We start from the raw sequence: 49,912 nt of genomic DNA, 5'->3' as shown, positions 1-49,912 counted from the left end.
CTGTCAGTAGGTTTCTGTCAGTAGGTTTCTGTCAGTAGGTTTCTGTCAGTAAAAAAATAATCATCAAAATGATGATTATTTTTTATTTTCTATGCGTCATAATCTAAGTTATCAGCATGACCAGAACCATTACCAACAAAGAAACCTGTTTTAGCATTGATTGATACTAAATACCGACCATCTGGTGCATAAAGATTGTAATAACCACTAACAATTCCGGCTGGGAAACCTTGGGAACCATTGGTTGTATGAATCGCTGTTGGAACTAAAATATAATTATCTCCTGTAATATAGCCGCGTTCACGGGCTTTATTCAGAACCATTTCTTTAATTCCAGCTCCCCATGTGAAAGCAGGATCATTCGTGTTGACTCCAGCTTGAGGTTGGACACGTGCTGCTGATACTTCTAAATTAACTCCGTTGCTACTCAAACCATTAGCATTACTACTTGTGCTGGCATTTGTACTTGAACCTGCTGAAGCTGCTGACGAAGGAGTCGTCGTAGAATTGCTTTGACTAGCTGTACTTGATGTAGAACTTTGGCTAGTAGCTCCTTGATTCGCTTTGGCTTCTGCTGCACTTGCAGACGCTTTAGCTGAACTTTCCTTAGCAACTTGGCTCTTAGCTAAATCAATGGCTTGTGTCAGTAATTTATTCAGGGTTTCATTGGTTGTTTTAGGAGTTTCTGGAACTTTTACATTTGCCACTACTTTAGCTGATGAATCAAGTTTTCCGTCAGTAATTGCTGCGCTAGTAAAGAGAGCATTCACTTTCTTAATCGCATTAATTTGGTCTTTTAGGCTTTCTGTATCAGAGACTGCATTTGACCATGCCATGGAATTTTTGTGAGCATCAACTAAAGTTTCAAGAGCTGATAACTTGCTAAATTGACTATTTCTCAAAATAGTATGTGATTTGTCAGTGAAAAAAGCATCGTATTGTTTCTGATATTTATCTAAATCACTCTGACTGCTTTGAGAAGTTTGAACCGTTTGCCCTTTTTGATGACTATTATATTGGGCAAATCCAATCGCTCCAGCTGCAATTAAAACAATTGCACATAGACCAATAATGATTGGTTTTTTACGATTTTTTGACTTTTCGTCAGTAATTTTTGCCGCATTTTCTTCTACTTTATCTGCTTTAAAGGATGTTGTTTCAGCTAGTAAGTGAGGTGAAACTGATTCAGCAGTAATAACTTTATCAGGAATATCACTTTTTGTCTCTTTTGGTGAATCTGTCACTTTTTCCTCAGCTCCCGATTCAAGGGCTTGATTATTTTCAGTAGAATCTTCTTTTGAATCAGATTTAATTTCTTCTGCTGGTTCTTCTGTTACTTTTGGTTCAACTTCTGATTTTTCGTCAATTATTGAATCAGTTTTAGTGTCAGTTTCAGAAATTTCTGGTTCACTTGGCTCGTCCATTGGAACTTCGTTTGCTGACATCATAACTGGTGCAGCAACTACCTTCTCATCTTGTGGACTTTCGGCTTCTTCTTCGTCGTCAGTTGGTTCAGTTTTCTTGACTTCTTCAACTTGCGGAGCTTCTTTTTGCTCTGGCAAAGTACTGACAGGAGCGTCGACCATCACAACTGGATCTAAAACTAAATCATTTTTTGATTTTTTAGTTTCTTCGCTTTCCTTGTCAGCAACTTCTAAGTCTTTATTTTCTGCTGACAAATCAGAATCAGAACTGTCAGTAACTTTTTCAGAATCTATTTTTGAAGCTGCTAATTCATCATTCTCGTCGATTTCCTCTTTGGAAACTTCTTGAAGTTTTTCTGACTTAGCTTCTTTTTCTTCTTCAACCGGAACTTCTATATTTGTACGTTCTGCCTGAATGAATTCGTCCAAATTTTTACTTTTAGCTTCTTCGATTTCTCCACGGTGCTGACGAATATATTTATCTAAAACAGACTCATTTTCTTCATTTTCTTTATCAACACGTTTTGATTCTTCAACAATTTGCCCTACGGTAAAATCTTGTAAATCTTGAAGTTTCAAAGTTTTTTCACCAATTTGTTGCTCATTTTTTGGTTTATTATTGTTATTATTTTTGTTATTATTTTTGTTATTATTTTTGTTTTTGTTTCTATTTTTTTTATTTTTGTTTGACATTTTTCCTCCGAATAAGATTCCCACAATTCCAATAAAATGGTGAATCAGACAACGAGAGTTGCTCAAACTCGTCTGAATTTTTACTGACAGCCGTCATCACTAAAATTTTTTTGTTTTAGTAATAGCTTTTGTTCTGTCAGTAAAATTTATTTCATACGTTTTCCGAAATACATATACAAATCTGTTCTAAGTGTTCCGTTATATAGTTTGCGTTTTTTAGTTGCTTTTGCCCCATAATGCTTTTCAAAAGCGACATCACTCGTCAAAATGTATTTACTCCAAGTTTCTAGTGGCGCAAAAGTTTTACCCATTTCACCATAAAGAGCTGCTACAGCTTCTTCATCTTCCAAACGCACCCCATAAGGCGGGTTAGAAACTAAGACACCGTCAAGCTTATCAGTTCTAAAATCTTGAAGTCGCATTTGCTTATATTTTATCACATCTGAAAGGCCCGCCGCAAGTGCATTATGTTTTGCAATATCAATCATTTTTCCATCAATGTCAAAACCTTGAATATCCAATTCTAAATCTGTACGAATTTGTTTTTTGGCCAAAGCTTTTTCTTGTTTCAAAATTTCTTCATCAAACCAAGGCCATGCAGTAAAAGCAAATGGACGATTCATTCCTGGTGCCATATTTAAAGCCAGCATTGCTGCTTCAATTGTAAATGTTCCAGAACCACAAGTAGGATCAACAAAAGCACGACGAGGATTTGCTAACCAATTGGTTAATAAAATAATCGAAGCTGCCATATTTTCTTTCAAAGGAGCTTCTCCTTTTTCTGAACGATAGCCTCGTTTAAATAAAGAATCGCCAGTCGTATCAATCAATACAGTTGCCATATCTTTATGTAAAGCAATCTCAATTGAAAATTTAGCTCCATTTTCAGGAATTGGAACACCTTCAGGACGATGATATGTCGTCTGTAATTTTTTGACAATCGCTTTTTTAGTGATACTTTGAATTGACGGCTCATTATGTAAAGTTGATTTCACCGCTTTAGCTTTGCTGACAGGAAATTGGCTTCCAAAAGGAATAAGCTCTGCCCAGGGAAGCGCATAAACATTTTCAAACAATTCATCAAATGTTCTAGCTTTAAATTCCCCAACTACAATTTTTACACGGTCAGCCGTTCTTAACCAAAGATTCGCCTTAGCAATTGTTGCCAAATTTCCCTCAAAGAAGACACGTGAACGGTCGTCAATCGAAACATTTTCAATTTCCAGATTACGAAGTTCGCGAGCAACTAAACTCTCTAAACCACTTGAAGAAGTTGCTAATAACTTGAATTTCTTTTGCATTTTTTAACTTTCCATTCTCTGCATAAAATGAGCAGAGATAATTCTATCTATTTCAATTAAACACTATTTATCAAAAAAAGCCGAGGCTAAAAGCCCCAGCCTGTGTCATACAGTTTTCTATAAGCCATGTTTTGTTCCAGTTCAATTCACATTCGTGAATCTCCCCTTCGATAATCATCTGTCTGCCAAAATTCTTAATTTCAGCCTCGACCACGCCTTCATTTTGGCTAGTCAAGTGCCCCGACCATAAGTTTGGGTTGCTCGCTTGAGGGGTTTACCACGTTCCATTCTTAGAGTTTCCTCTAAGACTCGTCTCTATGGCACTTTTACAGGCTACTCACGCATATCAAAAGACTTAGCGTTTTGGCCAGCCGTTAGGCATGACGCTCCTACCTAGGTTTATTGTTTGACCTAGCACAATCACTGCGTGCATCTCAGCAACGCGCGAGCATGGACTTTCCTCACGATTTACAAAAAAATCGCGCGATTATCCGAAAACTGTTTTTATCAAAAATTAAGCAGAACAATAAAGTTCATTTACCAAAATCTTTGCCTTCACATCTTGTGAAGTTTGCAAAAAGGTTCATTTCTAAACCTAATGCAGAACATAAAACATTTCAATTTTATATTTTCTTAGTTGTTTTCACTAGCAATGCCGTTAGGTCCAAATACAGCTTGTTCTAAACGATTAATTCGTTTGAGTAAATCAAAATTACTTGGATTACGCATTTCCACTTTTGGTTTACTTGAACGTGCTTGAAGAATTTGGTTAGGGTCAAAGCGTTGTGTATCATCAAGATTTGCTTGATTTGGTTTAGAAACTTGCATTTCTAATTCAGCAATCTTTTTCTTCAAAAACTCATTTTCCTCTTGAAGACGCAAGTTTTCAGTCTGATAAGTTTCATAATCAGCAATAACGTCATCAAGGAGTTCATCGACTTCTTCTTTATCGTAACCACGCATCTTTGTAGAGAAGTCTGCTTCATAGATATCTTTAGGCGTAAATTTAAATGTCGGCATTTTTACCTCTTCATCATCATTATAAAATGTCCATTATTTATGATAACAGATTTTCAGTTTTTTTTCAAGGTCAACCTGATTAAAGTGATATCAAAAAGATAGGATTTATCAGCTGCACTTGTTTTTATATCAAAATCAAGTTTAATTAAATCAGAAAGTCCATTTTTTAAGGATTTAACGTTTAATTTTCTAACCAATTGATTGGCCAATTTTACAGGATAAGGGTGCATTTTTAAAAAGGCAACTTGTTGATTTTCTTGCCAACCCTTGGCTTGGAAAAGTTTGACTTGTAAATACAAACGATAAGAATTTGTCAAAATAGCTAATATTTTAATTAAATCTTCCCCTTGCAAGGTCAAATCATGGACTAAATCACGCGCCTCATCAATTTTTCCTTTAAAAATTAAATCAGTTAAGGCAAAAATATTATCTTGTAGCGATTTTGGGACGACTTTTTCCACATCATCAAGTGTCACTTCTCGCCCTAGTGCATAAGTTTGAACGAGGTCAATATTTTGCTTCATTACTGAAAAATTATCATTTGATTTAGCGGCAATTAAACTCAAAACTGCCTTTGGTAAAGGGCTTATTCGACTAAAATATTGAATTAATTCTTGACTCTTTAATTCTTGTGCTTCAAGCAAAGCTGCTTTAGCTTTTAATTTTTTAACAACTTTAAGACGACTGTCCAATTTTCCATAAAGGATTAAAACAAGTTGCGTAGTTTCCGGCGGATCATCTAAAAAATTTTCAAAGCGCTTCAACTGTTTTTCATCTAAAACACTTTTTTTAGCCGTTGTTAAATTAACCAAGTTTTCTAGGATTACCAACCGAGAATCTGAGAAAAAAGGGAGAGATTCCAAATCTTCAAGGGCTAAATCACTATTACTAGGAGTTAAGTCATAATAAGCCTGACTCAAATCCGTTGGCTCGAAATTAACCTCTGTTAAGAGTTGATTTTTCAATTCTCCAACTAGTTCCCTTGACTCACCAAAAATTACTAAAATTTGAGGGAGTCCTTTTCTTTTGATTTCATTAAATTCATCAAATACTGTCATTTTTAACTACCTCGTTACCATTTTTAAAGCAAACCCCAAGAGAACAAGGAGCAGGATGAGCAAAGCAAAACCTAAACAACCAACTTGAAAGAGTTTAGCAAAACTTGATTTTGCATTTCTAACAATTTCATTATCAGGTACGGCTATTCTCTCTTCCATTGATTTATATTTTTCATTAGAGTCAAAAGTGACATAGCCCCCACCGATAAAGCCATCATCTTCCGTCATTTTATTTCCATACAAAGCATCATTCCATGTAATCGGTCGATACGCTTCAACTCCTGGAATAAATTTTTGTGAAGAAGTGATATTTTTATCTGCCTTTAATTCTTCATAAAGTGTTCTGACTGGGGCTTTCATGCCGCCTTTTAAAATCTCATCCTCAGCAGGCCGATTCCAAAATTCTAAGCGCATATAAAGCTGGCCTAATATTTGTAAAACTGGTTCTTTGCGTTCATTTAAAACCAAAGCATCAGCTAAAACATTTTTTTCCTTGATTGAAAGTTTTTTATTTTGCTCATCTTCTCGTAAGATTTCATAGATTTGTAGAAAATAGTGACGATAATATAGTTCTTCACTCACTCTTCTACTCCTCCAATAAATTCTCCATCTGGACTAACAAGGACTTTACGAGGAGTCGTTCCTTTAGCAGGACCAACAATTCCCTGCGCTTCCAACTCATTCATCAAGTCAGAGGCGCGATTGAATCCAACTTTTAAAGCTCGTTGTAATTGAGCCGTTGAAGCTTTTTGAGCCATAATAACCATATTTCGTGCTTCTTCAAATAAGGGGTCACCAGAGCCTGTATTTGAAGCGCCCGTACCAACTTGACTTTCATCTACCTCACCAGGGTCAAAGCTTTCGTCATATTGAGCTTCTGATTGGTCTTTAATAAAGGTCACAACAGATTCGACATCATCGTCAGATAAGAAAGCCCCTTGCAAACGAATCGGATGATTTTCATCAATAGGTTTAAAGAGCATATCCCCACGACCTAGTAATTTTTCAGCCCCATTAGTATCTAAAATTGTTCGTGAATCTGTTCCAGATGAAACAGCAAAGGCAATTCTTGAAGGAACATTTGCTTTAATTAGTCCAGAAATGACATCAACAGATGGACGTTGTGTCGCAAGAATCATATGAATCCCTGCTGCTCGAGCTTTTTGTCCCAAACGAATAATTGCATCTTCCACTTCTTTACTGGCAACCATCATTAAATCGGCTAATTCATCAACAATGACTACAATCAGAGGAAGTTCAAGCATTTTTTCATCTGATTCTGCATTATATCTTTGTACTTTTTCATTATATCCAGCAATGTTACGGACGCCATAACGACTAAAGAGTTCATAGCGTTCTTCCATTTGGTCAACAACTTTTTGAAGGGCACGTGAAGCTTTACGTGGATTTGTTACGACTGGAATCAATAGATGAGGAATATCATTGTAAACAGAAAGTTCGACCATTTTAGGGTCAACCATCAGAAACTTCACTTGACTAGGCAAAGCTTTCATCAAAATTGAAGTAATAATACCATTTACCGCCACTGATTTACCTGAACCAGTTGAACCTGCAACCAATAAGTGAGGCATTCTTGTTAAATCAAATGTGCGAATTCCACCATCTAATGATTTACCAAGAGGAATTTCTAACAATTTGCTTGGATTAGTTTTGCCAGCCTCCCACATTTCGCGGAAACCAACCATTGCAACTTCGGCATTAGGAATTTCGACGCCGACTAAAGATTTCCCAGGAATTGGTGCTTCAATTCGGATATCTTTAGCAGCTAAGGCTAATGCTAAATCATCTGATAAATTAACAACGCGTGAAACTTTTGTTCCAGTCGCTAATTTGATTTCATATTTTGTAATTGATGGACCGACGACTGCCGATTCAACATTGGCACCAATTCCAAAAGATTTGAAAGTTTCTTCTAAAATACCAATATTTTTACGAACATTCTCACGTTCGCCTGATTGATTTTTGACAGGAACTTCTGCCAGTAAATCAATGGTTGGTAATTTATAGTTACCATTATAGTTATTAGTATTTGAAAAATTGACAGGTTCATCATCAAGAGGAACTTCTGCTAAAACTGGACTTTCAGTTTCATTTTCATTTTCATTTTCTTCAAAAGGCGCTTCTGGAATATTTATTGGAATTTCAGTGGGTACTGAGGTAAATAATGAATTTTCTGCTGCCTCTGGAAACTCTTCTCTTTCTGCTACGGCTTGTTTTTTTTCTAGCTCAGCAAGTGCTTTCGCTGCTTTTTTAGCTTCTACTTTTTCGGCATGCTTTTCTTTCCATTTCGCTAAACGTTGATGTAAATCTTCACGCATTTTAGGGAAAAGTCCTGGAATCATGAGATAAATAGCAACTAACCAAAGTACCGCAGCAATAATATAGACACCAATGACTGAAAACAAGGCTTTAGCAGGCTCGGTGATTAATGCTCCAATGACACCTGAGCCGACAAAATGAATGACACGGCCAGCCATTAAATCAGACCAGATAAGATGAAAAGTTTCATTAAATCCTTGATGAAGTCGAATTTGAAAGACAAACATTAGGCCGATAAAAGTTAAAATAATGGCTGGAATAATTCTTTTATTTTCTTTTAAAACTTGCTTACGAAAGACGGAAATAATCATTAGTCCAGCAAGCAAGAGAAGAAAAACAATCGCAAGAGAACCAACAAACAAGCGGACAATGTTATAAAGTAAGACTCCGACAATTCCTAGGCGAGCAAGCGCAAATAAGATTAAAAGAAGCCCAACAAAAAAAGCAATCATTTTGCGTGTTGCGGCCTTTTTCTGTTGTTCTTTTTTAGTATTTCTTCTGGTTGTTTTTTTCTTTGCAGGCATTTTTTTACTTTCACTCATTTTTAATAATATTGACAGGTTTGTCAGTAAAATAATATTAATTATATTTATTTATTTTTATAGTTAACACAAACTGACAGTTCTGTCAGTCATTTAAATTCTTCATAAAAGAATAGATAATTCCACTTACAATTATATCATAAATTTGATACAATAAAATTATGGAAAATATCAATGATTATAAGGCTTTAGCCTTCTTCGATTTAGACGGAACGTTGCTTAACAGTCAAAGTAAACTTGACCAAGAAGTTATTGAAGGAATTCATCGGATTCGCGAAAATGGTGTTTTACCTTTCATTGCTACTGGCCGTGGACATTTTGAACTTGATGAAATCATGAGTTTAACTGGGATTAGTGGAGCGGTTGCCATGAACGGACAGTATATTGTTTTAGATGGTGAAACAATTTATAAAGAAGAAATTCCGACAAGTAGTGTTGAAAAATTACTTGAGGCAGCAAGTCCTCACTCAGAAGCCCTTTCTTTTTATGACAGTCAAGGTTATTGGGTGAGTGAATTAACTGACTTAGCTAAAACCGCTTATGCTTATACTCATATGCCAATGCCTCAGGCAGATGCTAGGCGTTACCTCTCTCAGGAAGTCAATATGCTTTTGGTTTTGACCAATCAACTCAGTCAAGTTGATTATTATAAAGAACGCGTTCCTGAACTTAACTTTTTCATGAACTCTCCAAGTTCGATTGATGTTACAAACAGCACAACTAACAAAGGGACAGGAATTAATCATGTCAAAGAGGTGCTAAATTTCACTGGTCAAACTTTTGCCTTTGGTGATGGTCGCAATGACTTAGATTTATTCAAAGCAGCTGACCACAGAACGGCAATGGGAAATGCTGTTCCTGAATTAAAAGAGTTAGCCGATTTTATTTCTACAGAAAATACTAACCACGGAATCATCAATGCTTTTAATCATTGGGGCATCATGTAAAGTCTAATAAAAAATTACTGACAGAAAGTCTGTCAGTAATTTTTTTATTTATTTTCAAGGACTTCTCGTCTTCGATAGACATAAGCAAGAATGAAACAGAGGGCAACTGGTAAGGTCAAAATTAAGCCAACACCGTTAAAAACAGAGGCTACACAATAAAAGATACCAACAACTAAGAAATAAATTCCCCAACCTTTTTCTTTTGTCAATCTTGCAAAAGCCACCCAATTTAAAGCTAGTAAAGCGATTAAAATCAGAGCTGCAATCATCGCCGCGGTAGATAATAATTGCTTATCAAATCCTGAATCTTGAAGTTCTGTCATAATTTCTGAATTCTCTGGCATATAAATAATGGCCCAAAAACTAATTAGCCCAACAAGTGCCAAAATTGAAAAAATAATCGACCCTACTAGAGCAAAAATTTTTGATTTTCTCATTTTTTCTCATTTCCTTTTTGATTCTTTAATTATAACATTTTTAGACCAACAAAAAAATCCGCCTCAAATGGCGGATTAATGACAGACTTGTCAGTAATTATTCATTTACAAATTTACTGACAGAATATCATTATTTATTTTAAAGCTTGGGCAGCTGTGATAATTGCAAGTTTATAGACATCTTCTTCGTTACTTCCACGAGAAAGGTCAGAAACAGGTGCGTTCAAACCTTGCAAAATTGGCCCAATCGCTTCAAAATTACCCAATCGTTGAGCAATTTTATATCCAATATTTCCTGATTGAATATCAGGGAAGATAAAGACATTGGCACGACCAGCAACAGTTGAATCTGGTGCTTTTTGACGAGCCACCGCTGGAACAAAAGCAGCGTCAAATTGAAGTTCACCATCAATTTCAATTTCAGGGTAATCTTCTTTAACAAGTTTTGTCGCTTCTACTACTTTATCAACATCTTCTGATTTTCCAGAACCTTTAGTTGAGAATGAAAGCATGGCAACTTTGGGGTCAATATCAAAGAGTGCTGCTGTTTCGGCTGAAGCTACAGCAATATCGGCAAGAGTTGGTGCATCTGGTTTGATGTTAATCGCACAGTCACCAAAAATATATTTTTCATTGTCATCACGACCACGAACCATAATAAAAGCACCAGAAACAGATTTTACTCCTGGTTTCGTTTTAATGATTTGAAGGGCCGGACGAACAGTATCAGCAGTTGAATGAATTGCGCCAGAAACCATTCCGTCAGCAATTTTCATATAAACAAGCATCGTTCCAAAATAATTTGGGTCTTTCAAGAGCTCTTTTGCTTGTTCTTCTGTAACTTTACCTTTACGACGTTCCACAAAAGTTTCCGTCATCGTTTCAAAACGTCCACAATTTTCTGGGTCATAAATCTCAAAGCCTTCAGGATTAATTCCACGTGAAATCAATGTTTCAGTGACTTCTTTTACATTTCCAATAAAGACAGGTGTAATTAGTCCATCAGCGTTAAGACGATTTGCAGCACCTAAAATACGTGCATCAGTTCCTTCAGGAAAGACAATTTTTAAGCCTTTTCCACTAATTTTTTGTTTCAGTGATTCAAAAAGTTCCATTTTGACAAAATCCCTTGGTTACAAATTTCTCATAACCCACCGCTTTAAGTTGCGGATTTCCTTTCTGCAATTGTTACGAATTAAGTATATCATACTTTCACAAAAAAAGTAAGCATTACCATTATTGCTATTTAAGGACAATTAGCCTTTTTATTTTTCCAATTTTTCACGAGATTCACTAGCCAAAAACAAAAAAACTGTCATAGACAGCTTTTTTAGTCGTTTAAAATGCTAGCGATTTTCGTCGTAATAATATCAACCCCAACAGTATTTGATACCCCTTCAGGAATAATCACATCTGCATATCTCTTTGTGGGTTCAATAAATTGATGATACATTGGCTTAACAGCATCTAAATACTGTGTAATTACCGAATCAAGAGTTCTTCCTCTTTCTTCAATATCTCTGCGAATTCGACGGATAATCCGCACATCGTCATCTGTATCAACAAATATTTTGATATCCATTAAATCACGCAAACGTTCATCTTCTAAAACCAAAATTCCCTCGACGATTAAAACATCAACAGGTTCTTGACGGTAAGTTTCTTGTGAACGCGTATGTTTTGCATAATCATAAATCGGAATATCAACCGCTCGTCCATATTGAAGCTCTTTTAATTGAGCAATTAAATAATCTGTATCAAAAGCTAACGGGTGGTCGTAGTTTGTTTTTGTCCGCTCTTCAAAAGTCAAATGCGATTGATCTTTATAGTAACTATCATGTTCAATCATTGCAATTCGTTCATTTGAAAAAGTTTCTAAAATAGCATGTGAAACACTTGTCTTCCCACTTGCTGAACCACCAGTAACACCAATAATCAACGTTTTCTTCAAAATTAATTCTCCAAATTTTCTTCTATATATTCTACCACAATTTTTGAGCTTTTTGTCATCAACTGACAATTTTTTTACTTTTTAAGCGTTCACATCAAAAACTCTTAATTTTACTGACAAAAGCTCTTAATAAGTGACATGGAATCTTTGGAATTCTTATTTTTATAATTTATTTACTGAAAATTCAATAGTAGAGCAATGACCTTTAAGAAAAAATTTGATATAATAGAACAAGCTTTTAACAGAATTTTAGAATCTTCTAACGAATGATTCTGTCCACCTATAAAGGAGAATTTGATGCTAAAACTTGGAGTAATTGGTACGAGCTGGATTGCTCGCTCATTTATTGATGCTGCCCATATGACTGAAAAATTTCAGTTTTCTGCAGTCTATTCCCGTCGGCTCGAATCTGCTGATCAGTTTTCTGCCGATTTTAAAGACATCCAAAAATTCGATAATCTTGACGATTTTTTTAAAGCTTCACTTGATATTATCTATATTGCCAGTCCAAATGCCCTCCACTTTGAGCAAGCTAAAGCCGCAATTTTAGCCGGACATAATGTCATTGTTGAAAAACCTGCCTTTTCAAATCCTAAAGAACTGACGCAAATTATTAAGCTTGCTAAAGAGAATGAGGTCTTCTTCTTTGAAGCAGCCAGAAATATTCATGAACATTCATTTTCGATTATTAAAGACTTTCTTGCTGACAAAACAGTCAAAGGGGCAGACTTTACTTATTCAAAATATTCATCAAAAATGCCTGCTCTTTTAAACGGTGAAATCCCTAATAAATTTAATGCAAAATTCTCTGGTGGACTTTTAGCCGATCTTGGTGTATATCTTTTGTATGCTGCAATCTTTTGGTTTGGCAAACCACAAAAAGCAACTTATGATGCAGTTTTACTTCCGTCAGGCGTTGATTTAGCTGGTGTTGGAATTCTTGACTATCAAGACTATAAAGTTTCGATTAAATGCGCAGGAAATGTGAATTCATATCTTCCTAGTGAAATCTATACTACTGATGGAACTTTAATTTTGGATGGTGTTAATGCGATTACTTCTGCCAAATTCATTACTATGGATGGTTCAGAAACTAGAATCGACATTGAAGCTCCAAAACATTCTCTTTATGATGAAGCTGTTGACTTTGCCCAAATCCTAGAAAATAATGATTTTGATGCAAGTTATGACCTACATCAATTTGCCAAAGAAGTTTCAGAAACTTCATACCAAATGCGTCAAAGTGCTGGCATTGTTTTTGATGCTGACAATAAATAAAGCTCATCAAAAGTTACTGACAGAAATATTTTGTAAGTCTGTCAGTAATTTATCTCTGGTCTCTTAGTTAAATTGGATATAACTACTGCCTCCTAAGCAGTGATTGCCAGTTCGATTCTGGCAGGGGCCATCTAATAAAAAAGAACACCGAATTCGGTGTTCTTTTTTTACTCGATCAAATTCCAAACCAACTTGGAAATTGATTGCTATGAGCCACTAAGTTTGATTTATTATCAAAGATTTTTAAGACGAGTTTTAATCAATGCTTAGTTATAAACAACCCAGCTACCAGCAGGAAGTTTACTTGCCATCGCAATTTGTTCCGCCAAAGTCATTCCAGCATATTCGCCATGACCTAGCAATTGGAAAGCACCATAAGCACCTGAACTTGAATTCACACTATCAATACCACCATTTGATTCGTGAGTAATGATATAAGCCCATTCGCTAGCAGAATAGCCCGCTGCATTAGCTGTATTCGATGCCATATAATTAGCAAGAGCTTGGATGTCAACTTGTCCAGAAGTTTGGCTCATATTAAGCCCACCAGAAACACTTTGTGTTGCTTGAGTTGGTGCAACTGATGTAACTTTAGTAGGTTGTTCTTCAGCAGTTTTAGTTGTTGCAGAAACTTGAGTTGTTGTTCCTGTAAGAATATTATTAACTTCTGTTTGGATTGCTTTCACATCAAAACCTTTACTTTGAAGGTTAGTGACACGAGTATCTCCATTTCCGTAGTTTCCGTTAATTACTTCTATAGCAACTTCATGAGTTGATTTAGGTGTATCCGCATGAGCGATTCCGCCCCCAATAAACATGAATGATGCAACTAATCCCGTTGAAATAGCAACTTTACTTAATTTCATTTAGACCTTTCGATTTCGCCACTAAGAACATTCCATAGGATTCAAACTGAATCCAGTCTATCTTCTATTAACATGGTTACTTCCCATACACATCATAAAGTCCGAACGCTTGTGTAGGATTACCGTAAGCAGTTTAACGTCATTGCACGCTATGGACGTTTAAAAATTCATTTCTCACAACTTATTGTGAGTTAAAAAACGATTTAACATGAGTAGTAAATTTTCTCCACCACTCATGAGAAATGATTATATTATCTATTACTTAACCGAACCTTAAAATAAATGCTAAGAATCCCTCACAAAAGTGATTATAAAGCCTTTTCCTTCAAATCTTATTCTCATATTGTAGTATCTTTAGTACGACTATTGGAGGCTTAAACCGTTCCTAAATCAATTAAAATTAGCTTATTTTATATTTATCTTAACAAAGATTACTAAATATAATCTTCAAGTCTATGTTGATTCTTAACCTATAATCAGTTATAATTACAATAGAAATGAAAGCACTTCAGTAAAATGAGTAACATTTGTTAACATTTTTACTTAAACTTTTTTAATATGATTAAAAAATAGAGAATTATTTTCTCAAAAAATAAATAAGTAAAAGCCGTAAAATAACGGCTGTTTTTATTCAAATTATATTTTCAGGAGTAGTTATGTCCCTCAAAAATTTTTTAGAACTCGTCGAAATTAAAACTAAAATCGCCAGTATTTTCCCTTACATTATTGGTTTACTTTTTAGTTTAAGCTATTTTAAAATGATAAATATTGGCCTATCTCTATTATTTTTAATAGCTATGCTCCTTTTTGATATGACCGTAACTGCTATTAACAATTATCAAGATTTCAAAAAAGCCAAAGATGAAGATTATAAAAAGCAAGAAAATATCATTGGTCAAGCCAATCTTTCCACCCGATTGGTAGCTTCTATTATCTTGTTTATGCTTATTTTGAGCCTTTTTTTAGGATTTCTCCTCGCTTATTTTGTTGGTTGGCTTTTCTTTATTCTTGGTGGAATCGTCTTCTTTATTGGCGTTTTCTATACTTATGGTCCTATTCCACTTTCACGTATGCCTTTAGGAGAAATTTTTTCTGGTGGGACAATGGGCTTTGGAATTTTTGCAATGATCATCTTAATCAACAGCGCTCAATCACCTATTTTTAACCTAAATCTTGATTTCACAAACGACTCTTTTAGCTTTACTGGTAGTATTTTTGCAGCCATCGCCATGATAATTGCAAGTTTACCACTCATTTTTACCATTGCAAATATCATGCTGGCCAATAATTTACGTGATTTAGATAGCGATATAAAAAATCATCGCTACACATTAGTTTATTATATCGGTCGTCCAAACGGAATCAAACTTTTTCAACTTTTGATGTATTCTTCCTATTTAGCTATTATTATTGGATTTATCTTTAGAATATTTGAATGGCCAACTTTACTTAGTTTACTCACTTTTCCAATTATCAGAAAGAATCTAAAATCTCATGCTAGTCAAGTTCCAAGCCCTCGCAGCTTTGTTTATTCACTGAGAAATATGGTTCTATTTAACAGCGCTTATGCTGTGAGTCTGTTTTTATCAATCCTTTGGCAATATTTAAGCAAATAAAAAAAGTGATAGAATATCACTTTTTTATTTTTCATTTAAAACCTGACGAAGCTGTTCTCTAGCAATCACTTCATCTTCTCGTCTAATCAAAAAGGTCAAATAATCTCCTGCTTGTAATTCAGTATTCCCGTGTGGAATGATATCCTTACCTGAACGATGAACCGAAACCAGCAAACATCCTTCTGGTAAATGTATCTCTGACAACTTCTTACGATCCGCAACTGAATCAAATTGAACAATTGTTTCAAACATCATCTGCTTATCCGAATCATCAACATCAATTTCTTTTTCTTTCAACATGTTGTCTAATAAGGAATCATAAATTGGCTCAGATTGTAATAAATCAGCAACGACATAAGCAATTAAAGAGACAAGAGCCAGAGGAAGTAAATGGTCAAATGAACCAGTCATTTCCACCAAAAGAAGGATTCCAGTCATCGGTGCTCGAACAATTGCTGTAAAAGTCCCAGCCATCGCTAAAATTACTAGATTGGCAAATAAATGACTTGGAAGATGAAAAAGTGAAATAACAATTGTCGCAAAAACAGCTCCAAGACTAGCACCCAAAACTAACAGGGGAAAGAAAATTCCTCCTGGCACACCCGAAGCATAAGATACCATTGAAATCAGATATTTCCCAATGAGAATCAAACATAGAAAGGCTAATCCCATTCCTAAACTAAAGGAATCCATTAAACGATGGCCACTCCCAATTATATTAGGAAACAATAAACCAGTTGCCCCAACCACTAAAAAAGTAAGTAAAACACGAAGAAATGGACTCTTTATTTTCTTCATCAAATTTTGACTTGTGAGGAGTGTCCAGTTATAAAAAGCACCGAAAAATCCTAAAATAATTCCTAAAATAATAAGTAGCCAATAATTGGAGAGTTCAATTGAACCAACAATTTGGAAATGAAAAACTGGACCACTCCCAAACATTATTCGTGCAACCATATCAGCAACCATTGCTGAGGTCATACAAGTTAATAAAATCAATGGAGAAAAGTATTTAAATACTTCTTCCAAAGTAAACATGACACCTGACAAAGGTGCATTGAAAGCAGCAGATAAACCAGCAGATGCTCCAGAAGCAATTAGAATTCTTTTATGACGTTCAGTTTCAGCCAACCGGCTAGAAACCATCTGACCCATTGAAGCCCCAAGTTGGACTGAGGGACCCTCACGCCCCAGTGATAGACCTGCAAACATTGCTAAAGTTCCAGCGATAAATTTAGCAAAAGCAGTCGTGAACCAATTATTTTTAAAATAACCCTGTAATTGCCCTTTAACTTGTGGTATCCCAGAACCTGAACTCATCGGATATTTCTTCATAAAGAAAGTAACCACAAAAGCTAAGAAAGCCAAACCCAAAATAAGGAGGGGAATAAAAATAAGGTGTGAGCTAACGAAGCGATAAATACTCAAGCCCCAAGTTTCAGCTTTTTCCAGTGCCAACCGATAAAGACTGGCCAAAAAACCCGCAGTCAAGCCCACGAGTACACTTAGAAAAAGCAGATAAAGATTTTTATTTGTTGATTTCTCTATATCTTTTAATTTCATTACTACTTCCCTACTAACGCTTATTTTAATAAATTTTTAAGCAAGATTATTATACCATAAAATAGATTCCTTATGTTTTGTACTTTTAATAATATACACACCACCTGTATAAATTTACTCAAAAAGGCACTCAATCGAGTACCTTTAATTTTTTAACTACAGATTTACTTAAAGTTTTCTATCTTTCCAAAAAATAAAGAGCCCGAAAAACATCATCAAATAAAATGGAAGTGTCAATGCAGTAATTTCTAGTGGTATTCTTACAACAAAAATAAGAATAATGAGAGAGATAGATAAGACTAAACCTCTATACTTAAAAATTGATTTTGGAATTCGTGGCCAAACATAGATTTGTAAAAGAAATCCAGTGAAAATCATCACCGAACATAAAACTAAAACCATCACTCTACCTCCCTGTTAAGTTTAATTCTCTTTTTTCCCTCAGAATCTCGTTTACTATCATGTATTAAATAATAGATACCTAAGCCAATTAAAAGAATAGAGAACAAAACTACTAGGAACAAACCATCATTTTTTACAAAAACAAAGAAACTAAGAAGAAATACCGACGAAGCAATGATAATCAATCCTCTTTTTCTTCGGTCATAGTTGATTAAAAAAGAATCTTTATATTTTTTTCCTATTAAATAAGCCCCCAGATTATCAATAGTATAGCGATACTAAGTAACATTTTAATACTTCTTTTCTAAAATAATCAGATTATACAGCGTAAATAGAATTATTCATCTGAGTTTTACTCTAATAATCTACATCACTTTCTTTTTTGTGAAAATTGAGAAATTCCTGTCAACAAAGAACTTCCTTCTCCCCAAGCTACTTTTCTTTCAGCTTGAAGTTCCTTATAAAAACTCAAGACATCTTGAGAAAGTTGAGAACTAATAACCAAGGGAAGTAAAGCATTTCTAAAATGAACTAATTCAAATTCAAGGTTTTTACTTTTTTCAATTCGTTCGCGATAATCCAATAATATTTCTTTCTCAGGTGATTTAAGTTCTGACTTATTTTTCAGAAGTTCATCAATTCGTTTTAGGATTTTTTCTTTATTTTTTTTCTCTTTTTTTAACATATTTCCTCCTTTTTTATTTTTTCTTGATAATCAAGCGCGCTTTCTTTTATCTTTAATTTTATTCTAGCAGAAAAAAAGTCTCCTTTTTAAATCATTGCAAAAATGCAACGAAGTAATCTGGAGACTTTTTTATGTTAATAATTTTCCTAAAAGCTTTTGATATCGTTTTTGATAATAATCTGCTAAATCTTCATATCCAACTTGCCCAAAAATTTCAATGGCATTTTTGATTTGCTTTTCACCGCTTATCTTGTCTTTGAAACAATAGCTATAAAAACCATGTGCCAGATTTCTTAGATTTTCAACATAGAGGTCGTAGAAATCATCTTTAGGGTAACTTTTTTGCAAGATACTTCTAGCTGAGTCACGAGCTCCTTTTGAGGAAAGCAAAACGACCGCTCGATACGAAGATTGAAGAACTCTTCTGCGATATTTAAAAACACCATATAAGTGTTTACTCTTCCCCCATAGTTCTTTCATCAAATACATAATTTCTCGTTCACTGAAACTATCCAAAGTCAGATAAAAAATTGAAAGTTCAAAATAGCCCCATTCTCCAACGTCATAGAGATATTCAACCACATCGTCAGCTTCCATTTGTGTCAGTGTTTCATACCGACTTTTAGCACAATAAGCTAGCATTTTTGAATCATATTCCATAGCTTCTAAATAGAGACTATGAAGTTTATCGACGTCATCTGCAATATCCGCAAGAATTATATCTTCTAAAAATTCTTCTTTATAATCCATTGAAAAATTATTGATAAAATGTTCATACTCAGCTAAAGTCACATTCATCTCTTGCAGCGCACTATCCAAGCGTTCAAAGCTTATCATGGTTTGACCTAATTCAAATCTTGATAAACTCGCTTTTGAAATACCTATTTCTGAAAAATGAGAAAGCGAAAAATTCTTTTGTTCTCGTAGTTTTTTAAAAATTTCCCCATAACGTTTATAAGGCATATTTTTCCTCGAAATTTTTTTTATTGACCGATTACTTTTTACCAATACGAATATTTGATTTAGGTTTTTTTGATTTAGTAGCAAAATGGCTTGCGATTGCTCCACCGCCATGTTTTTGATATTCTACGGCAACAAAGCCAGCTTTTCTAAAAAGTTCTTCAAGCGTCTTGGCATCTGGAAAATCTTCTGCTGATTTTTGAAGCCATTGATATTCTTTTAAAGATTTGGCAAAAACTTTACCAAAAAAGGGCATGACATTTTTAAAATAAAGTTCAAAAGCTTGTTTATAAATTGGCAATGTGGGGTGTGAAGTTTCGATACAAACTACTCTGCCCCCTGGTTTTAACACACGAAAAATTTCTTTTAATACAGTAAGATAGTCAGGTGTGTTTCTTAGACCATAACCAATCGTAACTACATCAAAATTTTCATTTTCAAAAGGTAATGCCATTGCATTTCCTTGGAGAAATTCAATGTTTTTCTTCGCTTCTTCTTTAAGTTTAGCCTTAGCAATTTCGAGCATATTTTCTGAAAAATCAAGACCAATTACTTTACCAGAAGGGCCGACACTTTCAGATAAATCAAAAGTCCAGTCTCCAGTTCCACAACACAAATCAAGAATAGATAGACCAGTTAAATCTCCCATTCTTTTCATTGTTTTAGCACGCCATAAATCATGTTGTTTAAAACTGATAATGGCGTTCATTTTATCATAATCTGATGAAATACTATTAAAAATTTCTTGTACACGTTCTTCGTTTACTTTTGTCATAGACATATTATAGCACAAGTTCTCCCTTACTATTTGCTCATTATGATTATAAATAATAGAAAAACTACTGACCAGTCTGTCAGTAGTTTTCTTAACATTAATGGAAGAAATGACTCTTGCTTCCGATTTCGGAAATTTTCTTCGTTTTATCTTCAAAGTGTGGGAAGAGGAAGGCACCTATTGCAACAAATACTATTGATACTGCTACAAGAATGATTATCGCAAACCAAGCATTTGGCCAGTAAATTCCTCCCGCTGATTCTCGTAAAAGGTTGACAGCATGAGTAAATGGTAAATAAGGATTAATGGCTTGGAAGAATTTTCCAGAAACTTGAATTGGATAGTTCCCACCACCACCAGAAATGGAAAGAACCAGGATGATAATCGCTATTCCTTTACCTACATTGCCAAACAGGGCGACCAGAACATAAACCATTATCATAAAGGCTATGGATATTAGTAAGGCAAAGAAAACACTGTAGAATGGATCTCTTACATCTACTCCTAAACCAAAATAATTTCCAAGCGTTACAATCAAGGCTTGAGCAAGTCCAATGGCTACGAAACTTCCCATTCGAGCAAAGAATTGTTCACGTTTAGAATAACGTTTTTTATCTTTATCTGATAAGTGAACCTCCGTTGTTGCCAAACTTGAAAGTAAGACTGCACCGACCCACAGACAAAGCGCAGTATAGAAAGGTGTACTTGCTGAACCATTATTGGCAATCGGATAGATTTGATTTTCTTGGACTTCAACCGGTTGTGTCAGGAAGTCACTTTCTTTGGTCGCATCTAATTTTAAGAGTTTGACGATTTCACCTAAGTCAACTTCTTTTTCACCCTTTTGAATAGCTGCGGCTGCTTTTTGAATTCCTGATTTGATTTCAGGCCAATCATTTTGAATTAAATCGTTGGCTTGATTCAAAGCAGACTCAACATCAGGCATTTTCTCATTTGCCATTGTTAAGGTATCTGTCAAATCCTTACGAACACCAGCATAATCATTTTTAAAGAAATCAGAAGCAGTCCCTAATTTAGTTTTAAGAGTAGGAAACTCATTTTTATAGAGATTAGCTCCCTCATTGATTGCATTAACAATCGTTGTCATATTACCATTTAACATCACATTCGCATCATGAATTTCTTGTTTAATGGCTGGCATTTCGCCTTGATATTTTTCTAAGATAGTAATAGCATTAGAAACTGTTTGACTTGTTGAATTTAGTAAGGCATCAAAGTCGATTTGTTGAGCTTGATTTAATAAACCTTTAGCATTTGTTATGGTATTAATCAATGTTGTTAGAGCTTTATTAATTGTACTACTAATCTCACTGACATCAATTTTATTAATTAAATCAGAAATATTATTTACTACATCATTGATTTGTGATAGATAAGCTCGAATTTTAGATACATCACCCTCTTGCACTAAGTCATTTAGGTGACTCATTCTGGTACTAAGTTCTGACAAGAGCGAATCTAGATTAGTTAATTGCTCAATAGTAGAATCTAAATCGTGATTTCCATTGCTTTCTTGCACCTGCTTCATATATTCAACAATATTTTGAATGGCTTCTCTTTGTTTAGCAATGTTATTAGTAAAATTGGTAATTAAGCTATTTATTTGTTCCTTTTCATCATCAGTTAATTGATTATCGGCAATCGCTTGATCAATAACAGAAATAACGGATGAAGTATTTTTTGAGAACTCTTGAATTGATTGAAGTGTTATTTGAACGCTATTTGTAATGCTAGGCAATGCACTCTGCATTTTTTTCGCCGCATCCAAGGTTATAGTCCCCAAACTATCAGCATCTTGTCCCAATTTTTTAATGTCTGGCATTGATTTTTGGACTTGATTGATAATTTGTAAACCTTGTTTGGCTTCTTGAATGCCTTGAGTCATGGTACTTTCTACTGACGCAAAGTCATCATCAATCATCGAGATTTGTTTCCCAGCATTTTGAATCTCAGGTATTTTCTCTTGAAGGGTCAAAACGAGTGAAAAACTTTTATCAATTTCTGGCATTTTATCATTTAATTTAATGACCTTTTGACCTAAAGCATCTACTTCTGGTAAATAAGTGATAAATTCATTAGCTTTTGCCAGTTTTTCTTTAATTTCTGGCATTTTTCCATGAAGATCAACAACTTGTTGAGTGTATTTATCAATGGTTCCTAAATTATCATTAGTTGATAAAATCGCTGATTTAACCTTCTGAATACTTACCATGTTTTTATCAATATCGTAACCAATTGTATTGAAGGTTTTTAAAAGGGTACTACTTGCCGTTTTGATAAACTCTTCAGAAATTTGCGATTGTAGAGAAGAGGCTCCTTTTGATGTTATTTTGGGAGCGATGGCATTGATTTTTTCGTTAATTGAATAAACAATTTGTGGTTTTTTAATATCTCCCGTGGTGAAACTTAAGAGATCCTTTGAAAAATCCTTTGGTAAATAGATCCCAGCATAGTATTTCCCAGATTTCACACCTTTATCTAAATCTGCTTTGGAATCAACAAATTTCCAGCCTAATTGGTGATTTTTCTTTAAATTTTTCAGTACTTCATCACCAATATTGATGGTTTTATCTTGAAAACTTGCCGATTTATCTGCACTATAGACCGCAATTGGCAGTTGCGAAGTATTGGCATAGGGGTCCCACAGGGCTTTTATATTAAACCAAGCATATAAAGAGGGAATTATCATTAGGGCGACAATTAAAAAAGTCGCCACGGGATTTTTAAATATTCGCTTCCAGTCTAGGGCAAACAACTTCCATGTATTTTTAATACTTTTCACTTCTTATCCTCATCATTCTTATCTCACTTGTAACTTTTTAAATTTCTTAAATATCATCGAGGCTTTTTCATACTTCATGACTGCGGATTTAAAAATTACGCAATACACGATTTTATCATATTTCATAAAAAAGTTCTAGCACTGCTTCCTTTTAATGGACACTTGCTTAACTATTGTAAATTTTTCTTACTAGATAAAAATCTTAAATCAAAGAAATGTTTTGTTTGATAAAAAAAGGAGGAAAGCCCCCCTTTTTAATTATTCATTTGTTAAATCTTCACCGTTGCTTGCAATAACTTTCTTGTACCAGTTAAATGATTTCTTAGGCGTCCGTTTCAAACTTCCTTTACCATAATCGTCTCGGTCGACATAGATGAATCCATAACGTTTGCTCATCTCACCCGTTCCTGCTGATACTAAGTCAATACATCCCCAAGAAGTATAACCTAATAGTTCAACGCCATCAAGTTCAACTGCTTTCTTCATTTCTTTGATGTGTGCAGCCATGTAATCAATTCGATAATCATCAGCTACAAATCCATTTTCATCAGGTTTATCTACTGCTCCTAAACCATTTTCTACAATAAATAATGGTTTTTGATAGCGGTCATAAATAGAATTCATTGTGATTCTTAAACCAAGTGGGTCAATTTGCCAACCCCATTCACTGGCCTCTAAATAAGGATTTTTTACAGATTCAAAGATATTTCCAGCTGATTTATCTGCATCCTCATCCTTGACTTTAGCGACTCGACTTGCATAGTAACTAAATGAAATAAAGTCAACTGTGTTTTCAGCAAGGATTTCTAAGTCGCCTTTTTCAATCGGAAGTGTAATTTCTTCACGCTCTAATCTCTTTAAAAGGTAGTTTGGATATTTTCCACGAGATTGAACATCAATGAAAAAGAGATTATCATGATTTTGTTTTTGAGCTTCAAAAACATTTTCTGGATTACAATCAAATGGATAGTAATCTCCAGCAGCTAACATGCAGCCTATCTTATTTTCTGGGTCAACTTCATGTCCAATTTTTGTTGCTAAAGCCGATGCTAATAGTTCATGATGAGCGGCTAAGTATTTGGCTTGTTCTTTATTTTCTCCTTCTTCAAAAACAAGTCCTGCTCCCATAAATGGAGCATGGAGGAGCATATTAATTTCATTAAATGTCAACCAATAGCGAACTAATCCTTTATAACGAGTAAAAATTGCTCTGGCTAAATTTTCATAGAAACCAACCATTTTTCGATTACGCCAGCCACCATATTCTTTAATTAGGTGGACAGGACAATCAAAGTGAGTGATGGTTACTAAGGGTTCAATTCCTAAACGTTGGCATTCTTTAAAAATATCTTCATAAAATTGCAAGCCTTCTTCATTTGGCTCTTGCTCGTCGCCTTTTGGAAAAATTCTTGTCCAAGCAATAGACATTCGATAGGTTTTAAATCCCATTTCAGCAAAAAGTGCGAGGTCTTCTTTCCAATGATGATACATATCAATCGCTTCTTTTGCTGGATAAAAATGGTCTTCATCGAATTCAAGGTGCTTCATTTCCCCTGTAATAATTGGAAAACGGTCTTTTCCGTGTGGAACAAGGTCGACATTGGCAAGCCCACGTCCTCCCTGATTATAGCCGCCTTCACATTGATTAGCTGCAGTTGCTCCGCCCCAGAGAAAATCTTTACTAAATGGCATAATAGATGACACTCCTTTTTTTATTCTTTTTTTATTCTTTTTTTCATTTTAACATTTTTTTATGACATTTGATAGCGATTTCATCTATTTTTTTGAAGCGTTTTCTATAATTTTATAAATAGAAAAGACTCAAATTAATTTGAGTCTTCTTCTTTTTCTGGTTCTGCCCAATTTCTTCGCAAACTAAAATGGTCTGGAACTAAATCATATCCTGGCTGGCAAAATGGGTGACAACGTAAAATACGTGCTGTTCCCATTGCCAAACCTTTGGCTGGTCCATGTTTTTCAATGGCCTGAATCATGTAATTGGAGCAGGTAGGATAATAGCGACAGGCTGGTGGCAAGGCTGGAGAAATCCAGCGTTGGTAGCCATGTACTGCTTTTACTAATACTTTTTTCATCTATTTCACTTTATTAAGTAAGAACTTATCATCATTCTTGCTAGTTTTACTGACAGACATTATCAGTTCTTTACTTTTACTGACAGAAATATTTTGGAACATCTGTCAGTAAATTTTTATTTCAAAAGACTAAGAATATCAGCAACCATAAGTTCTGGTGTCAAATGATAACGATTGTAAAGTTCTGTCACTGGAACAGAATCATTAAATTCACGTTTCGCACCAAAGTTCAAAACTTTAACATCATACTTACCAAGGAAGGAAGCAACTTTTTGACCAAATCCTCCGTCAAGAATTCCATCTTCGATCGTTGCAATAACTTGATGATTTTCAACTAAGTTTTCAAGGAAAGCTTGGTCCAAATCGTTGATGAAAAGTGGATTTATTAGGGTTGCATTAATTCCATTTTCAGCCAAAACTTTAGCTACTTTTTCACCATGTGAATAAAGACCACCAAGTGCCAAGAGGGCAACTTTTTCGCCTGATTTTGTCATTTGATATGAAGGGGTTGAATAATCTGTGAGAACAGTTGGACGTGATTCTAAGCCGTGTTCTGGCATTTGAATCACAACTGGTTCTTCATGTTGCTCAAGTGCCCAATCAAGAATTGAAATAAATTCTTCTTCAGAAGTTGGAGCAAGATATTTGATATTTGGAATGTTTGAAATCCAAGTCATGGCTGATGAGCCTTGGTGTGTTTCATCTGAACCTGAAATAACTCCACCTTTAACAATAACAATTGCTGGTTCTTCATTAATTGCTAAGTCATGCCAAAATTGATCATAAGCACGTTGAACAAAAGTAGAATTGTGGAAAATAATTGGACGAGCACCAGCCGCAGCCATTGCACCTCCAAAAGTAATGGTAAATTGCTCAGCAATTCCTGCATCAATATAACGGTCAGGATATTTAGCTGCAAATTGTTTCAGTCCAAAGATTCCTGGAATTGCTGCATTGATGGCAACAAGAGGTAGGCCTTCTGAAACCTTTTTATCCATGTAATCCAACATAACTGAACTATAAGATTTACCAGAATCAATCACTTTTGATTGACCAGTTTCTAAATCGAAAGGCATGTGCCAGTGAAAAGCTTCTTTATTTTCAAGAGCTGGTTGATAACCGCGCCCTTTTTCAGTATGAATATGAAGGACAATTGGATGGTCGATATCTTTTACTTCTTCAAATAGGTGAATTAAAGATTCAATATCATTTCCATTTTCAAGATATTTATAATCTAAACCAAAAGTTTTAAAGAAGTTATTTTCGGCTTGACCATTTGTCGCCCGAAGTTCAGCAAGGTTACGGTAAAGTCCTCCATGATTTTCAGCAATTGACATTTGATTATCATTAACTAAAATAATGAGGTTTCCTTTGAAATCTCCGGCATTATTGAGGGCTTCCATAGCAAGTCCCCCAGAAAGTGAACCGTCACCAATGACCGCAACAATGTTGCCTTTGTCATTTGTCAAATCACGCGCTTTGGCATAACCTAAGGCATTAGCAATTGAAGTTGAGGTATGACCAACTGTGAAAAAGTCGTGTTCTGATTCTCTTTGACTGGTGTAAGGTGTGATGTCATGGAAATGTCCATCAGTAAATCCATTTTTACGTCCAGTTAAAATTTTATGTGGATAAGTTTGGTGAGAAACATCCCAAATAAACTTATCAATTGGTGAATTGAAAACTTTATGAAGGGCAATTGTTAATTCGGTCACACCCAAGTTTGGACCAACGTGTCCACCGATGTTTGATACTTTATGAAGAACTGCTGTTCTAATTTCTGAAGCTAATTCTTCTAGTTCTTGATTTGATACTTTTTTTAAATCCGCTGGGCTGTCTATTTTTTCTAACACTGACATCTCTGATTTTCTCCTTTTTAGATTTACTTAGTTATTTACTGACAGAAATTGTCTTTAAAAACTAGTAAATCGACTGACAAAATTGTCATAATTTGAATGCTACTATTATCTTATCATAATTTGTCAGTAATTTTTTCCTATCATATTTTACAACTTTTGGAAAATTTTTGCAGGATTTGAAATTGTGCTATCCACACGAATTCTAATAATGAATTTTGTACCTTTAGGTTTATTATCTTCAACTGTAATCTTCCCATTGTAAGCTTCAACAATTTGTTTGGCCAGAGAAAGACCCAAACCTAAGCCACCTTTTTGACGCGTTCTTGCTTTATCTACTCGGAAAAAGCGGTCAAAGATTTTTTTCTTATCTTCATCAGAAATTCCTTCACCATTATCGGCGACAGCAAAAACTAAGAATCCCCCATTTTTTTGAACATCTACAGAGATTTCACCCTCATCACCCGTGTATTTAAGAGCATTATCAAATAAGATGGTCAGCAATTGTTTAATCAGGGCTTGGTCCAAATTAATCGTTCCATCTAATTTCAAATGGCCTGAAAACTTTTTACCTGCGTTTTCAGCAAGCATTTCATAGCTATTAAAAATATTCTCAAAATAAGTTGCCGTAGTCGCCTCTGGCTCAATTCTGATTCCAGAATCTCGACGAGCTAAGTTCAGTAAGTTACTTGTTAATAAACGCATATTACGAACTTCTGATAAACTTTCAGAAATATTTTCTGATTCATCAATAATTGTTGCAGTTGGCTTTTGGAAAAGTAATTCTAGACGATTTTGCAAGATTGCCAGAGGTGTTCTCAATTCATGTGAAGCATTTTCAACAAATTCTTTTTGTTTTTCATAAGCGGCCAAAATTGGTTTTAATGTCCAGTTTGCAAGATATAGACTAATAATTACTGACAGAAGCCAGAAAGTAATCATTGTTGTCACAATGACCCACATGGCTCGGCTCATGGCATCTTGAATTTGGTCAACATTTGAAAAAATTTGTGCATAAACCGGAGTTACTGTTCCATCAGTATTTGTAATAATAAATTGTGATGTTGTCAGATAACGATAGTGCCAATTATCTCCATAAGGATTTTTTACAGAAACAGTTTGAATAGTGTTAATTTGATTTTCGTTAAATTTCATTGTTTTTTGCAGAAGGCTCATGCCAAAGTTTGTACTTATATTTGCATTTGAACCCGCTGAAGGTATGAAACTTTTACCCTCTGAATCATAAAAAATTACACTATTATTGGGACCGTAATAGCCACTATCTTGCGAATTATTCATTCCTAATTGATTATTCGCTGCTTCTATCAAAAAGACTCGGTTTTGAGCCAAATTGTGTAAATTTTGGTCAGTCGCTCGATACATTCCTAATTGCATGACTTGAATAATAATCACGGCTAAAGCAACAAAAATGACTGTAAAAGCTAGAAAAAAATGAAGGAAGTTTTTCCCATCATTTTTTACAATAGCTGAAGATTTAACTTTTTTAATTATTTTCTTCAAAGAGGTCTCATTTCTAGATAGATTTACTGACAGAACTTTTTGTTAATTTATAGATGACTTTCATCTCTATACAATAAGCTGTCAGTAAAATTTTATCTCAAGATATAGCCAACATTTCGCAAGGTTGAAAGATTATTGACAAATTCTGTATCTTTCAATTTTTTCCGAATTTTACTCATATAAACTTCAACAACAGTTACTGTTGTATCACTGTCATAACCCCAAATCCGGTCAAAAATTTGCTCTTTTGGCAAAATAACATTTTGATTCTGCATTAAATAAACGACTAAATCAAATTCTTTTCCGATTAAATCAACAGGTTGATCATCAACTAAAGTTGATTTATTTGATAAATTCAAACGAATATTTCCATAAGTTAAACCGTTTGAATCTTCTAATTTACCTGTCCGTTTCAAAAGTGCTTGAATACGTGCTTTTAGTTCATCTAAATAGAAAGGTTTTGTTAAATAATCATCTGCTCCAATGTCGAATCCGTGCATTTTATCATCCAAAGATTCCTTAGCAGTCATGATTAAGACTGGCGTATCTACATTTTGCTCACGTAATTCCTTTAAGACTTCAAAACCATTCTTTTCTGGAAGCATTAAATCAAGCAAAATTAAATCATAGATTCCCAATTCTGCCTCATAGAGTCCTTCAACACCATCATAAACCTGTTTGACTTGCGCAAATGATTTTAAGAAATCGTAAACAGATTTTGAGAGTGATAAATCATCCTCCACTAATAAAATTTTAATCATTGAATCCATCCCTTTTCACTTTTTTTAGGGCTCATAATTTATAAATTATTTTTAGTTAAATTGCTTGGAAAGTCAATAAAACTGCGCCCATCCCTTTCTATTATTTTACACTATTATCATATTTTTGTCTTGTACTAGGCTTAACCTTATCTTAAACAAAACTAAAAAAGCTAGAACTTAAATTCTAGTTTTTGTTGATTCTCTAATAATTAATTCAAAAGGGATAATTGATTTTTCTGGCAAATTTTCTTTCTTATCTCGTAAATCCAAGATTTTCTTAATTGCGCTTGCCCCTAATTGCTCAATATGAATGTCAAAAGTTGTTAAATAAGGATGAATCATTGCTCCAAAGATAGAGTTGTTGTAAGTAATTAAACTCACATCTTCTGGAACATTTAAACCTTGACTTCTTAGACGTTCCACAACTTTTAAAGACAAGACATCATCCATAACTACAAGAGCTGTTTCATTTCGCAAGGAAAAATTAGCATCCATAAACAAGAGGTCATGATTGAGCCCAAGTTTCTCGGATTCATCTTTAAAACCTTGATAACGTTCTTCAAAAACTTCTGTTTCTTTCGTATCGGTCACAAATGAAATATTTTGATGTTTTAATTGTGCTAAATGACGAACAGCCTCGCGTCCAAGCAGCATATTATCATTATCCACATGGGTAATTTCATTTTTTCCTTCAGCCGGAGTTCCAACTAAAACAAAAGGAACCTTATTTTCTAATAAATAATCGCGAACTTCATCATTTTTTCCAGCGTAAAGCACGATAAATCCGTCAACTCGCTTTTCTGAATATTGAAGTTCAATCTGTTTTTTCAACTCTTTGGCTGAATGCCCCGTCGCAATAGCGATTGAAACATCGTAATCACGAGCTGTTTCATTGATTGAGGTCAATATTTTCATAAAGAAAGGTTGGCTCGCTTTGTCAGCCACTGGCGGGAAAACAACACCAATTGTATTTGTTTTTCCCGAAGCTAGAATCTGAGCCGCTGCATTCCTTCGATAACCTAATTCATGCATGGCTTTGCGAACTTTTACTTTTGTTTTATCCGAAATCTCTGAACTATCTTTAATGACCCGACTGACCGTTGAGGCATTAACACCAGCTTTTTTTGCAACATCTTTAATTGTAACTGCCATATTTTCACTTGAGACTAGCTAAACCCAGCTCAACTCACCGCTCCTTTCTTTTTCTTTTATTTGACACTCTGAAATTTTATTTTGCCAAATTTTCGATTAATTTTCAACTATTTTTTAGATTTTTGATAAAAAAGTCATTTAAAGACATCAAATTACTTTGTTTTCGTAACATAAAAATCTTTTAACTCAATCTTTTCACCATAGATTTCAAGATTTAAGGCTTGGCCACGTAATAATTCAAGTTTCACTTCTTGACCAACAGAAATTTTTAATAAACGTCCGCGATAGTTAATGTGAAAGGCATAACCCGTCCATGCTTGTGGTAAAAATGGGGCAAAACTCAATTGACCATCCCAGGTTTTCATTTGGGCAAAACCATGAACAATCGCCAACCATGAGCCAGTCATTGATGTGATGTGAAGTCCATCTTCTGTGTCGTTATTATAATTATCTAAGTCAAGACGAGCTGTTCTTTCATACATTTCAACAGCCTTGTCTTCCATGCCAAGCTCTGCTGCTAAAATCGCATGAATGGACGGAGAAAGTGAGCTTTCATGAACAGTTAATGGTTCATAAAAATCAAAATTTCGTTGTTTTTCGGCTAATGAAAATTGATTGCCGAAGAAATAAATTCCTTGAAGCACATCTGCTTGCTTAATATATGGACTACGTAACACTCGATCCCAAGACCAATTTTGGTTCAATGGAAGATTTTTAGGGTCAAGTTGAGCCACTGGAGTCAAATCTTTATCTAAATAGCCATCATGTTGAACAAAGATACCCAATTCTTCATCTTCTGGATAATACATTTTATCCACAATTTCTGACCAGTGAGCAGTTTCAGCTCCTTCAATTAAATCTGGGCGTGGATATTTCGCTAAACTTTCAGCAGTATAAGTCAAAACCCAAGCCGCCAATTTATTAGTGTACCAGTTGTTATTGATATTATTTTCATACTCATTTGGGCCTGTGACTCCATGAATCATGTATTTATCATTTCGTTTACTATAATGCACACGGTCTGCCCAAAAACGAGCAATTTCAATCAAAACTTCTAAGCCTTCATGAGCAAGATAAGTTTCATCTCCCGTGTAGTTGCTGTAGTTATAAATCGCATAAGCCATTGCTCCATTACGGTGAATTTCTTCAAATGTAATTTCCCACTCATTATGACATTCAACACCTGTAAAAGTAACCATTGGATACAAAGCACCTTTAAGTCCTTGTTGACGGGCATTATGTTGTGCTTGTGGCAATTGATTATGACGATATTTTAAAAGATTTTTAGCAACTTTTTCATCCGAAAGTGCCAAGTATAATGGAACGGCATAGGCTTCTGTATCCCAATAAGTTGCTCCGCCATATTTTTCTCCAGTAAATCCTTTAGGGCCAATATTTAAACGTTCATCTTCGCCGTAATAGGTAGAGAAAAGTTGGAAAAGATTAAAGCGAATCCCTTGTTGAGCTTCTGCTGAACCGTCAATTTGTACATCAGCAATTTCCCAACGTTTTTTCCAAGCGATTTCTTGTTCTTTATAAAATTCATGATATGTTTTCTTAGAAATTTCAAGGTTCAAATTTGATAGCACTTTTGTTAAATTCGAGGGTTCAATATCACGACTTGTGACAACTAAAACATTTTTGATAAAGGTGAGTGGTGCATTTTCTATTAATTTTGCTTCGTAAACATCTAAAACAGAACTTTCTCTTGTTTCTTGCTTAACTCGAGTAAAATCGCCTGCAAAGCTTTGTTTAGCTGCTACCGTAAATTGTTCAACTCCAAATGGATTAGGAATTGTTTCAGTGACAATAAATGAACCTGTAGCTGTATTATCAAGGTTTTTTACTGTCCAAAATTTTTCGTCGTAGTTGGAATCTTCATTACGAACATTTGCATCAATGATTGAGGCTGTACGGATTTGGTGAATTTCACCATCTAAGCTTTCAAACATGAAAGCAAAAACCGCAAGTTCTTGTTGAGCAATTGAGAAAAATCTTTCGGCAGTCACACGTACTCCATAAGCTACATAAGTATAGGTGAGTACCCCTTTTTCCATATCAAGCGACAGATTAAAATCAGTCACGTGACTTGCGGCTAAATCAACTTCTTTGTCATCAATAAAAACTCTGACAGAAGCAAAATTGAGGGCATTGATTGCTTTACCAAAATATTCAGGATAACCATTTTTCCACCAACCTACACGTGTTTTATCTGGAAACCAAACCCCTGCAATGTAAGTTCCTTGGTGACTGTCGCCACTATAAGTTTCACTAAAATTTCCGCGCATTCCCATGTAGCCATTTCCAATGGAAGTAAGCGATTCTTGCAAACGACGGTCTTCTTTTTCAATCTGATTTGATGTGATTTTCCAAGGGTCAATGCCCATAATTCTTTTGATTTGTTTCATAGTGTTATCTTGTTCTCACCTTCTATTTTTTATAAACCCGATATTCCCAGGCTGACAGAACCATTTTTTCTTGAAATTTTTGATTTGAACTGCCCAAGACTTGTTGATAATTACTGACAGAACTTCCAGCAGAGCTGTCAGTAAAACTGTCAATTTTTGTAAAATCTAAATGAGCTTTTTTGTCAGCCAAATTGACAATAATTAAAAATTCAGCTCGTTCATAAACTAAAACTTGAGGATGTCTTTTAAAATGAAATTTAATTGAACCCTCTGAAATTGCTGGTTCTTGATGCCGTAATTCAATCAATTTTTTATAAAGTTCAATGAGTTCTTGATTAGTTTGACTATTAATAACAGAAAAATTTGGATTAATTTCCATCCAAGCTTGTCCACTTGTAAATCCTGAATTTTTAGAATTGTCCCACTGCATTGGTGTTCTTGAGTGTTCACGACTATTTTGAGTGACTTCTGCTAGTGCTTGATTTGCTGACAATTCTGTCAGTTCAACGCGACCAACGGAAGATGTTGAATCGGCAGATTGAGGAACTGACAGCTTTGCTGACAATTCTGTCATTAACATTTCATATTTCTTTTTAATCTCGTCAGCTCGCAATTGCTTTGCGTCAGTAAATGGAAAATTAGTCATCCCAAATTCCTGCCCTTGATATATGAAAGGCGTTCCTCTTAAGAGCATATAACTGACAGCCAACGCTTTTGCTGATTCTATTGAACCATCGCCAAAAGTATCAATACTTCTTGGTTGGTCATGATTTTCAATATACAAAGCATTCCAACCCCGTTCAAGCAAATCTTCTTGCCAACGCATAATGACTTTTTTGTAGCCATAAATACTGCCCTGACCATTGCCATTTGATTTTCTGACATTATGTTCTAATTCAAAAATCATATTGATATAGCCAGCTTCATCGGTCCAATCGGGCGCTTGCTTGGAGCGAACCCCTGAAGCTTCCCCAACAGTCAAAGCACCATATTCATCAAAAATAGCTTTCAAATCTGACATATATGTTTCAATCCCAGCAACATTCATGAAAGGCACCCACGGGCCGTCGCCTTTCCAAGATTTAATTTTATAGTTCCATGGCATTTTTTGAATGTGTGAAATCGCATCTAATCTGAAGCCATCTATTCCCAAATCTAACCACCAGCGAATCATGTCATAAATTTCTTGCCGGACTTTGGGATTTTTCCAATTTAAATCAGGCTGTTCTTTGGCAAAAACGTGAAAATAAGCTTGTTTTGTTTTTTCATCGTAAGCCCAAGTTGAACCACCAAAAAAGGAAATCCAATCATTTGGCATTTGGTTAGGGCTAGCGTCTTCCCACAAATAATAATCACGATAAGGATTATCTTTTGATTTTTGACTTTCTAAAAACCAAGGATGTTGGTCTGATGTATGATTGACTACCAAATCCATGATGACTTTTAAGCCATTTTCGTGCGCTTTATCTAGTAATTTTTTAAAATCTTCAAGTGAGCCAAACATTTCATCAATGACTTGATAATCAGAAATATCATAGCCCCCGTCAACTTGTGGACTCTTGTAAATTGGATTTATCCAGATAAAATCAATCCCCAATTCACGTAGATAAGGAATTTTTTCAATGATGCCATTGATATCACCAATGCCATCTCCATTGGTATCTTTGAATGATTTTGGATAAATCTGATAACCTACCATCTTGTGAAAATCATTTGTTTTTATTTTTTTCATAGTTTTATATTTTCATTTTTAAAGTCCCTAAACTGAACTTATTTATTTTTTCAAAATAACGGTGCTGTAAGCTGGAATTGTCAATTTTCCATCAGTTAATTTTGCTTGAGAATTACTGACAGAAAGTTGGTCAGTAATTTTTGTCCCAACAACGCTTTTTGGGAGTTTCATTGTCACATTTTCTGTATCGGAAAAATTATTGATAATAGTCAAATCCTTTCCATAATTAATGACAGACAAGCTATCTTCACTGACAGAAATATTTTTCAATCTGTCAGTCGCAATTTCAGGATATTTTGCTTTGACTCGTAAAATTTTTTTGTACCAATTGAGCAGCGAATTTGGATTGGCTTCTTGTTGAGCTACTGAGCCTCCGTCAGTTGTGGCAATTTCTGTCGCACCTGGCACAGAAATATCCGCTTTGGGAGAATCTGTCCCAGCAGCATTCCACGGCATTGGCAAACGTTTATTTTGGTCAATGCCAGAACCTGTCAGCCCCAATTCCTCACCGTAGTAAATAAATGGATTTCCCGGCATCAAAAGATAAATTTGAGCAGCCATTTTCTGCATGGATAAAGAGCTTAAAAGGGTTGCTGAGCGGTCTGTGTCATGATTACTCAAGAAAGGAGCGTCAATGGCTTTCGGGTTATCTGCATGAATTTCTTGGTCCCATGCTTCAATTTGTTGACCAAATAAAGAACCTTCACCTAAGACTAAAGCCGAATTAATTGGACTTGAACTCGATTGCAAAGCATTTGGAAAGTCAAATAATGAATCAATACCTGATGGATAAATATCATCAATTGCCGAAGCCGTTGAAAAAACTTCGCCCACTAAATAAGCTTTTGGATTTTGCTTTTTGACCGTGTCTGTCAGCCATTTGGTAAAGGCCGCCGTTTTTTTATCATCATTTGAGAAATAAAAACCGACAGCGTCCAAACGAAAACCAGAAACACCTTTGTCTAACCAAAATTTCGTAATTTTTGCAATTTCTTTTTTGACCTCAGGATTGGCAAGATTGAGGTCAGGCATTGATTTATCAAACTCTGACTCATAGTATTTGCCGTTGCTGGCTAAACTATAACCCTCTTTTGCCGTGTCCGACCAATTATAATAGGCCACATATTTTTTGTCGCCAGATAGTGCTTTTTGAAACCAAACATTATCAGTCGCCGTGTGATTAAATGGCATATCCAAAATCACAGCAATTCCTCGTTTTTTAGCTTGAGCAATCAGATTTTCAAAATCAGCCATTGTCCCAAATTTAGGATTAATTTTTTCGTAATTAGTGACATCATAGCCATGATAACTAGGACTAGCAAAAATCGGTGTCATCCAAAGTCCTTGCACTTTCAAATCCGTTGTAGAATTGGATTTTCCAGTATTCAAGTAGTCCAAATGTTGCGTGACCCCATTTAAATCACCTTCGCCATCATGATTTGAATCGGCAAATGAACTCGTAAATATTTCATAAAAATTACGATACAAACTCCTATCAACCTTTTGGCTGACAGCCGCTTTTTTTACTGATGAATCTTTTGAATTTGCTTTTTGACAAGCACTTAAAGCACACGTCGCCAGTAAAGTTACTGACAGAAGTAAAAGCTTATTTTTCATAATATTCGTTCTCTTTTTCTTCCCAGTAAAGTCGGTCAGAATCAGTAATTTCGCGGAGAATTCGTGCTGGATTACCTACTGCAATCACATTTGCTGGCAAATTTTTTGTCACTACCGTTCCTGAACCCACAATTGTATTTTCGCCAATCGTAACGCCCGGATTAACAATTACTCCTGCACCAAGCCAAACTCGGTTACCAATCGTAATCGCTTTTCCATATTCTAGTCCACGCTGTCGAACTCCGGCATCAATTGGATGAGAAGCCGTAATCAGACTGACGCGAGGTCCAAACATCACATCATCGCCAATCGTAATCGGTGCAACATCCAGAAAAATACAGTCCATATTGGCATAAAAGCGCTGACCAATTCTTGTATTTTTACCATAGTCGATGTAAAGCGGTGGATTTACAAATAACTCATCACCAGTTTGACCAAAAAGTTCTTTTTCACGTGCCACAATTTTTTCTGTATCAAGTAGATTGAGTTGGTTAATTTCTTGATTTAATGCTCGATTATTATCAGGTTTGTATTCTGGTTCAACTTTACTTGCTTTATAGAGTTCGCCAGCAACCATTCTTTTAAATTCGCTCATTTTCACCTCACCCTTTTGCGCTTTAACTATTCCACTTCGCAAGCAAAGGCTTCCCAAGCTTTTAATTTAATCTGAGAAAGTTCAGGCAGGAAATTTTCATTGTGAATCAATAAGTCACGACAGACGAATCCTGTTTTAAATTGATTTTCTTCATCAGATAAATTGGCAACGACCAAATATTTCTTGCCCTTATAAGTCCGCAAATATGCAAAAACATCAGCCTCAGAATCAATCAACTTGAAGTCCCCATAAATGACCCAATCATGTTGTTTACGAAGTTCAATCAACTTTTGATAAGTATAAAAAACAGAATCAGGATCACTCATGGCTTGGTCAGCATTAATTTCTTCATGATTAGAATTGACAGCGAGCCAAGGTTTTCCATCAGTAAAACCTGCATTTTCTCCAGCCGTCCATTGCATCGGTGTTCTTGCATTATCACGACCAACACGACGAATTGAATCCATGATTTCATTTTCAGAATGACCAGCAGCTAAGCGTTCAGCAAACATATTCCGTGACTCGATATCATTGACTTCTTCAATTGATTCAAAAGGATAATTCGTCATTCCAAGCTCTTCACCTTGATAAATATAAGGCGTTCCTTTCATCAAATGCAATAAAATCGCAAAAGCTTTAGCTGATTTCAAACGATATTTTCCATCATTTCCCCAATTTGAGACAATCCGTGGTAAATCATGATTATTCCAAAAAAGTGAATTCCAACCTTTTTCTAAAACTTGCCATTTGGCTAAAATTTCTTTAAGTTTTGAAACTGAAAATTCCTTTTTATCCCATTTTTCGCCCTCATCAAGATAAGCATTTGTGATGTGTTCAAATTGGAAAACCATTGATAATTCTTGACGTTCAGGATCAGAATAAAGTTCCGCAATCTCTGGTGTTGCTCCCCAAGTTTCACCCACAGTCAGCAAATTTTTCTGACCAAAAGTTGCGTGATTCATTTCATGCAAATACTCATGTAATTTAGGCCCATTTCCTGTGATTTCTTGGTCAATTTCTTTCCCAATCAAGTCAATCACATCCATGCGAAAACCGCCGATTCCCTTATCAATCCAGAAATTCATCATGTCATAAACTTCTTGATGAACCTGAGGATTTCCCCAGTTTAAGTCTGGCTGACGCTTGCTAAAAAGATGAAGGAAATATTGGCCCGATTCCTCATCAAATTCCCAAGCAGAACCAGAAAAGGTAGATTGCAAACCATTGGGTTCATCAGCCCAAATATAATAATCACGATAAGCATTATCTTTTGATTTTCTAGCTTCCACAAACCACTTATGTTCATCAGAAGTATGATTAACTACCAAATCCATAACAATTTGAATGTTTCGCTTTTTAGCTTCCTTGAGCAATTCATCCATATCCGCCATCGTTCCAAAAACATCAGCAATTGCTTGATAATCAGAAATATCATAACCATTATCATCCATTGGCGATTGATAAACTGGACTCAACCAAATTGCACCAATCCCAAGTTTTTCAAGATAATCTAATTTAGAGATAATTCCTTGCAAATCACCAACACCATCACCATTAGCATCCATAAAAGAACGCGGATAAATCTGATAAACGACTGTTTTTTGCCACCAATTTTCTTTCATATTAATTACTCCATTAAGATGTGAGTTCATTCTCCTATTTTCCTAGGATATAGGAGAATGAACTCAATTAAAATTTTACTGACAGCTTTATAAGTTAATCCCGTCAGTAAAATACTCACTAAACCAAAGATTCTGTCAGCAATTTTTACTGACAAAACTATCAGCAAAGCCGATAGTTTCTTTATTTACCGATTCAACGACTCCCTCGGTCACAGTGAACTGACAGAATCCATTTTCTATTTATAGATTACAAAACCATATTGTAAAATATTATTTTGATCAACCAAATTAGAGAAAACCACTTCATCAGCTGAAAAATAAGCCGGTTTTTCGCCAATATTGAAAATAGCTTTCAAAGTTCCACGTTCAAATTTCACAATGCCATTTTCTGAATCTACGATTTTCCATTCTACTTCTGAATCACTTAAAATTCCTTGATATTGTTTGCGTAAAGCAATCAGATTTTTAAAGAATTCAAACATCTCTAAATCTTGATCTTTTTCTTCCCAAGGCATCACCTTACGACACTCAGGGTCCATCCCACCTGTCACCGCATACTCATCTCCATAATAAATACAAGGCACACCTGGTTGCATGAAGGTGAACGTTTCAACCAATTTCATCAAATTTTTATTATTTTTTGCAACAGTCAAAATTCTGGGTGTATCATGAGAATCTAAAACATTAAACATCATTTGATTCACTTGCTTACGGTATAATGTCAGTTGCGTATTAATATTAGAAACCATTTGTTCCAAAGAAATCTTCTTCGTAATCAAACCATCTTTAATCGCATCAGTATAAGCATAGTTCATAACGGCAGAAAACTCATCACCAACTAACCAAGGTTGTGCAGAATGCCAAACCTCACCTAAAATATAAAAATCATCTTTTGCCGCATCACAAGTTGTGCGGAATTTTTTCCAGAAAGTATGATCCACTTCATCCGCCACATCCAAACGCCAAGCATCAATATCAAACTCAGAAATCCAATAATCAGCTACTTTCAAAAGATAAGCTTCAACCTCTGGGTTAGCCGTATTCAGTTTTGGCATGTGTGGAGTAAAGGCAAAAGTATCATAAGTTGCATTTTCAGCATTTTCAAAATCATCAGTCGGAGTATAAGTTGCTGGCCAACTATTAACATGGAACCAATCCGCAAATTTTGATTTTTCTTGATTTTTCAATACATCTTGCCATTGAGCAGACGTATCTCCGATGTGATTAAAGACCGCATCTAACATGACTTTAATACCACGCGCATGTGCTTCTTTCACCAAAGTTTTAAACAATTCCTTATCCCCAAATTGCTTATCAATTTCCATATAATCTTCTGTATCATATTTATGATTAGAAAAAGCTTGGAAAATAGGAGTAAAGTAAATGCCGTTCACACCGAGTTCAGTCAAATGTTCCAAATGATCAATCACCCCTTGCAAATCTCCCCCATAAAAATCTTGACGGTCGGGAACATCTTGTGGATTCCAAGCTTTCGTTCCCTCAGGGTCATTGCTCTTATCCCCATTGGCAAAACGTTCAGGGAAAATTTGATACCAAACCGTTTCTTTGACCCATTCAGGTGCTTTAAAACGATCACTTTCATGGAAATAAGGCAAACGGAAAGCCCCATATTTTTTAGTCACCAAGCTCTCATCATAATCAAACATTCCTTGGTCTGTGTAAACTACTTTTTCTCCATCCAAACCTGTAATGACAAATAAGTAATCTACTCGTTTCGTTGCAACAGTAATTTCGGCCTCAAAATAATCGCTAATATTAGTAGAAAGATACTTTTTCATCTCTACTTTTTGACTAGCCCAATACTGTGTTTCGGGGTTATCAAGCCCTTCCCACGAATAAGGATCGCCATAAAATAATTCGACTTTTTCCACATCAGATTTTTGTGTTTGCAGACGAACATGCATCAGATTCTTTGCATAAAGATAAGCAAATTCCGACTCAGGACGATGATAAATTGCAGCTTTGTTCATAATAGAACCTCCAAATTTTTTTGATGGCTGTACTGTCTTAAACTATTTTCAATTAATCTCAAGGACAGCGAAAAGCACCTTTTCCGTCGCTTTTCTATAGTGTCATTTCCACCACATCTGGAGAAGATAAATCTCACATTAATCATATTTTATCATAACGCTTTCATCGACGCAACCGTTTGCGATAATTTTCGTATATTATTTTTTAAAACATTTATTTTTCATTCTAAAGAATACGCTGAAAAGTCGGTATAAACCAATTTCTAAGTAATCAAAATGTAATATTTTTTTCCTTGACAAAAAGCAAACGGTTGCGTAAAATGAGGAGTGTATAAAATAAACCGTTTTCATTAGGAGGAAACACAAAATGAAATCATGGAAAAAAGTTGCTCTTGGTGGAGCATCTGTACTCGCCCTCGCAACCCTCGCAGCTTGCGGTTCATCAGCAAGTTCTAACAAATCATCATCTTCTTCTAGCTCAAACAATGTAAAAGGTAATGTTACCTTGTGGGTTGACCCAGCTAATGTTGATAGCTACAAAACACTAGTAACTGGCTTTGAAAAAAAATATCCTGATGTTAAAGTAAAAGTCAATCAATCTCCAACAGGTTCTGCAAATGCCAAAACTGACGTTGGTAAAGACCCAGCAAAAGCAGCGGATGTCTTCAAAGTTCCTAATGACCAACTTGGTGCCATGGCTGAAGCAGGTTACATTAACCCTCTTTCTCCTGATGCAACAAAATGGGTAGACAAAAATGACATTTCTGTTGCTGGAGAAGCTGTTTCTTGGAAAGGTAAATATTATGCCTATCCTCAAGACCAACAATCAAATATCATCTTCTATAACAAAGCTAAATTCTCTGAAGCACCAACTAGTTGGACTCAATTTACACAAGATAAAGCAATCGGTACAGACTTTACAAACTCTTATAACTGGTATCCAGCCTTCCTTTCAAACGGTACAGTATTGTTTGGTAAAGATGGTGAAACTTTAGACGGTACTGACGTTGCCGGAGATGCTGGACTTCAAGTCTTGAATTGGTTTGCAAAACAAAAATCTAACACAGGTGTTGTCCAATCAGGTCAAGCATTGCTAGCTGATTTAAAATCAGGTAAAACAGCTGCTGTCCTCGATGGACCTTGGGATGCAAGTAATGTTAAGAAAATTCTTGGCGACAATTACGGTGTTACCACACTTCCAACAATTGATTTCGGCTCTGGCGAAAAGAAAATGCAAGCTTTCTCTGGTGTAGGTACACTTGCTGTTAACTCTGCTTCTAAAAATCAAGTCGCTGCATCTTCTCTCGCTCAATATCTTTCTAATGCTGACTCACAAAAAGAACTTTATAAAGATAATAATGCAATCCCAGTTGCTAAAAGTTTGCAAACTGATTCAGATATTACCGCAGACCCAGCTGCCCAAGCTGTTATCAAACAAGTGCCTGAAGATACTTTGATGCCTAAAATGCCTGAAATGGCCACATTCTGGAATTTAGCTGCTCCTTTGATTAATAATACATACCTTGGCAAGACTCCTGCTTCACAATATGACAGTCAACTTAAAACTTTCCAAGATTCTATCTCTAAAGCAACTAAATAATTCATTAGTACTCTTTTAAAGAGGTTGGGCACAGCCTAATCTCTTTATTTATTAGAAAAGGACAAAGTTATATGTTCAGAAAAAAAACTTCTTTACCACCTGAAGCCACTTATAAAGAAGTCTGGTCTAAAGGGGATATTTTTGCAAAACTGAGTTTTTTTGTGATGGGACTCTTTCAATTAAAAAATAAACAATGGCTAAAAGGGCTTCTCCTTCTTGCCAGTGAAGTCATTATTATTTGGTGGTTACTCTTTTCAGGCTTTAAAGCTATCAGTATGCTTGGAACTCTTGGTACAGTAAAAACTAAAAAAGTTGTCTGGGATGCTTCTGAGGGAGTATATAATACTCTTTTACCTGATAATTCTATGCTCTACCTTCTATTTGGTGTTTTTGCAATAGTAGCAATTGGTTTACTTATATTTTTATATATCGTTCATCTTAGATCTCTTCGTCACCTCTATGCACTTAATCGTGACATTAAGCATATTCCAACAACGCTGGAAGATTTATCTTCACTATTAGATGATAAACTTTACATTACATTAATGGTTCTTCCACTTCTTGGAATTTTAGCTTTCACTGTTGCTCCGTTAATCTTTATGATTACCTTAGCCTTTACAAACTATGATACTCAACATTTAATTGGTTTTTCATGGACTGGATTATCTACATTTGCTCAAGTTTTCCAAGGGGACTACGGAAAAGCCTTTTTCCCACTATTAATTTGGACCATTATTTGGGCTGTAGCTGCAACTTTAACAACATTCCTTGGTGGTGTTCTATTAGCCTTGCTAATAGAATCCAATGGAGTTAAATTTAAAGGTTTTTGGAGAACTATATTTGTTGTAGTGTTTGCCGTTCCTCAATTTGTTTCTTTGCTTTTAATGGGAATGTTCTTAGACGACCATGGACCTATTAATAGCGTTTTACAAAATGCCCACTGGATTAAAGGGCCAATTCAATTTTTATCTGACCCAATCTTGGCTAAAATTTCAGTTATTGGTGTAAACATGTGGATTGGTATTCCAGTAACAATGTTAGTTTCAACTGCTATCATTCAAAATTTATCGCAAGATCAAATTGAAGCAGCAAAAATTGATGGAGCTAACACTTTCCAAGTGTTTAAATCAATTACATTCCCACAAATATTATTTGTTTTGACCCCAACATTGATCCAACAATTTATTGGTAATTTCAATAATTTCAACGTTATTTATCTTCTTACAGGAGGTGGACCAAATACAGACAATAACTTGGCAAATGCTCAAGCAGGAACAACCGATTTATTAATTACTTGGCTCTATAAACTTACTACACAATCTACAAGAAATTACGCTCTTGCTTCTGCTATTGGTATCATAATATTTGTTATCACAGCAACTGCATCACTCGCTCTATATCGTAGAACTAATGCATTTAAGGAGGGCTAATTAGTGAAATCTTATAAAACTCAGAGAAAACTTTCTCTAACATTCCGTTACCTTTTATTAGTTATCTTAGCTCTCCTTTGGATATTCCCCGTCATATGGATGATTTTAACAAGTTTTGCTAAGAATAATAATACAGGTTTCGTTCAATCTTTATTTCCACAAAACTGGACTTTGGAAAATTATATAGGTATCTTTAATAATTCTCAATATCCTTATGCGCATTGGCTTTTAAATACTTTTATTTTAGCAGTAATATGTGCGGTGGCGAATACTTTTATCACAACAATTATGTCGTACGCACTTTCACGTTTACGTTTTAAATTCAGAAAACCATTTTTACAATTCGCATTAATTATTGGCATGTTCCCAGGAATCATGGGAATGATTGCAATGTATTCAATTCTTAAATCTATTAATATGCTTAATATTTGGGGAATGGCACTGGTCTATGTAGGTGGTTCTGGATTAGGTTTCTACGTGTTCAAGGGTTTCTTAGATACCATCCCTCGCTCTATTGACGAAGCCGCAACAATTGACGGTGCAACTCGCTGGCAAACTTTTATTCATATTACACTTCCTCTTTCTCGTCCAATGATTGTATATACATCTTTAATGGCATTCATCGGACCATGGCTTGATTTCATGTTCTCAAGTTACATCTTAGGTGGTGGAGATCCCAAAATTCGTACAGTGGCCTATGGATTGCAAAATATGATGACAAATTCAAAAGGTTCAAGTGCTACAAACCTCTATCAGTTTATCGCAGGTAGTGTACTGATTGCAGTACCTATTACAATCTTATTCATAGTTATGCAAAAATTCTACGTCAATGGAATCACGGCTGGTGCAGATAAAGGATAAAAAAGTAAATATTTCATTAACAAGATAAAAAGGGCACTGATAATAATAATTATCAGCGCCCTTTTTTATCTCTTCTTTATATTCTAATTATATTCATAAATAAAAATTTTATATGCTATAATTAAGCCGTAATGTCACCAAAATTGGAGTATATAAATTTATGAAAAAATTTTTTATTATCATCTTTGCTATTTTTTCTATTGGAATTTTAAGCAGCTGTAAAACTTCAAGTAAAGATAGCGTTAAAACTAATACTAATCCTCACCAAGCTATTCAAGGGGAGTGGATTTCGTATTCTGAAAGTAAAATCAATCTTCCGAAAACAACGAGTGCTGCAGATGCACATAAACTGTTAGATTTAACCGCATCTACCAGTGAAAAAATCAAGTTTGATAAGAAAAAAGTCACACTTGCTACTAATGAATACGACTATAAGCTAGGTCGACAAATTATTATTGGTTCATACAGTTATGATTATAAGTTAGAACATGGTCAGGATATTTTAAAATTTGATACGACGAGTTCAGATATTGGTGGAAATGTTTATTATCGAGTAGGAAGTAAGCTTGAAAAAGAAAAGACCAAAGAAATTAACGACAAAGAAGCCAAAGAGAAAAAATCAGTGACTCATTTGAATGAAGTTTGGAAAGCAAAAACAGACATCATTGAAAAATCACTCAAGGAAGCAATGATTGGAACATGGTCAGGCCACTTTAAGGCAGTAGCAACTACTGGGCAAGGTGTGGCTTGGGCGCCCGGAATGCAAACATTAACTTTCGATGGTGGAACTAATCTTTCATTTCACGCCTCTTCTGATTCTTTGACAAATTTTGACCAGAAAGTAATTCACAACGCTTATGCTTCTTATCAACCTAATGGAATTTTAGGATTAGAACCTTCAGATCATATTCCAGTAGATTCTAAGAAACTTTTAAATATCATTAAAGACCTCACCGCCGAACAAATGTTTAGCCGTATTAAATATATTGCTTTTTCCTATGATGTAACAACTGATACTGGCACGATTTCTCAAAGCTTTTCCCCTTCCGAACTTTCATATAAGAACGGAAAGTTATCATTTGATACTGCCTTACTCATCACACAATGTGGTGATGAAGGAGTTCAAATTTCTGGAAATGTTTCTAAAACGGAGTAAAAATTGAAAAATAAAATTATCGTAGTAGCTATACTAATAACAACTTTTTTCTCTCTTTCAGCATGTAGTAAACTAACAAAGTCAGAAAGTACACTAATAAAGGGTCAGTGGGAACTATTACAAGAACCCACACAAGTAACAAGTAATCTCAAATTATTAGATTTTCCCAATAAGAGTACTTCTATCGTTAATTTCACTAAAGAAAAAAATTATCAATTTAATGAAAAGAAACATGAATTAAGTTATCTCAACTCCTACAAATATCAAACATCTTTTGATATTTCGGGAAACATTTTGACACTAAGCAATAAAAAGCAAAAGATGATCTACTATCGGAAAAATTCCGTTCAGTATAAAAAAGCAATAACTTCAATTAAAAATAACATGACTTCAGTTAATGAAGCATGGAAAGCTCAAAATCAATCTTTTTTAAAGGATTTTGAAGAGGCTATTGCAGGAAACTGGTCGAATGCCAAAGGAAATGCCCAAGTTAATTTAAATCATGATTCTCCGGATCCTGATGCAACTCTAACCATCTCCACACCTAAATTTCTCTTCTTTGATATTTCCTTTACTGGAGGTGCTCGGGATAAAACGATGTCGGTCAACTTTAAAGACAAAAATATCTCTGATGCTGCAATAAAACTTTCATATTCCGATTTTGACACTCTTTTAGGTCTTGGATGGAGTGCCTCAGAAAATTTAAACGAAACAAAAGAAAAAATAAAAAAATTAACTTTCAGAGATTTATTTATGGACTTGGAAGAAGTGACCTTAGCATATAGCATTCCCGACTCAACATTAAGTCAAGAGATTACTTCTTCTGCCTATAGAGCTACAGTTTCATCAAATATCACTCATTTTGATGAGTGCACTATCACAACAAGAGACAGCTCCACAGATCACGAATTTAAAGCTTATTTAAGCCCCGTAGAAACCACAAATTAATATGAACCTATTTTCCCTGAAACTACTTCTAATCCCTATTCTAGTTTTATCACCACTTGCCTTATTGTTAATTGAAAAATTAACTAAAAAAAAATATATTACCGCTAAAAATATCTCAGAAGACGTAATTAAGGCTGATGAGATTGAAGCTCTTGTTTTAGCTGTTCTTAGCTCATGGAATCAGTCAAAACTATATCAAAACAGTCAATTTTACAGTAAAAATTTACTAAAAAAACAGGGCAAACATATTGTTCACAATGATATGTATGGAAAAAAAGAATCCATTTTTGATATTCAGATTGAAGGAATAAACAACCTACACCAATTCAAGAATAAAATTACTGTGGAAATTTCCCTTAAAGCGAAATATTCTCTATCTTTTGATGAAAATGATAGCCTTATGTACCTTATCACCTCAAGGTCAATGTCCAGATATAATAAAATGCTAAAAGATCCCCTGCCTGATAGACAAACATATCAAAAAGACGTACAAAAGTGGGAATTTGTTATTGAAGAAAATCTCTTTAAAGTGAATAAATTCTCATCAAATCTGAAATAAAAAAAGCCCTCTTAAGAATGGCTCTTTTTATTTTAGAAAAGTGAAAGAACATCTGAATAGTGAGTAGCAATCATATAAAAACTCACAGCAGCTATTGACCAAGCCCAGACGATGTGTCCAAAAAATTCTGAAAAGTGTTCTGAAAAAGGTTGTTTCCAAGGTTGTGGTACCGTTCTAGTAATAGGCATTAACAGAATATGCCATAAAAACCAGATAATAATACCGTAAAGAGCCCCCTCGCCTAAGCTTATACCACTCCATATTTGTGATAAGACAACAAAAATAAATGAAAAAACAATTGAAAAACTGAAATGAAGAATCAAGGCAAACCAATACACTTTTTGGTCTTTAGAATACAAAAAGTAAGCATGAGTAATTTTTTGGGGAAAGCCAATTTGTTGCATAAGTTTTTGAGGAGGGTTTGTTTCATCTCGCTCTTTTGTACGAGGAGGAAGAATGGCTTCCCAACCAATTTTTACCATTCCAGAAATTAGTCCAGAAACAATACCAATCCATAAGCAAGGCAATAAAATTCCCAAAAACCAATCCAACGATATATTTTTTACCATTTCAAAATCTCCTTATAATATATAAAATAAAAACTACTCTTATTTTATAAAAAATTTATTATAAAGTGTATTGAATTGTTTGCTCATTCTAAAGGAAAGATTTATTATCATTAAAGCGAAAGCCAACTTCCACGTTGACCTCTTTCAATAAATTGTTGCGACAACTGAAGATAAAACCTCACAACTTCACTAGATAATTCCTGTTTTCTAGCAAGAGGCGCTAGAGAATGTTGAAGATCGTTGATTACCTTCGGAGTATAATTTCCCTTTTCTAAATTATTCTTACTCTTCACTAAAACTTCACGTTCTTTGCTATTCAATGTTTTACTAAGAATTAAATCATAAAGTTCTTCTAAGATTTCTGCTTCACTCGCTTTTTTGACCATTTGTTCACTCCTTTAACCTTTCAGATAGCTTATTTTATAATTTTCTGATAATATAGTCAATTTCTTCCGAATCTATTTTATTTATTTCTAAATCTTTAGTCAATACTCTCTCTAGTATTTTAGTCATTTTTAAATTAGAATAGATATATAAATAGATTTTGTGTCAAAAAAATCTATAATACTTTATCAAAAAATATTCATTAACCTCTAAATAAGAAAGATGATATCAATGGATCAAAAAACTAAAATTATAAATTTCACCGCTCGTACTTTTCGTGTTTTAGTAGCAGTTGTCTTTGGATATACCATTTATGATTTATTTTTCAGAGAGTTATTAACTCGTAAGATTCACATTTTTTTATATATTGTCACCTGGCTAATTTTGTCCTATCTGATTATCCCCAATATCACAAAAATCATCACAAAAATTTATCTACCGGAATACTTTATTGGAAGGTCCAGAACTTCTGATGGTGTATTAGGTGATTCGGTAAATTTATTAATTGACGGTTCAAAAGAAGATATAGAAGCTGCTTTTTTAAGAATGGGTTGGACAAAATCAGATAAAATTACTTTAAGGTCCTCTCTCAAAATTATAAAATCAAGCTTATTACATCAAAGCTATCCCACTGCACCCGTTAGCTCTCTCTTTTTATTTTCTAAAAAACAAGACCTCGCCTTTGAAAAAGAAATTGCTGGCAGTCCTAAACAAAGGCATCATATCAGATTATGGGAAACTCCACAAGATTATTACCTCCCTGGGGGAGTAAAGTCTGATTGGGTCTGTGCCGCTTCTTTAGATATTGGTATTAGATTTTCTTTATTTACAGGACAAATTACTCATCGTATTGATGAGAATATAGATGAAGAAAGAAATCTTATCGCAAATGAACTCATCGAGCATGGATTAGTTGAAGAAAGGAAGCTATATACTCATTTCACAAATCCTTATCGAAGTAGAAATGGTGGGGGAGATAAGATATCTACAGATGGTTCTTTAGTTTATTTGAAACTTAAATGAATTTTTCTCATATATCATTACTTAACATAAAATAAAAGAAGAATCTAAATAAGATTCTTCTTTTATTTTATGCACTCTACTAGTTTTACAGCGACTAAATATTTTTTAAAATTATTAAAATTTCGCAAAATAATCAATATTTCCATTTTAAGAAACGTTTTAGTTGACTGACCGTCATCAATAAGCTACTCTAAAGATAATAATAACAAGAAGGAGTTAGCCCATATGAATAAGAAAACCCTTATCTCGTCACTACTAATCACCCTTGCTTTTCTATTTTTAAATGTACAAAAGGTCAGCGCAGCTATCGATTATAATCTTTTTAATTACAATTATCCGGTAAGTGCCTATTATCCTAAATCCTCAGATAAAGCCAATGTTATGGGCAGAATAATCAAAATAAATAATGTTAGAAATGATTATTCAGTTTCCATTCCAATGGATGTTTCTCAAAATTCAGAAGGAAAGCTCAACTATTTTGGGTTGACAACTTCTACAAATGCCTATTTTACACATGATTCTGGAAACTCAATCACTAATGCAGGTTCTCTCACTGGTCCAAATACTTTGGTTGGGCCCGGACTTCAAAATCCTGTCAAATTACCAATTCCCAGTAGCACGATAACTATTGATGGGCAAACTTACTATTTTAACTACTATGTTGTTCAGGTGGTCACAGAAAAAGTGATTAGTCCAATCAATGAGGTTCAAGGAAATAATTATGCTCTGCAACCTTTAGACACTTTACCAGCAAATGCCAACTTCGCTTGGGCATATTATTCTGATAGCCCTGGTGCTATCATTCATTATAAAACGGAAGATGGTACAGAATTATTAACTTCGCCAACTCTTATTGGTGAATCAGGGGATACTATTCCCTCAGAAGTAAGAGATTTCACGGGATATACTCTAGTATCTGTTCCCGAAGAAGATAGTTTTAAAAAAGCACAATTAACTAACTTGACCTATGTTTATAGGAAAAATCCAGTAGCTGCTGCTACTGTAACCGTTAAATATATTGATACGCAAGGAAATTATATTTCAGATTCTATCCCACTTTCAGGTAATGTCGACCAAGAATACACTACTGAACAAAAAATTATTTCGGGCTACACTTTTAAAGAAGTTCAAGGAAATAAAAGTGGACTATTTTCAACTACTCCTCAAACCGTTACCTATATCTATACTAAAAATCCAATCGAAATAAAAACTGGATCAGTAACTATTAAGTATGTTGATACAAACGGAAATTCCATTTCTGATGTAATTACAAAATCTGGAAATGTAGGGTCTTCTTTTGATAGTGAACAAAAACTTATTTTGGGCTACACTTTTAAAGAAGTTCAAGGAAATAAAAGTGGACTATTTTCAAC

Annotated in this window: 41 protein-coding genes, 1 tRNA gene and 1 other RNA gene; 12 read left to right on the top strand and 31 right to left on the bottom strand. The window is 34.7% G+C overall.

The features are described from left to right. Positions 1 to 89: 89 nt before the first annotated feature. The 7 genes from IAE52_RS10800 to IAE52_RS10770 form a co-directional block, all read right to left on the bottom strand. On the bottom strand, positions 90 to 2,117 hold the full coding sequence (locus tag IAE52_RS10800; protein WP_058211629.1) for a cell division site-positioning protein MapZ family protein: 2,028 nt from the start codon (positions 2,115 to 2,117) through the stop codon (positions 90 to 92). A gap of 146 nt (positions 2,118 to 2,263) precedes the next feature. Further along, entirely contained in the window at positions 2,264 to 3,418 is a 1,155-nt protein-coding gene (locus IAE52_RS10795; protein WP_033900216.1) for a class I SAM-dependent RNA methyltransferase, read from the bottom strand. A 115-nt stretch (positions 3,419 to 3,533) separates the two neighbouring features. Next, positions 3,534 to 3,917, bottom strand: an RNA gene (gene rnpB, locus IAE52_RS10790) — RNase P RNA component class B. 134 nt (positions 3,918 to 4,051) lie between these two features. Next, entirely contained in the window at positions 4,052 to 4,438 is a 387-nt protein-coding gene (gene gpsB, locus IAE52_RS10785) for a cell division regulator GpsB (protein ID WP_003129453.1), read from the bottom strand. Between the two features lie 53 nt (positions 4,439 to 4,491). Further along, on the bottom strand, positions 4,492 to 5,496 hold the full coding sequence (holA, locus tag IAE52_RS10780; protein ID WP_012898251.1) for a DNA polymerase III subunit delta: 1,005 nt from the start codon (positions 5,494 to 5,496) through the stop codon (positions 4,492 to 4,494). A gap of 6 nt (positions 5,497 to 5,502) precedes the next feature. After that, complete coding sequence (locus IAE52_RS10775; protein ID WP_109991101.1) at positions 5,503 to 6,078, bottom strand: hypothetical protein; 576 nt, start codon at positions 6,076 to 6,078, stop codon at positions 5,503 to 5,505. After that, positions 6,075 to 8,378 carry a DNA translocase FtsK gene (locus IAE52_RS10770; protein ID WP_081041109.1) on the bottom strand — a complete coding sequence of 768 codons (2,304 nt, stop codon included), beginning with the start codon at positions 8,376 to 8,378 and terminating at the stop codon, positions 6,075 to 6,077. Before IAE52_RS10770 ends, IAE52_RS10775 begins: the two co-directional genes overlap by 4 nt. A gap of 161 nt (positions 8,379 to 8,539) precedes the next feature. Here IAE52_RS10770 and IAE52_RS10765 point away from each other — a divergent pair, with 161 nt between their 5' ends. After that, positions 8,540 to 9,325: a Cof-type HAD-IIB family hydrolase gene (locus tag IAE52_RS10765; protein WP_003129459.1), complete on the top strand. Its 786-nt coding sequence runs from the start codon at positions 8,540 to 8,542 to the stop codon at positions 9,323 to 9,325. Between the two features lie 44 nt (positions 9,326 to 9,369). Here IAE52_RS10765 and IAE52_RS10760 read toward each other — a convergent pair whose 3' ends face one another. From IAE52_RS10760 to udk, 3 genes are all read right to left on the bottom strand, one after another. After that, the gene (locus IAE52_RS10760; RefSeq protein WP_003130340.1) at positions 9,370 to 9,762 is read right to left on the bottom strand and encodes a hypothetical protein; all 393 of its coding nucleotides are present in this window, start codon (positions 9,760 to 9,762) and stop codon (positions 9,370 to 9,372) included. A 134-nt stretch (positions 9,763 to 9,896) separates the two neighbouring features. After that, positions 9,897 to 10,877, bottom strand: coding sequence for a phosphate acetyltransferase (pta, locus tag IAE52_RS10755; RefSeq protein WP_003130342.1), 981 nt, complete (start codon positions 10,875 to 10,877; stop codon positions 9,897 to 9,899). Positions 10,878 to 11,092: 215 nt separating this feature from the next. Beyond that, positions 11,093 to 11,713: a uridine kinase gene (gene udk / locus IAE52_RS10750; RefSeq protein ID WP_010906081.1), complete on the bottom strand. Its 621-nt coding sequence runs from the start codon at positions 11,711 to 11,713 to the stop codon at positions 11,093 to 11,095. Between the two features lie 297 nt (positions 11,714 to 12,010). Here udk and IAE52_RS10745 point away from each other — a divergent pair, with 297 nt between their 5' ends. Together IAE52_RS10745 and IAE52_RS10740 are read left to right on the top strand one after the other, a co-directional pair. Continuing rightward, complete coding sequence (locus IAE52_RS10745; protein WP_109991102.1) at positions 12,011 to 12,991, top strand: Gfo/Idh/MocA family protein; 981 nt, start codon at positions 12,011 to 12,013, stop codon at positions 12,989 to 12,991. A gap of 57 nt (positions 12,992 to 13,048) precedes the next feature. Further along, a tRNA-Arg gene (locus IAE52_RS10740) sits at positions 13,049 to 13,121 on the top strand. Between the two features lie 136 nt (positions 13,122 to 13,257). Here the strand turns inward: IAE52_RS10740 and IAE52_RS10735 are convergent. Continuing rightward, positions 13,258 to 13,857: a transglycosylase gene (locus tag IAE52_RS10735; RefSeq protein ID WP_003130347.1), complete on the bottom strand. Its 600-nt coding sequence runs from the start codon at positions 13,855 to 13,857 to the stop codon at positions 13,258 to 13,260. Positions 13,858 to 14,513: 656 nt separating this feature from the next. On the opposite strand from IAE52_RS10735, the gene menA reads away from it, so the two are divergent. Further along, the gene (menA, locus tag IAE52_RS10730; RefSeq protein ID WP_003130349.1) at positions 14,514 to 15,473 is read left to right on the top strand and encodes a 1,4-dihydroxy-2-naphthoate polyprenyltransferase; all 960 of its coding nucleotides are present in this window, start codon (positions 14,514 to 14,516) and stop codon (positions 15,471 to 15,473) included. A 24-nt stretch (positions 15,474 to 15,497) separates the two neighbouring features. Here menA and IAE52_RS10725 read toward each other — a convergent pair whose 3' ends face one another. The 18 genes from IAE52_RS10725 to IAE52_RS10640 form a co-directional block, all read right to left on the bottom strand. Next, positions 15,498 to 17,036, bottom strand: coding sequence for a ClC family H(+)/Cl(-) exchange transporter (locus IAE52_RS10725; protein ID WP_003130350.1), 1,539 nt, complete (start codon positions 17,034 to 17,036; stop codon positions 15,498 to 15,500). A 168-nt stretch (positions 17,037 to 17,204) separates the two neighbouring features. Next, entirely contained in the window at positions 17,205 to 17,438 is a 234-nt protein-coding gene (locus IAE52_RS10720; RefSeq protein WP_033900206.1) for a hypothetical protein, read from the bottom strand. A 370-nt stretch (positions 17,439 to 17,808) separates the two neighbouring features. Next, positions 17,809 to 18,123, bottom strand: a complete 315-nt coding sequence (locus IAE52_RS10715) for a bacteriocin immunity protein (RefSeq protein ID WP_200136792.1) — start codon at positions 18,121 to 18,123, stop codon at positions 17,809 to 17,811. Positions 18,124 to 18,252: 129 nt separating this feature from the next. Continuing rightward, positions 18,253 to 19,086 carry an XRE/MutR family transcriptional regulator gene (locus tag IAE52_RS10710; RefSeq protein ID WP_033900202.1) on the bottom strand — a complete coding sequence of 278 codons (834 nt, stop codon included), beginning with the start codon at positions 19,084 to 19,086 and terminating at the stop codon, positions 18,253 to 18,255. A 31-nt stretch (positions 19,087 to 19,117) separates the two neighbouring features. After that, positions 19,118 to 19,858: a demethylmenaquinone methyltransferase gene (locus IAE52_RS10705; RefSeq protein ID WP_003130358.1), complete on the bottom strand. Its 741-nt coding sequence runs from the start codon at positions 19,856 to 19,858 to the stop codon at positions 19,118 to 19,120. 97 nt (positions 19,859 to 19,955) lie between these two features. Then, complete coding sequence (locus tag IAE52_RS10700) at positions 19,956 to 22,661, bottom strand: YhgE/Pip domain-containing protein (protein ID WP_200136791.1); 2,706 nt, start codon at positions 22,659 to 22,661, stop codon at positions 19,956 to 19,958. Between the two features lie 258 nt (positions 22,662 to 22,919). Further along, positions 22,920 to 24,353 carry a 6-phospho-beta-glucosidase gene (locus IAE52_RS10695; RefSeq protein ID WP_017864852.1) on the bottom strand — a complete coding sequence of 478 codons (1,434 nt, stop codon included), beginning with the start codon at positions 24,351 to 24,353 and terminating at the stop codon, positions 22,920 to 22,922. A gap of 134 nt (positions 24,354 to 24,487) precedes the next feature. After that, a complete protein-coding gene (gene yidD, locus IAE52_RS10690; protein WP_012898265.1) occupies positions 24,488 to 24,754 on the bottom strand; it encodes a membrane protein insertion efficiency factor YidD in 267 nt (88 codons plus the stop codon). Between the two features lie 116 nt (positions 24,755 to 24,870). Further along, positions 24,871 to 26,613, bottom strand: a complete 1,743-nt coding sequence (locus tag IAE52_RS10685) for a 1-deoxy-D-xylulose-5-phosphate synthase (protein ID WP_010906088.1) — start codon at positions 26,611 to 26,613, stop codon at positions 24,871 to 24,873. Positions 26,614 to 26,760: 147 nt separating this feature from the next. Beyond that, on the bottom strand, positions 26,761 to 28,131 hold the full coding sequence (locus IAE52_RS10680; protein WP_033899080.1) for a cell wall metabolism sensor histidine kinase WalK: 1,371 nt from the start codon (positions 28,129 to 28,131) through the stop codon (positions 26,761 to 26,763). A gap of 92 nt (positions 28,132 to 28,223) precedes the next feature. Continuing rightward, positions 28,224 to 28,892 (bottom strand): response regulator transcription factor, encoded by a 669-nt coding sequence (locus IAE52_RS10675; RefSeq protein WP_021722129.1) that lies wholly within the window; start codon positions 28,890 to 28,892, stop codon positions 28,224 to 28,226. A gap of 177 nt (positions 28,893 to 29,069) precedes the next feature. Next, positions 29,070 to 30,044, bottom strand: a complete 975-nt coding sequence (locus IAE52_RS10670; protein WP_200136790.1) for a LacI family DNA-binding transcriptional regulator — start codon at positions 30,042 to 30,044, stop codon at positions 29,070 to 29,072. A gap of 152 nt (positions 30,045 to 30,196) precedes the next feature. Continuing rightward, positions 30,197 to 32,452, bottom strand: a complete 2,256-nt coding sequence (locus tag IAE52_RS10665) for a glycoside hydrolase family 65 protein (RefSeq protein ID WP_109991104.1) — start codon at positions 32,450 to 32,452, stop codon at positions 30,197 to 30,199. Positions 32,453 to 32,474: 22 nt separating this feature from the next. Continuing rightward, positions 32,475 to 34,184, bottom strand: a complete 1,710-nt coding sequence (locus IAE52_RS10660) for an alpha-glucosidase (protein WP_187398445.1) — start codon at positions 34,182 to 34,184, stop codon at positions 32,475 to 32,477. A gap of 42 nt (positions 34,185 to 34,226) precedes the next feature. Next, positions 34,227 to 35,801: an alpha-amylase family glycosyl hydrolase gene (locus tag IAE52_RS10655; protein ID WP_033899073.1), complete on the bottom strand. Its 1,575-nt coding sequence runs from the start codon at positions 35,799 to 35,801 to the stop codon at positions 34,227 to 34,229. Then, positions 35,791 to 36,396, bottom strand: coding sequence for a sugar O-acetyltransferase (locus IAE52_RS10650; protein ID WP_162551464.1), 606 nt, complete (start codon positions 36,394 to 36,396; stop codon positions 35,791 to 35,793). The genes IAE52_RS10655 and IAE52_RS10650 overlap by 11 nt, the downstream gene beginning before the upstream one ends. A gap of 26 nt (positions 36,397 to 36,422) precedes the next feature. Beyond that, positions 36,423 to 38,018: an alpha-glucosidase gene (locus IAE52_RS10645; protein ID WP_162551498.1), complete on the bottom strand. Its 1,596-nt coding sequence runs from the start codon at positions 38,016 to 38,018 to the stop codon at positions 36,423 to 36,425. Positions 38,019 to 38,254: 236 nt separating this feature from the next. Beyond that, positions 38,255 to 40,009: a glycoside hydrolase family 13 protein gene (locus IAE52_RS10640; protein ID WP_098393329.1), complete on the bottom strand. Its 1,755-nt coding sequence runs from the start codon at positions 40,007 to 40,009 to the stop codon at positions 38,255 to 38,257. Positions 40,010 to 40,376: 367 nt separating this feature from the next. Between IAE52_RS10640 and IAE52_RS10635 the strand changes: the two genes are divergently transcribed. The 6 genes from IAE52_RS10635 to IAE52_RS10610 all read left to right on the top strand — a co-directional run bounded on the left by IAE52_RS10635 (position 40,377) and on the right by IAE52_RS10610 (position 46,563). Continuing rightward, positions 40,377 to 41,609, top strand: a complete 1,233-nt coding sequence (locus IAE52_RS10635; protein WP_003130374.1) for an extracellular solute-binding protein — start codon at positions 40,377 to 40,379, stop codon at positions 41,607 to 41,609. 71 nt (positions 41,610 to 41,680) lie between these two features. Next, complete coding sequence (locus IAE52_RS10630; RefSeq protein WP_109991107.1) at positions 41,681 to 43,039, top strand: carbohydrate ABC transporter permease; 1,359 nt, start codon at positions 41,681 to 41,683, stop codon at positions 43,037 to 43,039. 3 nt (positions 43,040 to 43,042) lie between these two features. Further along, entirely contained in the window at positions 43,043 to 43,900 is an 858-nt protein-coding gene (locus IAE52_RS10625) for a sugar ABC transporter permease (RefSeq protein ID WP_003130377.1), read from the top strand. 160 nt (positions 43,901 to 44,060) lie between these two features. Further along, the gene (locus IAE52_RS10620) at positions 44,061 to 45,056 is read left to right on the top strand and encodes a hypothetical protein (protein ID WP_109991108.1); all 996 of its coding nucleotides are present in this window, start codon (positions 44,061 to 44,063) and stop codon (positions 45,054 to 45,056) included. Positions 45,057 to 45,059: 3 nt separating this feature from the next. After that, positions 45,060 to 46,004: a hypothetical protein gene (locus IAE52_RS10615; RefSeq protein ID WP_109991109.1), complete on the top strand. Its 945-nt coding sequence runs from the start codon at positions 45,060 to 45,062 to the stop codon at positions 46,002 to 46,004. Positions 46,005 to 46,068: 64 nt separating this feature from the next. Further along, complete coding sequence (locus IAE52_RS10610) at positions 46,069 to 46,563, top strand: hypothetical protein (RefSeq protein ID WP_233610989.1); 495 nt, start codon at positions 46,069 to 46,071, stop codon at positions 46,561 to 46,563. Between the two features lie 32 nt (positions 46,564 to 46,595). Here IAE52_RS10610 and IAE52_RS10605 read toward each other — a convergent pair whose 3' ends face one another. After that, positions 46,596 to 47,132: a YagU family protein gene (locus IAE52_RS10605; RefSeq protein WP_012898278.1), complete on the bottom strand. Its 537-nt coding sequence runs from the start codon at positions 47,130 to 47,132 to the stop codon at positions 46,596 to 46,598. 110 nt (positions 47,133 to 47,242) lie between these two features. Then, on the bottom strand, positions 47,243 to 47,518 hold the full coding sequence (locus IAE52_RS10600) for a bacteriocin immunity protein (RefSeq protein WP_003130384.1): 276 nt from the start codon (positions 47,516 to 47,518) through the stop codon (positions 47,243 to 47,245). A 220-nt stretch (positions 47,519 to 47,738) separates the two neighbouring features. Between IAE52_RS10600 and IAE52_RS10595 the strand changes: the two genes are divergently transcribed. Both IAE52_RS10595 and IAE52_RS10590 read left to right on the top strand, forming a co-directional pair. Then, positions 47,739 to 48,539, top strand: a complete 801-nt coding sequence (locus IAE52_RS10595; RefSeq protein ID WP_058206290.1) for an LssY C-terminal domain-containing protein — start codon at positions 47,739 to 47,741, stop codon at positions 48,537 to 48,539. Between the two features lie 225 nt (positions 48,540 to 48,764). Continuing rightward, positions 48,765 to 49,912 (top strand): MucBP domain-containing protein (locus IAE52_RS10590; protein WP_200136789.1); only part of this gene is annotated, 1,148 nt, incomplete at its 3' end.

It is taken from the genome of Lactococcus sp. S47 (assembly GCF_016517475.1).
Lineage (GTDB): Bacteria > Bacillota > Bacilli > Lactobacillales > Streptococcaceae > Lactococcus > Lactococcus lactis.
Note: the sequence above shows the minus strand (reverse complement) of the source record. Positions and strands in the feature narration are given on the sequence as shown.

Bases quoted from the DNA above. Each gene is read 5' to 3' on its own strand.
- IAE52_RS10800 (WP_058211629.1), bottom strand. From the start codon at position 2,117: ATGTCAAACAAAAATAAAAAAAATAGAAACAAAAACAAAAATAATAAC.
- IAE52_RS10795 (WP_033900216.1), bottom strand. From the start codon at position 3,418: ATGCAAAAGAAATTCAAGTTATTAGCAACTTCTTCAAGTGGTTTAGAG.
- gpsB (WP_003129453.1), bottom strand. From the start codon at position 4,438: ATGCCGACATTTAAATTTACGCCTAAAGATATCTATGAAGCAGACTTC.
- holA (WP_012898251.1), bottom strand. From the start codon at position 5,496: ATGACAGTATTTGATGAATTTAATGAAATCAAAAGAAAAGGACTCCCT.
- IAE52_RS10770 (WP_081041109.1), bottom strand. From the start codon at position 8,378: ATGAGTGAAAGTAAAAAAATGCCTGCAAAGAAAAAAACAACCAGAAGA.
- IAE52_RS10765 (WP_003129459.1), top strand. From the start codon at position 8,540: ATGGAAAATATCAATGATTATAAGGCTTTAGCCTTCTTCGATTTAGAC.
- IAE52_RS10760 (WP_003130340.1), bottom strand. From the start codon at position 9,762: ATGAGAAAATCAAAAATTTTTGCTCTAGTAGGGTCGATTATTTTTTCA.
- pta (WP_003130342.1), bottom strand. From the start codon at position 10,877: ATGGAACTTTTTGAATCACTGAAACAAAAAATTAGTGGAAAAGGCTTA.
- IAE52_RS10745 (WP_109991102.1), top strand. From the start codon at position 12,011: ATGCTAAAACTTGGAGTAATTGGTACGAGCTGGATTGCTCGCTCATTT.
- IAE52_RS10735 (WP_003130347.1), bottom strand. From the start codon at position 13,857: ATGAAATTAAGTAAAGTTGCTATTTCAACGGGATTAGTTGCATCATTC.
- menA (WP_003130349.1), top strand. From the start codon at position 14,514: ATGTCCCTCAAAAATTTTTTAGAACTCGTCGAAATTAAAACTAAAATC.
- IAE52_RS10725 (WP_003130350.1), bottom strand. From the start codon at position 17,036: ATGAAATTAAAAGATATAGAGAAATCAACAAATAAAAATCTTTATCTG.
- IAE52_RS10720 (WP_033900206.1), bottom strand. From the start codon at position 17,438: ATGGTTTTAGTTTTATGTTCGGTGATGATTTTCACTGGATTTCTTTTA.
- IAE52_RS10715 (WP_200136792.1), bottom strand. From the start codon at position 18,123: ATGTTAAAAAAAGAGAAAAAAAATAAAGAAAAAATCCTAAAACGAATT.
- IAE52_RS10710 (WP_033900202.1), bottom strand. From the start codon at position 19,086: ATGCCTTATAAACGTTATGGGGAAATTTTTAAAAAACTACGAGAACAA.
- IAE52_RS10705 (WP_003130358.1), bottom strand. From the start codon at position 19,858: ATGACAAAAGTAAACGAAGAACGTGTACAAGAAATTTTTAATAGTATT.
- IAE52_RS10695 (WP_017864852.1), bottom strand. From the start codon at position 24,353: ATGCCATTTAGTAAAGATTTTCTCTGGGGCGGAGCAACTGCAGCTAAT.
- yidD (WP_012898265.1), bottom strand. From the start codon at position 24,754: ATGAAAAAAGTATTAGTAAAAGCAGTACATGGCTACCAACGCTGGATT.
- IAE52_RS10685 (WP_010906088.1), bottom strand. From the start codon at position 26,613: ATGTCAGTGTTAGAAAAAATAGACAGCCCAGCGGATTTAAAAAAAGTA.
- IAE52_RS10675 (WP_021722129.1), bottom strand. From the start codon at position 28,892: ATGATTAAAATTTTATTAGTGGAGGATGATTTATCACTCTCAAAATCT.
- IAE52_RS10670 (WP_200136790.1), bottom strand. From the start codon at position 30,044: ATGGCAGTTACAATTAAAGATGTTGCAAAAAAAGCTGGTGTTAATGCC.
- IAE52_RS10665 (WP_109991104.1), bottom strand. From the start codon at position 32,452: ATGAAACAAATCAAAAGAATTATGGGCATTGACCCTTGGAAAATCACA.
- IAE52_RS10660 (WP_187398445.1), bottom strand. From the start codon at position 34,184: ATGAAAAAAATAAAAACAAATGATTTTCACAAGATGGTAGGTTATCAG.
- IAE52_RS10655 (WP_033899073.1), bottom strand. From the start codon at position 35,801: ATGAAAAATAAGCTTTTACTTCTGTCAGTAACTTTACTGGCGACGTGT.
- IAE52_RS10650 (WP_162551464.1), bottom strand. From the start codon at position 36,396: ATGAGCGAATTTAAAAGAATGGTTGCTGGCGAACTCTATAAAGCAAGT.
- IAE52_RS10645 (WP_162551498.1), bottom strand. From the start codon at position 38,018: ATGAAAGAAAATTGGTGGCAAAAAACAGTCGTTTATCAGATTTATCCG.
- IAE52_RS10640 (WP_098393329.1), bottom strand. From the start codon at position 40,009: ATGAACAAAGCTGCAATTTATCATCGTCCTGAGTCGGAATTTGCTTAT.
- IAE52_RS10635 (WP_003130374.1), top strand. From the start codon at position 40,377: ATGAAATCATGGAAAAAAGTTGCTCTTGGTGGAGCATCTGTACTCGCC.
- IAE52_RS10630 (WP_109991107.1), top strand. From the start codon at position 41,681: ATGTTCAGAAAAAAAACTTCTTTACCACCTGAAGCCACTTATAAAGAA.
- IAE52_RS10620 (WP_109991108.1), top strand. From the start codon at position 44,061: ATGAAAAAATTTTTTATTATCATCTTTGCTATTTTTTCTATTGGAATT.
- IAE52_RS10605 (WP_012898278.1), bottom strand. From the start codon at position 47,132: ATGGTAAAAAATATATCGTTGGATTGGTTTTTGGGAATTTTATTGCCT.
- IAE52_RS10600 (WP_003130384.1), bottom strand. From the start codon at position 47,518: ATGGTCAAAAAAGCGAGTGAAGCAGAAATCTTAGAAGAACTTTATGAT.
- IAE52_RS10595 (WP_058206290.1), top strand. From the start codon at position 47,739: ATGATATCAATGGATCAAAAAACTAAAATTATAAATTTCACCGCTCGT.